Annotated in this window: 53 protein-coding genes (2 of these 53 cut by a window edge); 24 read left to right on the top strand and 29 right to left on the bottom strand. The window is 70.0% G+C overall.

Features of this window, described 5'->3' with window-relative positions; genetic code table 11:
- The 3 genes in view from ABN273_RS39965 to ABN273_RS39955 are tightly spaced (each overlapping or abutting the next) and all read right to left on the bottom strand, a layout consistent with a single transcriptional unit that may run on beyond the window.
- Window positions 1–600 carry the 5' portion of an NAD(P)/FAD-dependent oxidoreductase gene (locus ABN273_RS39965; RefSeq protein ID WP_349454506.1) on the bottom strand. Its footprint begins 555 nt before the window's first position, so 600 of the gene's 1,155 nt are visible here — the first part of the coding sequence; the start codon lies at window positions 598–600; its stop codon lies beyond the left edge, outside the window.
- Window positions 597–932 carry a non-heme iron oxygenase ferredoxin subunit gene (locus ABN273_RS39960; RefSeq protein WP_344995785.1) on the bottom strand — a complete coding sequence of 112 codons (336 nt, stop codon included), beginning with the start codon at window positions 930–932 and terminating at the stop codon, window positions 597–599. Before ABN273_RS39960 ends, ABN273_RS39965 begins: the two co-directional genes overlap by 4 nt.
- Window positions 929–2,254 carry an aromatic ring-hydroxylating dioxygenase subunit alpha gene (locus ABN273_RS39955; RefSeq protein ID WP_349454505.1) on the bottom strand — a complete coding sequence of 442 codons (1,326 nt, stop codon included), beginning with the start codon at window positions 2,252–2,254 and terminating at the stop codon, window positions 929–931. Before ABN273_RS39955 ends, ABN273_RS39960 begins: the two co-directional genes overlap by 4 nt.
- A gap of 101 nt (window positions 2,255–2,355) precedes the next feature.
- Here ABN273_RS39955 and ABN273_RS39950 point away from each other — a divergent pair, with 101 nt between their 5' ends.
- The 8 genes from ABN273_RS39950 (at window position 2,356) to ABN273_RS39915 (ending at window position 10,151) form a co-directional block, all read left to right on the top strand.
- Window positions 2,356–3,333, top strand: a complete 978-nt coding sequence (locus ABN273_RS39950; RefSeq protein ID WP_349454504.1) for a zinc-binding dehydrogenase — start codon at window positions 2,356–2,358, stop codon at window positions 3,331–3,333.
- Window positions 3,330–4,277, top strand: a complete 948-nt coding sequence (locus tag ABN273_RS39945; protein ID WP_349454503.1) for a 3-carboxyethylcatechol 2,3-dioxygenase — start codon at window positions 3,330–3,332, stop codon at window positions 4,275–4,277. Before ABN273_RS39950 ends, ABN273_RS39945 begins: the two co-directional genes overlap by 4 nt.
- Window positions 4,274–5,038 carry a 2-keto-4-pentenoate hydratase gene (locus ABN273_RS39940; protein ID WP_349454502.1) on the top strand — a complete coding sequence of 255 codons (765 nt, stop codon included), beginning with the start codon at window positions 4,274–4,276 and terminating at the stop codon, window positions 5,036–5,038. The genes ABN273_RS39945 and ABN273_RS39940 overlap by 4 nt, the downstream gene beginning before the upstream one ends.
- Complete coding sequence (locus tag ABN273_RS39935) at window positions 5,035–5,949, top strand: acetaldehyde dehydrogenase (acetylating) (protein WP_349454501.1); 915 nt, start codon at window positions 5,035–5,037, stop codon at window positions 5,947–5,949. The genes ABN273_RS39940 and ABN273_RS39935 overlap by 4 nt, the downstream gene beginning before the upstream one ends.
- Window positions 5,946–6,947, top strand: a complete 1,002-nt coding sequence (dmpG, locus tag ABN273_RS39930; protein ID WP_349454500.1) for a 4-hydroxy-2-oxovalerate aldolase — start codon at window positions 5,946–5,948, stop codon at window positions 6,945–6,947. Before ABN273_RS39935 ends, dmpG begins: the two co-directional genes overlap by 4 nt.
- A gap of 186 nt (window positions 6,948–7,133) precedes the next feature.
- A complete protein-coding gene (locus tag ABN273_RS39925) occupies window positions 7,134–8,525 on the top strand; it encodes a cytochrome b (protein ID WP_349454498.1) in 1,392 nt (463 codons plus the stop codon).
- Window positions 8,526–8,674: 149 nt separating this feature from the next.
- A complete protein-coding gene (locus ABN273_RS39920) occupies window positions 8,675–9,499 on the top strand; it encodes a phosphotransferase enzyme family protein (RefSeq protein WP_502911197.1) in 825 nt (274 codons plus the stop codon).
- A gap of 226 nt (window positions 9,500–9,725) precedes the next feature.
- On the top strand, window positions 9,726–10,151 hold the full coding sequence (locus ABN273_RS39915; RefSeq protein WP_349454530.1) for a VOC family protein: 426 nt from the start codon (window positions 9,726–9,728) through the stop codon (window positions 10,149–10,151).
- Between the two features lie 46 nt (window positions 10,152–10,197).
- On the opposite strand, the gene ABN273_RS39910 is transcribed toward ABN273_RS39915, so the two are convergent.
- The 3 genes from ABN273_RS39910 to ABN273_RS39900 all read right to left on the bottom strand — a co-directional run bounded on the left by ABN273_RS39910 (window position 10,198) and on the right by ABN273_RS39900 (window position 13,300).
- Window positions 10,198–10,818 carry a hypothetical protein gene (locus ABN273_RS39910; protein ID WP_349454495.1) on the bottom strand — a complete coding sequence of 207 codons (621 nt, stop codon included), beginning with the start codon at window positions 10,816–10,818 and terminating at the stop codon, window positions 10,198–10,200.
- Between the two features lie 232 nt (window positions 10,819–11,050).
- On the bottom strand, window positions 11,051–11,989 hold the full coding sequence (locus tag ABN273_RS39905; RefSeq protein WP_349454493.1) for a hypothetical protein: 939 nt from the start codon (window positions 11,987–11,989) through the stop codon (window positions 11,051–11,053).
- Window positions 11,990–12,061: 72 nt separating this feature from the next.
- A complete protein-coding gene (locus tag ABN273_RS39900) occupies window positions 12,062–13,300 on the bottom strand; it encodes an MFS transporter (protein ID WP_349454492.1) in 1,239 nt (412 codons plus the stop codon).
- A 50-nt stretch (window positions 13,301–13,350) separates the two neighbouring features.
- Between ABN273_RS39900 and ABN273_RS39895 the strand changes: the two genes are divergently transcribed.
- Window positions 13,351–14,226: a winged helix-turn-helix transcriptional regulator gene (locus ABN273_RS39895; RefSeq protein ID WP_349454490.1), complete on the top strand. Its 876-nt coding sequence runs from the start codon at window positions 13,351–13,353 to the stop codon at window positions 14,224–14,226.
- Between the two features lie 294 nt (window positions 14,227–14,520).
- On the opposite strand, the gene ABN273_RS39890 is transcribed toward ABN273_RS39895, so the two are convergent.
- Window positions 14,521–14,667: a hypothetical protein gene (locus tag ABN273_RS39890; RefSeq protein ID WP_349454489.1), complete on the bottom strand. Its 147-nt coding sequence runs from the start codon at window positions 14,665–14,667 to the stop codon at window positions 14,521–14,523.
- Between the two features lie 41 nt (window positions 14,668–14,708).
- The gene (locus ABN273_RS39885) at window positions 14,709–14,861 is read right to left on the bottom strand and encodes a hypothetical protein (RefSeq protein ID WP_349454487.1); all 153 of its coding nucleotides are present in this window, start codon (window positions 14,859–14,861) and stop codon (window positions 14,709–14,711) included.
- A 406-nt stretch (window positions 14,862–15,267) separates the two neighbouring features.
- Between ABN273_RS39885 and ABN273_RS39880 the strand changes: the two genes are divergently transcribed.
- Window positions 15,268–15,810, top strand: a complete 543-nt coding sequence (locus ABN273_RS39880; protein ID WP_349454486.1) for a hypothetical protein — start codon at window positions 15,268–15,270, stop codon at window positions 15,808–15,810.
- A 526-nt stretch (window positions 15,811–16,336) separates the two neighbouring features.
- On the opposite strand, the gene ABN273_RS39875 is transcribed toward ABN273_RS39880, so the two are convergent.
- Complete coding sequence (locus ABN273_RS39875; protein WP_349454484.1) at window positions 16,337–16,531, bottom strand: hypothetical protein; 195 nt, start codon at window positions 16,529–16,531, stop codon at window positions 16,337–16,339.
- Between the two features lie 133 nt (window positions 16,532–16,664).
- Here ABN273_RS39875 and ABN273_RS39870 point away from each other — a divergent pair, with 133 nt between their 5' ends.
- Window positions 16,665–17,531 (top strand): alpha/beta fold hydrolase, encoded by an 867-nt coding sequence (locus ABN273_RS39870; protein WP_349454483.1) that lies wholly within the window; start codon window positions 16,665–16,667, stop codon window positions 17,529–17,531.
- Between the two features lie 759 nt (window positions 17,532–18,290).
- Here ABN273_RS39870 and ABN273_RS39865 read toward each other — a convergent pair.
- Both ABN273_RS39865 and ABN273_RS39860 read right to left on the bottom strand, forming a co-directional pair.
- Entirely contained in the window at window positions 18,291–19,121 is an 831-nt protein-coding gene (locus ABN273_RS39865) for an alpha/beta hydrolase family protein (RefSeq protein WP_349454481.1), read from the bottom strand.
- A 339-nt stretch (window positions 19,122–19,460) separates the two neighbouring features.
- Entirely contained in the window at window positions 19,461–20,432 is a 972-nt protein-coding gene (locus ABN273_RS39860) for a DUF5937 family protein (RefSeq protein WP_349454480.1), read from the bottom strand.
- Between the two features lie 68 nt (window positions 20,433–20,500).
- On the opposite strand from ABN273_RS39860, the gene ABN273_RS39855 reads away from it, so the two are divergent.
- On the top strand, window positions 20,501–21,340 hold the full coding sequence (locus tag ABN273_RS39855) for an alpha/beta fold hydrolase (RefSeq protein ID WP_349454479.1): 840 nt from the start codon (window positions 20,501–20,503) through the stop codon (window positions 21,338–21,340).
- A 115-nt stretch (window positions 21,341–21,455) separates the two neighbouring features.
- On the opposite strand, the gene ABN273_RS39850 is transcribed toward ABN273_RS39855, so the two are convergent.
- Window positions 21,456–21,893 carry a DNA-binding protein gene (locus ABN273_RS39850; protein ID WP_349454478.1) on the bottom strand — a complete coding sequence of 146 codons (438 nt, stop codon included), beginning with the start codon at window positions 21,891–21,893 and terminating at the stop codon, window positions 21,456–21,458.
- 433 nt (window positions 21,894–22,326) lie between these two features.
- On the opposite strand from ABN273_RS39850, the gene ABN273_RS39845 reads away from it, so the two are divergent.
- Window positions 22,327–22,821 (top strand): ricin-type beta-trefoil lectin domain protein, encoded by a 495-nt coding sequence (locus tag ABN273_RS39845; protein WP_349454477.1) that lies wholly within the window; start codon window positions 22,327–22,329, stop codon window positions 22,819–22,821.
- Between the two features lie 201 nt (window positions 22,822–23,022).
- On the opposite strand, the gene ABN273_RS39840 is transcribed toward ABN273_RS39845, so the two are convergent.
- Complete coding sequence (locus tag ABN273_RS39840; protein WP_349454476.1) at window positions 23,023–24,555, bottom strand: carboxylesterase/lipase family protein; 1,533 nt, start codon at window positions 24,553–24,555, stop codon at window positions 23,023–23,025.
- Window positions 24,556–24,629: 74 nt separating this feature from the next.
- Here ABN273_RS39840 and ABN273_RS39835 point away from each other — a divergent pair, with 74 nt between their 5' ends.
- Genes ABN273_RS39835 through ABN273_RS39825 form a run of 3 tightly spaced genes read left to right on the top strand, consistent with a single transcriptional unit; the run spans window position 24,630 to window position 26,826 of the window.
- Window positions 24,630–25,208 (top strand): TetR/AcrR family transcriptional regulator, encoded by a 579-nt coding sequence (locus tag ABN273_RS39835; RefSeq protein ID WP_349454475.1) that lies wholly within the window; start codon window positions 24,630–24,632, stop codon window positions 25,206–25,208.
- A complete protein-coding gene (locus ABN273_RS39830) occupies window positions 25,205–25,402 on the top strand; it encodes a hypothetical protein (protein WP_349454474.1) in 198 nt (65 codons plus the stop codon). The genes ABN273_RS39835 and ABN273_RS39830 overlap by 4 nt, the downstream gene beginning before the upstream one ends.
- Window positions 25,330–26,826, top strand: a complete 1,497-nt coding sequence (locus ABN273_RS39825; RefSeq protein ID WP_349454529.1) for a CocE/NonD family hydrolase — start codon at window positions 25,330–25,332, stop codon at window positions 26,824–26,826. Before ABN273_RS39830 ends, ABN273_RS39825 begins: the two co-directional genes overlap by 73 nt.
- A 69-nt stretch (window positions 26,827–26,895) precedes the next feature.
- Here the strand turns inward: ABN273_RS39825 and ABN273_RS39820 are convergent, their stop codons facing one another.
- Both ABN273_RS39820 and ABN273_RS39815 read right to left on the bottom strand, forming a co-directional pair.
- Window positions 26,896–27,135: a hypothetical protein gene (locus ABN273_RS39820; protein WP_349454473.1), complete on the bottom strand. Its 240-nt coding sequence runs from the start codon at window positions 27,133–27,135 to the stop codon at window positions 26,896–26,898.
- An 8-nt stretch (window positions 27,136–27,143) separates the two neighbouring features.
- The gene (locus ABN273_RS39815) at window positions 27,144–27,701 is read right to left on the bottom strand and encodes an NAD(+)/NADH kinase (protein ID WP_349454472.1); all 558 of its coding nucleotides are present in this window, start codon (window positions 27,699–27,701) and stop codon (window positions 27,144–27,146) included.
- A gap of 442 nt (window positions 27,702–28,143) precedes the next feature.
- On the opposite strand from ABN273_RS39815, the gene ABN273_RS39810 reads away from it, so the two are divergent.
- Window positions 28,144–30,909, top strand: coding sequence for a helix-turn-helix transcriptional regulator (locus ABN273_RS39810; protein WP_349454471.1), 2,766 nt, complete (start codon window positions 28,144–28,146; stop codon window positions 30,907–30,909).
- 58 nt (window positions 30,910–30,967) lie between these two features.
- On the opposite strand, the gene ABN273_RS39805 is transcribed toward ABN273_RS39810, so the two are convergent.
- The 3 genes from ABN273_RS39805 to ABN273_RS39795 all read right to left on the bottom strand — a co-directional run bounded on the left by ABN273_RS39805 (window position 30,968) and on the right by ABN273_RS39795 (window position 34,149).
- Window positions 30,968–31,177, bottom strand: coding sequence for a serine hydrolase (locus ABN273_RS39805; RefSeq protein WP_349454528.1), 210 nt, complete (start codon window positions 31,175–31,177; stop codon window positions 30,968–30,970).
- A 277-nt stretch (window positions 31,178–31,454) separates the two neighbouring features.
- Window positions 31,455–32,438: a hypothetical protein gene (locus ABN273_RS39800; protein ID WP_349454469.1), complete on the bottom strand. Its 984-nt coding sequence runs from the start codon at window positions 32,436–32,438 to the stop codon at window positions 31,455–31,457.
- Window positions 32,439–32,910: 472 nt separating this feature from the next.
- Window positions 32,911–34,149, bottom strand: coding sequence for a DUF418 domain-containing protein (locus tag ABN273_RS39795; protein WP_349454467.1), 1,239 nt, complete (start codon window positions 34,147–34,149; stop codon window positions 32,911–32,913).
- Window positions 34,150–34,362: 213 nt separating this feature from the next.
- Between ABN273_RS39795 and ABN273_RS39790 the strand changes: the two genes are divergently transcribed.
- The 3 genes from ABN273_RS39790 to ABN273_RS39780 all read left to right on the top strand — a co-directional run bounded on the left by ABN273_RS39790 (window position 34,363) and on the right by ABN273_RS39780 (window position 37,074).
- Complete coding sequence (locus ABN273_RS39790; protein ID WP_349454465.1) at window positions 34,363–34,578, top strand: hypothetical protein; 216 nt, start codon at window positions 34,363–34,365, stop codon at window positions 34,576–34,578.
- A 79-nt stretch (window positions 34,579–34,657) separates the two neighbouring features.
- Window positions 34,658–36,442 (top strand): ABC transporter ATP-binding protein, encoded by a 1,785-nt coding sequence (locus ABN273_RS39785; RefSeq protein WP_349454463.1) that lies wholly within the window; start codon window positions 34,658–34,660, stop codon window positions 36,440–36,442.
- A gap of 104 nt (window positions 36,443–36,546) precedes the next feature.
- Entirely contained in the window at window positions 36,547–37,074 is a 528-nt protein-coding gene (locus ABN273_RS39780) for a hypothetical protein (RefSeq protein ID WP_349454462.1), read from the top strand.
- 384 nt (window positions 37,075–37,458) lie between these two features.
- On the opposite strand, the gene ABN273_RS39775 is transcribed toward ABN273_RS39780, so the two are convergent.
- Window positions 37,459–38,577: a sensor histidine kinase gene (locus ABN273_RS39775; protein ID WP_349454460.1), complete on the bottom strand. Its 1,119-nt coding sequence runs from the start codon at window positions 38,575–38,577 to the stop codon at window positions 37,459–37,461.
- Window positions 38,577–39,245, bottom strand: coding sequence for a response regulator (locus ABN273_RS39770; RefSeq protein WP_349454459.1), 669 nt, complete (start codon window positions 39,243–39,245; stop codon window positions 38,577–38,579). The genes ABN273_RS39775 and ABN273_RS39770 overlap by 1 nt, the downstream gene beginning before the upstream one ends.
- Before the next feature lie 763 nt (window positions 39,246–40,008).
- Here ABN273_RS39770 and ABN273_RS39765 point away from each other — a divergent pair.
- From ABN273_RS39765 to ABN273_RS39755, 3 genes are all read left to right on the top strand, one after another.
- A complete protein-coding gene (locus ABN273_RS39765) occupies window positions 40,009–40,776 on the top strand; it encodes an SDR family NAD(P)-dependent oxidoreductase (RefSeq protein WP_349454458.1) in 768 nt (255 codons plus the stop codon).
- Between the two features lie 140 nt (window positions 40,777–40,916).
- Window positions 40,917–42,146, top strand: coding sequence for a cytochrome P450 family protein (locus ABN273_RS39760; protein WP_349454457.1), 1,230 nt, complete (start codon window positions 40,917–40,919; stop codon window positions 42,144–42,146).
- 237 nt (window positions 42,147–42,383) lie between these two features.
- On the top strand, window positions 42,384–45,179 hold the full coding sequence (locus tag ABN273_RS39755) for an AAA family ATPase (protein ID WP_349454456.1): 2,796 nt from the start codon (window positions 42,384–42,386) through the stop codon (window positions 45,177–45,179).
- 161 nt (window positions 45,180–45,340) lie between these two features.
- Here the strand turns inward: ABN273_RS39755 and ABN273_RS39750 are convergent, their stop codons facing one another.
- The 5 genes from ABN273_RS39750 to ABN273_RS39730 form a co-directional block, all read right to left on the bottom strand.
- Complete coding sequence (locus ABN273_RS39750; RefSeq protein WP_349454455.1) at window positions 45,341–46,405, bottom strand: ferritin-like domain-containing protein; 1,065 nt, start codon at window positions 46,403–46,405, stop codon at window positions 45,341–45,343.
- Between the two features lie 232 nt (window positions 46,406–46,637).
- Window positions 46,638–47,372, bottom strand: a complete 735-nt coding sequence (locus tag ABN273_RS39745) for an alpha/beta fold hydrolase (RefSeq protein WP_349454454.1) — start codon at window positions 47,370–47,372, stop codon at window positions 46,638–46,640.
- A gap of 7 nt (window positions 47,373–47,379) precedes the next feature.
- Window positions 47,380–48,099, bottom strand: coding sequence for an alpha/beta fold hydrolase (locus tag ABN273_RS39740; protein ID WP_349454453.1), 720 nt, complete (start codon window positions 48,097–48,099; stop codon window positions 47,380–47,382).
- Window positions 48,096–49,058 carry an alpha/beta hydrolase gene (locus ABN273_RS39735; protein ID WP_349454452.1) on the bottom strand — a complete coding sequence of 321 codons (963 nt, stop codon included), beginning with the start codon at window positions 49,056–49,058 and terminating at the stop codon, window positions 48,096–48,098. Before ABN273_RS39735 ends, ABN273_RS39740 begins: the two co-directional genes overlap by 4 nt.
- A gap of 130 nt (window positions 49,059–49,188) precedes the next feature.
- Window positions 49,189–51,936, bottom strand: a complete 2,748-nt coding sequence (locus ABN273_RS39730) for an ATP-binding protein (RefSeq protein WP_349454450.1) — start codon at window positions 51,934–51,936, stop codon at window positions 49,189–49,191.
- 354 nt (window positions 51,937–52,290) lie between these two features.
- On the opposite strand from ABN273_RS39730, the gene ABN273_RS39725 reads away from it, so the two are divergent.
- The gene (locus tag ABN273_RS39725) at window positions 52,291–52,950 is read left to right on the top strand and encodes a sigma-70 family RNA polymerase sigma factor (RefSeq protein WP_349454527.1); all 660 of its coding nucleotides are present in this window, start codon (window positions 52,291–52,293) and stop codon (window positions 52,948–52,950) included.
- A gap of 80 nt (window positions 52,951–53,030) precedes the next feature.
- Here the strand turns inward: ABN273_RS39725 and ABN273_RS39720 are convergent, their stop codons facing one another.
- From ABN273_RS39720 to ABN273_RS39705, 4 genes are all read right to left on the bottom strand, one after another.
- Window positions 53,031–53,768, bottom strand: a complete 738-nt coding sequence (locus ABN273_RS39720) for an SDR family NAD(P)-dependent oxidoreductase (protein WP_349454449.1) — start codon at window positions 53,766–53,768, stop codon at window positions 53,031–53,033.
- 261 nt (window positions 53,769–54,029) lie between these two features.
- Window positions 54,030–54,785: an SDR family oxidoreductase gene (locus ABN273_RS39715; RefSeq protein ID WP_349454448.1), complete on the bottom strand. Its 756-nt coding sequence runs from the start codon at window positions 54,783–54,785 to the stop codon at window positions 54,030–54,032.
- 382 nt (window positions 54,786–55,167) lie between these two features.
- Window positions 55,168–55,476, bottom strand: a complete 309-nt coding sequence (locus ABN273_RS39710) for a hypothetical protein (RefSeq protein ID WP_349454447.1) — start codon at window positions 55,474–55,476, stop codon at window positions 55,168–55,170.
- Between the two features lie 393 nt (window positions 55,477–55,869).
- A protein-coding gene (locus ABN273_RS39705) for a putative periplasmic lipoprotein (protein WP_349454445.1) crosses the window boundary here: on the bottom strand, window positions 55,870–56,044 show its final stretch. The gene runs 302 nt beyond the window's last position; only the last 175 of its 477 coding nucleotides appear in the window; its start codon lies off the right edge, out of view; its stop codon occupies window positions 55,870–55,872.

Genomic DNA, 56,044 nt, shown 5'->3' with positions numbered 1-56,044 from the left:
TCCGGCCTGGACGGTGCTGATGCCGCGGGTCGTGTGCTGCTGGTGGAGCCAGGCGGCCAGCTCGGCGCCGACCGCAGCGGCCAGCGGCGTGGCCACCGGATCCGTGAGCACGACCTCGCAGCCGAGGTCGACGGCGTTCGACGCCACCTCTGCGCCGATCAGGCCCCCGCCGACCACCAGCACCCGGACGCCCGGTCGCAGAGCGGCGCGCAGCCGGTCGGCGTCCTCGGCCGTGCGGAGCACGTGCGCGCGCTCGCAGCCCGGGATGGGCGGGCGTGCCGCTCCCCCGCCGGTGGCCAGGACCACCCGGTCGGCGGGCAGCAGGGTGCCGTCCTGCAGTTCGACGTGCCCTGAGCGCAACGCGGTCACGCGTGCCCGGTTGAGCAGCCGGATCGACTGCTCGTCGTACCACTGCGGCGGTCGCAGGGCGATCTGCTCGAGGTCCTTGGCCCCGGTCAGGTAGTCCTTCGACAGCGGCGGCCGGTCGTAGGGGAACTCGCCCGCGTCGACCAGCGTGAGGTCGCCGTCGAAGCCGCCCGCGCGCAGGGCCGCGGCCGTGCTGACGCCGGCGACCCCGCCGCCGGCGATCACGACTCTCATGGCGCCTGGTTCGGGAAGAGGTAGACCTCGCCGTCGCGTACCTCGACCCGGTGCGGGCAGGTGTCGCGAGTGGCGGGCAGGCCCTGGACCTCGCCGTTCTTCAGGCAGAACCGGCTGGCGTGCAGCGGGCACTCGACGTAGCCGTCCTCCACCCAGCCGTCGGCCAGAGAGGCGTCCTCGTGGGTGCAGGTGTCGTCCAGTGCCCACACGCTGCCGTCGGTGTCGCGCAGCAGCGCCACGTTGTCGTCGGTGCCGGTGATCGCCTTGTCGATGGCGATGCCCTCGCCCTCCGGAATGTCGTCCAGCGCGGCGACGCGGATTCCCTCGCTCATTTGTCGTCCTCCTCGTGCCAGGCAGGGGTGGTCATGAGTTCGCGCCAGCGCGCGTAGAAGGCCCGGCCGGCGGCGTCGCTGTACAGCTCGCTCGTGGTGCCGGGGTGGCGGCCGTCGTCGCGTTCGGAGCCGAGGCCCATCTGGTAGTTGAGCGGCACGCTGTTGGTGACGAAACCGTGCGAGACGGCCTGCACCTCGCTCCAGTTCTCGCCGTCGTCCTGCTCGAAGATGCCGCTCGGGCCGAACGTGCGCAGGTTGTACAGCCGCTGGGCCTCGCGCACCTCGGGCGGCATGGACTTGTCGACGATCGTCCAGGCCCACACCTCCATCCGGTCCGGGCCCTTGGGGTGCCAGATCCGGATGGAGCCGTTGACCGGCAGGTAGGAGAAGTTCGGGAAGACGGTGGCGTGGCCGTTGGTGAGCGGGCCGTCGACGCGGGCGTCGCCGAGACGTTCGCGGAGCGCCGCGTAGTCCGTCCACTGGTGGACGGTTCTGGCGTCGAAACGGTTCTTGGGGTGCACGGGGAATCCGGCGCCGTGTCCGTTGGGGCCGGCGTACTGGCGGCCGGTGCGGTGCACGATCTCGTCCTTGGGGCCCTTGCCGGTGGGCGAGAGGACCATGAGCGCCGAGGCGTGGCTCATGTTGACGTGGTACCAGTCGGTGGCGAACTGCTCGGCGGCCAGCTTCCAGTTGCCCTCCAGCACCCACTTGTGCACGCCGCCCACCACGACCGTGCCCTGGTCGTCGTGATCGAGCATCGCGTCCATGTACCAGGCCATGTCGCCCAGCGACTCGCGCAGCGGCACGGGGTCCGGGTTCCAGGTGCCGAAGATCAGGCCGCGGTAGCTGTCGACGTAGGGCACCTCGACCAGGCCCCACTCCCCCGTGTCGAACGACTCCGGGTAGCCCGCCTTGTTCGGGACGCTGACGAGCTTGCCTTCCAGGTCGTAGGACCAGCCGTGGTAGGTGCAGGTGAAGTTGCGGGTGGCGCCGTAGTCGGCGCGGCAGACGCGGGCGCCGCGGTGCCGGCAGGAGTTCAGGTACGCGCGCACGCGGCGGTTGCGGTCCAGCGTGACGATGACCGGGTCCTCGCCCATGTACGTGGTGAAGAAGTCGCCGGGCTTGTGGAACTGGTCGGCGTGCGCCAGGAACAGCCAACTCGGCGCGAACACGCGGCGCAGTTCCTGCCGGTAGATCTGCTGGTCGGTGAAGATGGCGCGATCCACCAGCCCGCCCTCGCTGTCGACGAGGCCGGAGACGTCGATGGTCGGCGCCAGCTCGGCCGGGCGCCGCAAGGCCCCACGCGGGGGTTCGATGGTCATGTGCCCAGGTAACAGCCACGGACACACCGGCTTCCAACGGTCGTTCCGCACGACGGCACACGAGCTGTCGGAGATCAGCGTTCATCGGCCAGCGTTGGAGCATGCTTGCCGCCACCGCCGTCTCTCAGAGCGCGACCGATCCCCTGTCCGGTCTCGTCCTGGGCGACGTCCCCAAGCCCGAGCGCCGGCCCGGTTGGTCGACCGTCCGGGTCGTCTCGTCCTCCCTCAACATGCACGACCTGTGGACGCTGCGCGGCGTCGGCCACCCGCCCGAGCAGCTGCCGATCATCCTCGGCTGCGACGCCGCCGGCTACGACGAGGACGGCAACGAGGTCATCGTGCACCCCGTCATCGCCGACCCCGACGCCGGGCGGGGCGACGAGACCCTCGACCCGAACCGGGCCCTGCTGTCCGAGCAGCACGACGGCGCCTTCGCCGAGTACCTGACCGTCCCGGCCCGCAACCTGGTCCCCAAACCGTCGTGGTTGTCCTTCGACGAGGCCGCGTGCCTGCCGGTCGCCTGGACGACCGCGTACCGGATGTTGTTCACCCAGGCGCGGATCACGGCCGGGGACCGGGTGCTGGTGCAGGGCGCGGGCGGCGGCGTCGCCTCGGCCGCGATCAAGCTGGCGCTGGCCGCGGGCGCCGTGGTGTACGCCACCAGCCGCAGCGAGGACAAGCGTGCCCAGGCACTCTCCTGGGGCGCGCGGGCCGCCGTGGCGCCCGGCGAGCGGCTGCCCGAACGCGTGGACGTCGTCATCGAGACCGTCGGCGAGGCCACCTGGTCGCACTCCCTGAGGTCGCTGCGCCCCGGCGGCACCGTCGTCATCGCCGGCGCGACCAGCGGCGCCAACCCGCCCGCCGACCTCGGCCGGGTCTTCTACCTGCAACAGCGCATCCTCGGCTCCACCGGCTGCACCCGCAGCGAACTGGTGGCGCTGCTCAACATGATGGACGCCACGGGCCTGCGCCCGGTGATCGACCGCACGCTCCCGCTGGACGAGATCCACAAGGGCTTCCAGCTCATGATCGACGGGCGGCTCACCGGCAAGCTCGTCATTAAGGAGATCACCTCATGACCGCCGCCGCCGTCGGCCTGTCCCATTCCCCGCTCATCGGCAAGAACGACCCCGCGCCCGACGTCATTGCGGCCGTGGACGCCGCCGTGGACGAGGCCCGCGCGTTCGTCCGCGCCTTCGACCCCGACCTGGTCGTGCTGTATGCGCCCGACCACTACAACGGCTTCTTCTACAAGGAGATGCCGCCGTTCTGCCTCGCGACGGAGGCCGACGCGGTCGGCGATTTCGGCTCGGCCGCCGGGCCGCTGTCGGTGGACGCCGAGGCTGCCCGCGCCATCGCTCTCGGCGTTCTGGAACGTGGCGTCGATCTGACGGTCTCGGCGCGGATGACCGTGGACCACGGGTTCGTGCAGCCGCTGGAGGTGCTGTTCGGCGGCATCGACCGGGTTCCCGTGGTGCCGGTCTTCGTCAATGGGGTCGCCACGCCGCTGGGGCCGGTCAGCCGGATCCGCGCGCTCGGCACCGCGATCGGTGCGGCCGCCGCCGAACTGGACCGGCGGGTGCTGTACCTGGGCTCAGGCGGGCTCTCCCACGATCCGCCCGTACCGGTGCTGGACGGCGCCCCGCCCCGCGTGGCCAACGCCCTCATCGAGGGCCGCCCGCCCACGCCGGAGCAGCGGGCGCGGGGAGAGCAGCGGGTGGTCCAGGCCGGCCGCGACTACGCCGCCGGCTCGACCGCGATGATCCCCATCAACCCGACCTGGGACAACCTGGTCCTGGACACCCTCGCCGGCGGCCGACTGGCGGACGTGGACGCCTGGAGCGTGGCGTGGATGGGCGCCGAGGGCGGCGGCTCCGCACACGAGGTGCGTACCTGGATCGCCGCGTTCGCCTCGCTCGCCGCCACCGGCGAGTACCGGATGACCTCCCGCTTCTACCGGGCCATCCCCGAGTGGATCGCGGGCTTCGCGGTCGCCACCGCATTGCCGGAGGCCGCGCGATGACCGCCATCGACCAGGCCGTGGACCGGCTGGCGGACGCGGCTCTCACCGGCAGACCGTGCCGGCCGGTCCGCGATCTCATCACTGACGTCGCCGACGCCTACGAGGTGCAGCGCCGCCTCAACGCCCGCCGCACTGCCCCCGTGACGGGCCGGAAGATCGGCCTCACCTCCCCCGCCGTACAGCGACAGCTCGGCGTGGACCAGCCCGACTTCGGGGTGCTCTTCGCCGACATGGAGGTGACGGGCACCGCCCCCGTCGGGCAGCTCCTGCAGCCCAAGGTCGAGGCCGAGATCGCCTTCGTGCTCGCCGCCGACCTGGCCGGCGACCTCGATCCGGCCACGGTGCGGGCGGCGGTGCGGTACGCGGTGCCCGCCCTGGAGATCGTGGACAGCCGCATCGCCGACTGGGACATCACGATCACCGACACCGTCGCCGACAACGCCTCCAGCGGCCTGTACGTGCTCGGGTCGCAACGGCTGCCGCTGACCGCGTTCGAGCCGGTCGAAGCCACCATGCGGATGCACGCAGGCGACGCGCCCGTCTCCCAGGGCACCGGGGCCGCCTGCCTCGGCGACCCCCTCAACGCCCTGCTCTGGCTGGCCCGCACCGCCCGCGACTTCGGCGACCCACTGCGCGCGGGCCAGGTGATCCTGTCCGGCGCCCTGGGACCGATGGTCCCCGTCTCCCCCGGCGTCACCGTAAGGGCAGAAATCTCTGGACTCGGCACGGTGTCTGTGACCTTCGAGGACGATCCTTCATGAACAACACCAAAGTGGCTGTGATCGGCTCCGGCAACATCGGCACCGACCTGATGATCAAAGTGCTCCGGCACTCCGCCACCCTGGAGATGGGCGCCATGGTCGGCATCGACCCGTCCTCGGATGGCCTCGCCCGCGCCCGCCGTCTCAAGGTGCCCACCACCCACGAGGGCGTGGACGGCCTGATCGCCATGGACGGCTTCGCCGACATCGACATCGTCTTCGACGCCACCTCCGCCAAGGCCCACATCGCCAACGCCGCCAAACTGGAGCCGTACGGCAAGACCCTCATCGACCTCACCCCCGCCGCCATCGGCCCCTTCGTCGTCCCCCCGGTCAACCTCGAGGCCCACCTCGGCGCGAACAACCTCAACATGGTCACCTGCGGCGGCCAGGCCACCATCCCCATCGTGCACGCCGTCTCCCGCGTCACCCCTGTCGCGTACGCCGAGATCGTCGCCTCCATCGCCTCGAAGTCGGCCGGCCCCGGCACCCGCGCCAACATCGACGAGTTCACCGAGACCACCTCCGCCGCCATCGCGAGCGTCGGCGGCGCCGCCCGTGGCAAGGCGATCATCATCCTCAACCCCGCCGATCCGCCGCTCATCATGCGCGACACCGTCTTCTGCCTGACCGGCGACGCCGACCACGACGCCATCAGGACCTCTGTCCAGGAGATGGTCGCCGAGGTCGCCAAGTACGTCCCCGGCTACCGCCTCAAGCAGGACGTGCAGTTCACCCCGATCGACGAGCCGGTCACCACGCTCACCCCCGAGCCGGTCACCACCCGCGTGTCGGTGTTCCTGGAGGTGGAGGGCGCCGCCCACTACCTGCCCGCCTATGCCGGCAACCTCGACATCATGACCTCGGCCGCGCTCCGCGTCGCCGAGCGCATAGCAGGAGAGCACGCGTGAACCTCTACATCCAGGACGTCACCCTCCGGGACGGCATGCACGCCGTACGGCACCGCATCTCCCCCACCGACGTCGGCCGCATCGTCACCGCCCTCGACGCCGCCGGCGTGGGCGCCATCGAGGTCGCCCACGGCGACGGCCTGGCCGGCGCGTCGGTCAACTACGGCCCCGGCAGCCACACCGACTGGGAATGGATCGAGGCCGCCGCAGCCGCCATCAAGCAGGCCAAACTCACCACTCTCCTGCTGCCCGGCATCGGCACCATCGCCGAACTCAAGCACGCCTACTCCCTCGGCGTCCGCTCCATCCGCATCGCCACCCACTGCACCGAGGCCGACGTCGCCGCCCAGCACATCGCCACCGCCCGCGAGATCGGCATGGACGTGGCCGGCTTCCTCATGCTCAGCCACATGGCGCCCCCAGCCGAACTCGCGCGCCAGGCCAAACTCATGGAGTCCTACGGCGCCCACTGTGTCTACGTCACCGACTCCGGCGGCCGCCTCACCATGGACGGCGTGCGCGACCGCGTCCGCGCCTACCGCGACGTCCTCGACCCCGGCACCCAACTCGGCATCCACGCCCACCAGAACCTCTCCCTCGCCGTGGCCAACTCCGTCGTGGCCGTCGAAGAAGGCGTCACCCGCGTGGACGCCTCCCTGGCCGGGCACGGCGCAGGGGCGGGCAACTGCCCCATCGAGCCGTTCATCGCCGTGGCCAACCTCAACGGGTGGAAGCACGGCTGCGACCTGTTCGCCCTGCAGGACGCCGCCGACGACATCGTCCGCCCGCTCCAGGACCGCCCGGTCCAGGTCGACCGCGAAACCCTCACCCTCGGCTACGCCGGCGCCTACTCCAGCTTCCTGCGCCACGCCGAAGCGGCCTCCCGCCAGTACGGCATCGACGTACGCACCATCCTGCTGGAAGTGGGCAGACGCCGCCTTGTCGGCGGCCAGGAGGACATGATCGTCGACATCGCCCTCGACCTGCTCGGCAAGTGAGGGCGGCAACTGGCTCCCGGCACGAGCACCGACCACGTGGCCCCCCGCCCAGGGCGATGTTCCAGTTCACAGTCCCCGGCAAAGGACCCGACGGCAGTGACGTGAATCACCGTCCCCGACGCCTCAACGTTGTCACACGCGCCCGCCCGATTGCGTCTTGTGAGTAGGCAAGGTTAGGGGGCTCAAATGCGTTCGTTGTTGGCCAAGCGCCGCTCGTTTCAGTTCTCGCACTGGTCGTTCATGTTCGCGGAAATCGCCGTCTGGTCGTTCGCCGTTCTGGCGGTGACCGGCGCGGTGCTGATGGTGTTCTACGACCCCAGCATGTCCCAGGTGGCCTATGACGGCTCCTACGGCCCGCTGCGCGGACTCTTCGTCAGCAAGGCCTTCGACTCGACCATGCAGCTGAGCCTGGAGGTGCGCGGCGGCCTGCTCATCCGCCAGATCCACCACTGGGCGGCGCTCGTCTTCGTGGCCGCCGTCGTGCTGCAGTTGCTGCGCATGTTCCTCACCGGCGCATTCCGCCGCCCGCGCACCGGGCAGTGGCTGATCTGGGTGACGCTGCTGGCTCTGGGCATGGCCGCGGGCGAGACCGGCAACGCCCTGCCCGACGACATGCTGTCGGGAGGGAGCCTGTGGCTGATCATGTCGGTTGTGCAGTCCATCCCCGTGGTGGGAACCTGGGCGCTGTCGCTGCTGTTCGGCCCGGACTTTCCCGGTGACAGGGTCATTCCGGTCATGTACGGGGGGCACCTGTTGGTCGCGGTCGTCATGGCCGCGCTGCTGATCGCCCGTGAACTGCTGGTACGGCGGCATGGCCACTCCCGGTTCGTCGCCTCGGTGTCGGCGCGGCGGAGCGCACGCCCGATGATGGCGGTCGCGACGATCGGCATGCTGATCATTCTCGGGTTCGGGTTCCAGATTGCCCCGATCTGGCTGTACGGCCCTGCCATGCCGACGCAGATCTCGGCGGGCTCGGTTCCCGACTGGTACATGGGGTTCCTCGACGGCGCCCTCCGGATCATGCCGGGGTGGGAGCTCACCATCGGGGACTACACGCTCAGCCTCGCGGTCCTCGTCCCCACACTGGTGATACCCGGTGTCTTCTTCACCGCCCTGGCCGGCTATCCGATGGCCGAGCGCTTCCTCGCCTCGCGACGCAGCCGCCGCGACGCGCTGGGCCGGCCCAAGACCACGAGCCGCATGGCCCGCGAGACGCTCGCGCATGACCTGCTCGATCGGCCACGCGAGACGCCCGTGAAGACGGCCATCGCGGTCGCCGGCGTCACGTTCTACGGCCTGCTGTGGGCAGCCGCGGCCAACGACCAGATCGCCCACCAGTTCCAGCTCACCGTCGACGCTGTGACGATCTTCTTCAGGTTCGCCGTGGTCATCGGCCCCGTCATCGCCTTCATCGTCACCCGGTGGATCTGCCTGGCACTTCAGCAGACGGATCACCATGTGGCCGAGCACGGGGTGGAGACCGGGATCATCACGCGGTCCGCGGACGGCAGATTCCACGAACAGCTGGCACCGGCGCAGCAAGAGCGCCGGGAGCCGGCGATCACCTCAGGGCGATGAGAGCGACACCGGACTGGCCACAGGTTGTGATCGTCGCAGCGGGCGGCGGTCACCGACGCTCTGACGCCCCGTGTCATCGTTGGAGAGTATGGCAGCGCTCGAGGGAGAGGGGCCAGGCGACAATGCAGGCGTCAGAGGTCTCGCGTGCGGTGGCTGCGGCCATGTCGACCGCCTCATCACTTGGCCTGACAGTCGACGACGCGATCGTTCTTCATGACTCGAACAAGCTCACTCTGCGTCTGCTGCCCTGCGACGTCCTGGCCCGGGTGGCACCCGTAGCGGATCAGGTCGCGCGGTTCGAGGTCGAGCTTGCCCAGCGGCTCGCCGAATCCGGGTGCCCTGTGGCTGCTCTCGAGCCTCGAGTGGAGCCACGTGTCCATGAGCGTGATGGCTTCGTGGTCACGCTGTGGGCCTACTACGAACCCGTGACACCTCAAGAGATCCCGCCAGCCGACTACGCCGATGCCCTCGAGCGGCTGCATGCCGGCATGCGCAAGCTCGATGTCCCGACGCCGCACTTCACGGATCGAGTCGAGCAGGCTCAACAACTCCTGGCGAACCGCGACCGCACTCCGGAGCTCGCCGACGCGGACCGGGAGCTGCTCGGCGACACGTTACGAAGCCTGAGACGAGTGATCGGCGAGCGCGGCGGCGCCGAGCAGCTGCTGCACGGCGAGCCGCACCCGGGCAACGTGCTCACCACGAAGAACGGACTGCTGTTCATAGACCTCGAGACGTGCTGCCGTGGGCCTGTCGAATTCGACCTCGCCCATGCGCCCGAAGCAGTCAGCGAGCACTATCCGGGTGTCGATCAAGAGTTGCTGCGCGAGTGCCGGATCCTCGTGCTGGCGATGATCACAACGTGGCGCTGGGATCGAGGCGACCAACTCCCGAACGGGCGCCGGCTGGGCACGGAGTGGCTCAGCCAGATCCGAGCAGCGCTCGATCGCCGAGGGCTGGACACCCATGGCTGATCGCGGGCCTTCAAGGTCGTAGCCGGCCGAGTTCTTGGTGGTCGAGTTCCTCGTTCTTCTTCGCGATCGTCTTCTTCGGCTTGTCGATACTGGATGGCGAACGCGACGAGACCGTTCGGCCTGCGTGCGACGTGCCAGGCCAGCGATCTTCTGAACCGCTGGGTTCCGGCACACCGGACCGGCGGCCCGCCGCGCTTCTATGCTCGGAGACATGACCATTCAGCGGATGGACAACGTCGCCATCGTCGTCGACGACCTGGACGCGGCTGTCGCGTTCTTCACCGAGCTCGGCATGGAGCTGGAAGGCAAGGGGCAGATCGAAGGCCTTTGGGCGGACCGCGCCGTCGGGCTCGACGGCGTCCGGAGCGACATCGCGATGATGCGGACCCCGGACGGCCACAGCAAGCTCGAGCTGACGAAGTACCACACCCCCGCGGCGGTCGGCGCCGGGCCGGAGAACCCGCCGCCCAACACGCTGGGCCTGCATCGCGTCATGTTCGCCGTCGACGACATCGACGACACCGTCGCCCGCCTGCGCGCCCACGGCGCCGAACTCCTCGGCGAGGTGGCTCAGTACGAGAGCATCTTCCGGCTCTGCTACCTCCGCGGCCCCGCGGGCATCATCGTCGCCCTGGCCGAACAGATCGGCTGACGCGAGCCTGCCGCGGGACCGCGGCCGAACCCTGAGAGGTGGGCCGTCAACCTCGGCTGTCTGAGGCGAACGAGTCCAGTTCGTCTGCTCGGCGGAGGTCCTTGGGGCGGCCTATGGCGCGACGCATCCGGATCAGGTCTTTTCGGGAGACATAGTGAACCTCCAGGCCGCCCGGGTCGACTACGGTGATCGCGCGGTCGAGGAACTCTCGGACTCGAAGGCCGCCCCAGGGAAGCGCCGGGGTACAGCAGTCGCCGCCGGCTCCGGGTGAGGTGAACTGCACTTTGGGGCGGAGAAAGGATTCCGGTTGAGTTGCTACGGGGTCGCCCTTTTCATCAACAAGTTGGGCGTTGACGGAGGTGAAGGCGGCCGCCAGGGCTGGGGCGTGCGCCGGGACGCCATCCCAGAGCAGGTCCAGATCGCCGGTCAGTTCGGTGGATCCATGCATGATGCCGGCGACTTGCCCGATCACTACAACCCGGACGCCGTTGTGATGGAGGGCTTCGAGCAGAGGGAATGGGTCGAACCCGAGGGCACCGTCCGTGCCGATGGTGCCGACGTCGTCGTCGGCGTCCTGGTGGCCCAGGCCGGTGCCCGTCCGGTTGAGGGCCAGTTCACGGGTGCGTCGGGCGGCGGCGCGGAGTCGTTCCAGCGGTTCGTCGATCATCTGATTCATGCAACACCCGGCCGTACTCATGGCGCACTCGAATTTCTTAAGATCATCGAAGATGGCTTCTGAAGGCAGGTGCGGATGGCCGCCGCGTTCCTCGGCCTCGCGCCGGAAGGAGGGCGAGGCCGGGTGACGCTGCCCGTCTCCGGCTCGGCGGGCTCCGTATCGGAGTCCTGAATTGCCGCGACGCCAAGAGGTCGACGGGCTTACCAGCGTCCGCTCGGACGCCTCAACCGCGTAGCAGCTCCTCCCGCCTGGCCAGCAGTCGCGCTCGTTCTTCGGACAGTTCGGCGTCGCGGTGCCGCAGGTGCGTCCCCACGTCCTTGACCCATCGGGCCGTCCGCTCGACCTCGGCGCGGGTGTTCTCGATGCGCTGATGCTTCATCACATCGGTGATGATGTTGTCGAAGAACGTGTCGACGAACCACCGCGTGTCCACTTTGGGCAGGCGGGCACGCGCGGAGACGCCGACGTCGGCGAGTTCGCGAGAGAAGACGTCCAGGGCCCGCTGGGCGTGCCAGGTGGCCTCGTCGGCGGAGCGCAGCCGGTTGTGCTCGACCGCGTCGGCGATCAGGCCGCCGCCCAAGAGGTCCCAGGTGGAGGCGCCCTTGGCCGAGCCGAGGTAGCCGAGCACCTGGGCCAGCGCGTGAAGTGCGGCCTGCCCCGCCTGGTACGCCTCCGTGTGCTCGCGCAGTTCCGCCGAGACGCGGTCGAGGGCGGCGCCGAGGTCCGTCAGCTCACTGGCGCGGGCATCACCGCGGGCGAGGAGCTGCCGCTCCTTCTCGGCCAGCAGCTTCTCGTACTCCTCCGGGGCCGTCGCGAGCCCCGCCAGCTCGGACTCGATCGCCCGCGCGTCCGCCTCGATCTGGGCCAGCCGGGCCCGGTGGCCGTCGAGCCGCTGCCTGGCGGCGGCGGCCTCGGCACGCTCGCGGTCCAGCAGCTCCTCGCGCTGGCTCACCAGGCGGGCCAGGAAAGCGGTCAGCCCGCCTTCCAGGCGGGTGACGTCGGCCTCCTCCTTGGACAGCTCCTTCTCCAGGCCGGCCAGGGTGTGGTGGGCCTGCTGGATCTGCTCCGCGGTGGCCGCGTGCCGGCGCCGCAGGTTGTCGGCCCGGTGCGTTCGGGCGGCCGCCGCGCGCAGCCGCTCGTCGAGATCTGAAGAGCTCGTCACACTTCGGATGACGAACGAACAACCCCAGACGTTCCAGCCTTCTGCTTCGGCAAAACCCCAGAGAGCTACCCGTCAATCACCCTGGTGATAGTCGCTGAGATTGCGCAGGCGCCGGATCGGTGATGCCAGCAGGACCAACGGCATGCAGGCGGCCACGACGACGAAAGTCATCAGGGTGACTCGACTGCTGACGACCCCGGCGATCACTCCGGCGATCAAGCCGCCGATCGGGATCGCGCCCCAGGAGACGAAGCGGACCGTCGCCATCACCCGGGGCAGCAGTTCGGGCGGGCTGGCCGTCTGCCGGTAGGTTCGGGTCACCACGCTGATCACCACCACGCCGGCGGAGAAGACCACGTTGCCGGCGGCGAAGGCGACAAAGGCCTGCCAGCCGGTGCCGAGGGGAACGACAAGCGCCCCCGCGAGCGAGACGAATCCGGCGGCGATCAGGGCGCGGGCGGTTCCGAGCCTGGCCGTGATGTGGTTCGTCAAAGCTGCGCCGATCAGCGTGCCGACCCCGTCCGCCGCCAGCAGCAGGCCGACGAGGCCGGGCGCGGCGTGCAGCTCGCGTACGAGGTACAGCGCGTAGAGCGCGTGCTGTGCCCCACAGACCGTGTTCGCCGCGGTGGCGGCCCACATGCACGGGCCCATCACCGGGTGGTGCACGACGAAACGCCAGCCTTCGCGGATCATCGCGCGCACCGGTGGCCAGCGGTCGGGGGCCTCGGCGCGGCGTTCTGGCAGGGTCCGCAACAACAGAGCTGAGACAAGATAGCTGGCCGCGTCGACGAGGAGGGTGGGCACCGCCCCGAGCACCTGGACGATGAGACCGCCAACGGATGGTCCGCCGAGCTGAGTGGTGGCCTGGGTGCCGGAGGTCAGGCTGTTACGGGACTGCAACTGCTCCTTGCTCACGATCGACGGCAGGAAGGTCGAGTTGGCGACGTCGAAGATGACGTTCGCGAAGCTGATCACGAGGGCCACGATCACCAACTGGGTGACCGTCAGACAGTCCAGCCACCATGCCAGCGGGATCGAGATGACCGCTGCCGCGCGGGCCAGGTCAGCGCCGATCTGAACCCTTCGCATGGGTAGTCGCTGCACCAGCACCCCGGAGGGTAGGCCGATCACGATCCAGGCGACGTAACTGGCGGCGACGATCATGCCCATCTCGAACGCGGAGGCGTTGACCACCGTCAACGCCGTCAGCGGCAGCGCCACTGCGCTCACCGCTGAACCGACCGCACTGATGGTGCCGGCCGTCCACCATCGCCAGAAGACGCTCGTGCCACGCGCACTGTCGACTGCCATCCCAGCGCCCTCCGAGTGAGTTTCAGAATGGAACGCACTATAGTGGATATGTGAAGCGAGCCGATCTACCCGACGCCGACTGTGGAATCGCGCAAGCGCTTGGAGTGATCGGCGACTGGTGGACGTTCCTGGTGGTGCGGGACATCGCCGGCGGCACCACCCGCTTCGACGGCCTCCAGCGTGGGCTCGGCGTCAGCCGTCGCGCTCTGGCCGAGCGCCTGGCCGGGCTCGTCGCACACGGGGTACTGGAGAAGCGGCCCTATTCCGATCGCCCGCCGCGCCACGACTACCTGCTGACCGCGAAGGGCGAGGGCCTGCTGCCGGCGCTCATCGCGCTACAGGATTGGGGCACCAGACATGTGATGGGCGATGGCGCACTGACCGCCACCAGCGAGAACGGGTCCGCCGAGACCCGCCGGGTGCATGAGCTGGTCAATCGGAAGCTACCGGATGTCGTTCTGGAACGACACGACGGCGAGCCGGTCGCGCCCAACGCGCCGGGCGGCGTCTGGACCGTGCTCTACTTCTTCCCCGGCGCCTTCGCCCCCGGCACCCAGGACTACCCGCCCGGTTGGGCCGACATCCCGGGCGCCACGGGTTGCACACTGGAGTCCCTCACCTACGCGTCACGGCATGCCGACTTCGAGGCGTCCGGCGCCACGATCCGCGGCGTCAGCACCCAGCGGCCCGACCAGCTGGCCGCCTTCGTCGCGCACGCGAGGTTGCCCTACCCGCTTCTGTCCGACCAGGACAGCAAGCTCGCGGCCGGGCTGCTGCTGCCGACCTTCCGAGCGGCCGGCGTCGACCGCTTCAAGCGCCTCACCCTGCTGGCCGACCCCGACGGGATCATCCGGGCGGCGCAGTTTCCGATAAACGATCCGGCCGGCTCAGTGGAAGACATGCTCACCCTCGTCCGCGGTCAATAACGGCGATCCGCTGATGCCGCGAATCGTGCTCCTCCATCACGGCGTCCGCGCGACGTGACCGCCGACCGTCCGGCGGCACGGCCTTGACGTCCTTGGGTTCCAAACGATCTCCAGGATCGTTCAGATCCGTTCGCCGTGCGGGTCGGTGACGTTCCTGCTGTAGCCCGATGACGATCTCCGTGAGGGCATCTGGGAGAGTGCGTTCGAGCGTGGATGGGCTCTTGGCCGGTCGTCGGGGGGTGCGGCGCGGCCGGATGCTGTTCAACGCCGCCGCGGTGGGGAAGGCTGTCCTGGTCAGCCCGTCGCCGACTCGGCGAGCCGGGCCTCCAGATCGGCGATCATCTGTGTCAGCGGGCTGTTGTTCTCATGCCGGACCGCCTGCGGGCCGATCTTGTCGATGCCGGCGACCGTCGTGATGCACTCATCGGCGGCTCTGGCCATCGTTTCGAACTCCTTGCGCGCGATCGACCGGGGTTTCCGACCTAGGATGTGGTGGCGCGGTGCATGTCCGTCACCGACGTCATCGCGACTCGTGCAGCCGACTTCGCGTCGCGGGCGCTGAACTCACCACCGTGTCCGCGGCGCATGTAGCGGGTGACCCAGATCTTGCGCCGGGCAGGGCTGGTCGACGGCATGAACCGTCCAGCCGGCCGCTCCACCCGCCTGATCGACCCAGTCCGCACCAAGGTCGGCTCACCGGCCTGGGTGAGGCTTGTCCTTGCTGCGGCGAGCCCAGATGATCAAGATGTAATCTGCCCGGACGCGGTCCGGCACGCAGTGCGGGGCGTCCCGCGGGATGCCACCTCCTCCGAAAGGCGGTCATGCAGTCACCGACCTATCTGCACGCTCTGACGTCGTCGGCCAGCTGGTCGACGTGGCGGGCAACCAGGGCGGCGAGCTTCCCGGTGAGGCTCCGGTTGATGCGTGCGGCAACCATGGCCCGGCACGATAACGCGGGTGGTTGGTTCAGTCGTGCCGGGGGCATGTCGCGATCTGATCACGGAGTGTCTAGCGGGGCGGGCGCCGCGATGCAATAGGCGGATGAATCAACGGATCCGTGACTTCATCCGCGAGTTCAGCGACACCTCCATCTACAAGATCGCCGCATATGTCGGCGTCGCCATGGGCACCGCCGTCCTCGTCGCGCTGTTTTCCCGGTACTTCTCCGACGAAGGGTGGATCTGGGTAGGGATCATGGCCGTCGTCTTGCTCGTGACTCAGGCGCGCAGCACATGGATTCGCCAGAAGGCGAAAGAACAGTCCCTTGTTGATCCGCACGAGCGCCTCCGAACACGCATCGAGGCCGTCAACAAGGCGTTCACCGAAGCGGCCACCTTGATGGATGAGCTCCAGCGGGATCTCACCGCGCAGGAAGCCGCACGACGGCAGCTTGTCGCCGAAGCCGAACACCAGCAGCACCTCATCGGCATGAACCGGGAAGAAGCCGAAGCGGTCCGCCGGCTCATCCTCGGTGAGACCCGAGCCGATATCGCCCGGCAGCGCCGCGATCAGTGGGTGTTCTTCATGCTGGGCGCCGTTGTGTCGATCCCCATCGGTGTCGTTATCAACCTGCTCGTTCCTTAGGGGGCGCGAGCATGGCGGATTGCTTCCTGGGGGTGAGGTCAGCGCGCCGAGACGCCGGCGTAGGTGTCGTCCGGCGTGCCCGTGTCAGCACCGGGTCGAGCGCCGAGATCGACGCTGAAGTCATCGGAGCCAGCGCAGAGTCAGCGCCGGACCTCGACGCCCGCCTGGCCTACAAGCAGCGCAACCTGGTCGAACGCTGCATCGGCAAGGTCGTGGAGGGCAACGTGGCCCGCGCCCGCCGCACGCGCAACCCGGTGAACAGTCTGTCAGACGATGCGATGACCTCCAGCCGTGTGCCCGACCGGCGCACGGTGCCCGCCCTGTCCCGGCATGCCCGGGGCGGGCCATTAGCGTCCGGCGGGCCAAGCGCCCCAGGCGACGCGCCCACCGGCAGGCCGTACAGGGCTTGTACGCGATTCTCAACACAGGACCGGCTTCCACCGCGTCGCAGCCACCCCCGTACTTGCCCGCGGAGAGTACGGGGACGGCCCGCCACGGCCGCGCCCGCCTGATTTGCCGGAAATAATCACGTAAACACAGACAATCCAGACGCTCCTGCCCAGCCCTCCTCCCGGTGTTCTGCGCAGGCCAAGTGATCGAACAGGCGACGCAGAAACATCTCACCGCCGAACATGCCAGGCCGGTGAGGCGCCTCGTTGAGCCGGGCTTTGAGGTAGGAGCGGATCTCGACTGAAGAGCGCGGCTCGAGAGAGATCGTCATGACGCTCATTCTCACTTGCCCCGTTGAGGAGCATCGCGGTCGCGAACCATGGTCCCGCCGGCCGCAACCCGGTCCCGGCGAGTGTCCGTTGAGGGATCGTCTTATCGGACCCCGACCGCATTACACTCACGCCATGACCGCAACCATGATCGAGTTGGATGACGGCGCACAACTACGTACCTGGACCGCGGGCTCGGTGATGCCGCGGAGATTTCCCGTGGTCATGGTGCACGGCGGTCCAGGAGTCCCCGACTATCTCGCCCCGGTCGCCGACATCATTGACGACCTGTGCCTGATTCACCGCTATGACCAGCGCGGCACCGGCGGATCCCCTTGGGAGGGAGAGCACACGATAGCCCGCCACGTTCACGACTTGGCGTTGTTGCTCGATGCGTGGCGACACGACCAGGTTGTTCTGTTGGGGCATTCGTTCGGAACCAATATGGCCAGCTATTTCCTGCTGGCCCATCCCAAGCGCGTGGCCGGAATGATTCAGATCGCCGGGCCCTTCCTGGATCCATGGCGGGAAGCCGACCAAGCAGCACAGCGAGCACGACGTACTGACGAGCAGCAGGCGAGGCTCGATGAACTCGACGCGATCGAATCGCGCACAGACGCCGAGGAGATCGAGTACCTCACGCTGTCGTGGCTTACCGACCACGCCGACCGAGCTCGGGCATGGGATTGGGCGCTGGCAGCAGCCCGTACGCTGCGGCCCATCAACTACGTGATGAACAGCCAGATCAACGCGGCGAAGAAAGCGGACCCGCTCGAATCACACGTGGACGAACTTCGCGAGCACCTGCCGCCCGGCGCGGTGATCATCGGTGGGGGCGGCGATAGCCGCCCTGCTGATGCCCTGCGACGTCTCGGATCACGTCTCAACTGCGAGGCCATCATCATCCCGAACGCGGGACACCATCCATGGCTGGAAGCACCAGACGAGTTCGGTGCGGCGCTCCGCGCTGCAGTGGAGAGGCAGACCCAAAGGGCCGGCTGACGGGTCAACGATCCCGGGGGCGCTCGCCGCGGTGCAGGCGTCGGCCTTGACCTGTTGTGCCTGGCTCAGCTGCCGCTGCAGCTGAATGCTCGTCTCCTCGTGGCGCCGGCAGTCGGTGTCGTGTTCCGCGCGCAGCGCGTCGAGCTACTCGCGGGCGGTGCTCAGGGTCGTCCTGGTCTCGGCCGGCACCCGGTTGTCAGGCGCGGCCACGCCTCGGCCACAAGAGCACGGCGAAGTCAGCCACCGCCCGACCAGGTACGTCGCGAGCGCCCCGATGTCGTCGGGACCGCTCGTCAGCGGGTCCTTTGTCGTCCCGCCTCTCCATCACACCGGTAGGCCGGCACCTGGCCATGCCAAGTGCCGGTCTACCCCCAGCAAACGTCAGCACATGGCTAACCGGCACCGAACGCCGGAGGGACTGACGCATGATTCCTCGACCTACAGCGAGATCGCTACTTTGAGTAGTAGATCATATGCAGACAGTGCGGATCAGGAGGGTGCACGCGGAAGGAACGTGTCTCGGCATGCACGGCGGAGCGGCCGTCGTCCGGTGCGGGGCTGGGTGACGGGCGTCACCAGCGCGCCGAGGAAGTGGCCGAGCCGTTGGCGGCGCTCATCACTCCGGCTGCGGCCAGGCTCCAGCCCAGGTCGTCGTCGTCACATATGGCAGGGATGAGCAGCCCGTACGCAACCCGCGCGAGTCCCGGTGCCGAAGCGGTGCCCAACGCCGGCCGCAGCGCCTGCCACCGCGCGCCGCCCTCATACGTGCCGCGCGAGGAAGCCCAGGATCGTCCGTGCCAGTGCCACGCGGTGGTCCGACAGCGCATGGTCGGTGGGGAAGACGTGGTGCTCGAGGTGCTTGACGGGCTGCGCCTGGTACGCCGCGACGACCGGTTCGTGATGCAGGTCGTAGGGGGTGACGGGGTCGAGGCTGGTGCCGATGAGGAGCACCGGGCGGTGCGCCAGCAGCGGCGCGAGCCCGGCGAGCCGCCACGATTCACCGGCCGCCTCCATCTCGGCGACCAGCGCCTGCCCGCTGGTGCCTTGAAGGGGGCCCAGCTCACCGGCGAACGCCTCGGCGTAGGCTGCGCGGTGGCTCGGTTCGGCGCGGCAGAGCGCTGACACCGCACCGAAGTCGAACCCGGCCACCGAGGCGACCGCGGCGATGGACGGATCCGCAGCCGCGGTCATCAGCGCGGCGAAGCCGCCGAGGCTGTGGCCGATCAGCACGACCCGCCGCAGGTCGAGCCGGTGGGCGGCGGCGACATCCCGGTCGCGCAGCCCGGCCACGACCGCCGCCGCGTCCTCGAGCACGTGGCCCCATGACCACGAACCGCCGACCCCCCACGAGCCGCGATAGTGGAACACCAATGACGCGTAGCCCGCACGGCGCAGCACCTGCGCGAGATCAAAGTTGCGCTCGTTCCCCGGGAATCCGTGCAGGAGCACCACGACGGGGTGTGGCCCCCGGCCAACCGGCACGTGCAGCACTCCCAGCAGGCTCGCGCCTCCGCTGTCGAAGGTCAGCGCGGGCGTGGTGGCCGGGAAGTCAGGGTCGCGCGGCGGGTCGGCGACAAGCGGATCTGCCATCGAACGCTCCAAAAGTCGAACTGGTCGGTACGATCCACGACGTTAGCAGCCGATCGAACCGATCGGTACCATCTCTCTCATGCCCATTGCCAAAGGCTCGGCCCGCACCCGCGCCGCCATCGTCGAAGCGGCGATCCCGGTGCTGTACGGGCGCGGACCCCGTACGAGGCACGTCAGCTTGCACATGCTTACGGACCCAGTTGAGCCGCCGCCACTGCGCCGATGACAGGAGCTCGCCGCACAGGTGCTGTGAGTGGAACCCTTTCCCGGCCATCCGGGCACGTGCTGGGACCGGGCGTTAGGGGCGTCGTCCGGGTCCAGGAAGACCTGGCCGCTGTGTCACCGTTTCGGGGCTGCGGTGCCCAACAGGTGGGTTGCTCGTTCCGTGCGCAGGTGGAGTGCCGTGCGACCCTTGCGTTGCGTCGACACCAGACCCGCCCCGCGCAGCGCACCCAGGTGTTGCGAAATCGCGCTCGGGGTCATGCCCAGGCGGCTGGCCAGGGCCGTAGTCGTCAGAGGTTCGGCCAAGGCGGCGAGGAGCTGCGTCCTCGTGTGGCCCAGCACCGGGGCCAGGCCCGTCAGCGCCGGCGGGGGCGGCTCCCAGAGCAGGCCGACGCCCATTGCTGGATAGCGGATCGACGCGGCGGTGACCGGGGACTTGTCGACGCCCACGTTCGGCCAGTTGAAGACGCTGGGCAGCAGGACGAGGCCATGCCCGCCGGCGTCCACCGGGTAGACGGAGTGCGGGATGCGCCGGCCGTGCACCACCAGCTGGCCGCCGTCCCAGGCGATATCCCGGTGCAACTCGGCGAACAATGCCTGCGCCCCGCCGTCCACCAGAGTCAGCGCCCGTCGGCCGATGTCGGCCTCCAGCACCGCGCGCATCCGGCCCCAATGCGGAGCGATCAGCAGCTCGTGGCAGCGGCGCAGCGCCTCCGCAAGCCGTGGCAGTACCGTCGCCGGCTCGGGAACATCCTCGGCGGGCATGCCAAGGACCGCGCCGTACTCCTGCCGGAAGAAGTCCTCTTCCGTAGCCCGTAGCAGGTCCAGCTCCGCCGCCATCGAAGGCAGCCGCTGCCGTGGCACCGGAAACAGGAACGACGGCAGCCCTCCGGCGATCAGCGCTCGCAGCAGCGGCAGCTCACGTTCGCCCGCCAGCAGCGGGCGCGATCGGCGCACCCAGGGCCGGTGGACCGCATGCCCGCCCGCGCCCAGCAGGATCCGCAGCGCCAGCACCGTCTCGCCCAGCGGTGAGACAGCGAATCGCACCTTGGCAACCGAAGCCGCGGTGAGCCTGATTTCGACCGCCATCCGCCCTCATCATGTAGCTGTGGCTAAACGATAGCCGAGGTGCACCGCTGCCCCGCAGACTCCCGGGCATGGATTTCTTCACCTCGTACGACGGCACCAAGCTCACCTACCACGTATTCGGCGACGGCCACCCCGTGGTCTGCCTGCCCGGCGGGCCGATGCAGGCTTCCGCCTACCTCGGCGACCTCGGAGGCCTGTCCGCGCACCTGCAACTGATCATGCTGGACCTGCGGGGCACCGGCCAGTCCGCCGTGCCGAAGGATGCCGCCTCGTACCGCTGTGACCGGCTTGTCGCTGACATAGAAGCACTGCGCGAGCACCTTGGACTCGACCGGATGGACCTGCTCGCCCATTCGGGGGGTACGAATCTTGCCACGTTGTATGCGGCCCGCCATCCAGAACGCGTCAGCAAGCTCGCTCTGATCACCCCGAGCGTCATGGCCGTCGGCATCACGATCAGCGAAGACGTCCGGCGAGAGACCGCCCAGCTGCGCAAGAACGAGCCATGGTTCTCGGCAGCGTTCGCGGCCCTGGAGGCGATCATGGCCGGCCAGGCCGCCGATGACGCTTTCCAGGCCATTGCCCCGTTCTGGTACGGCCGCTGGGACGAGACGGCTCAGGCTCACAAGGCCGCCGAAGACGAGCAGAGGAACCGCGAGGCCGCGGCCGCCTTCGGCGCCGAAGGTGCTTTCGACCCGGACGCCACCCGCGCCGCGCTCACCCGCTTCACGTCGCCGGTGCTGCTGCTCGCCGGTGAGGTCGACCTGAACTCCCCTCCTGCCGCGGTGACCGAGCTCACCAGGCTGTTTCCCGACACCGAACTGGTCGTTCAGGCCCGAGCCGGACACTTTCCCTGGCTCGACGACGCCAGCCAGTTCGTGGCCACCACCGCGGCGTTCTTGCGATAGGCGCCATCCCCGCTCAGGTCTCGGGGCCGCTCGTACTCGGCCACCCGGCGGCGTGGGGCGGGGCGGCCCATGCCTCGGCCTCGGCGAGCACGGACGATGAGGCTGGAGGCCCGTGCTACTCCAGGCCTTCGGCGCGGTCGGCGAGGCGTTCGTGGCGTTGCCTGGCGGCCTGTGCGGTGCCGAGCCCGAGTCCGAACGCGATCTCCTGCCAGGTCATGCCGCGACCCCGCGCCATCTCCAGCAGGCCGACCTCCAGCGCGTCCAGCTCCCCGCGCACCAGCGGGAGCAGGCTCAACGCCGCGGTGATGTCCGCCTGATCGACCTCCGGCTCGCCGTCATCGAGCCGTGCGGCTCCGCTGAGCAGGAACGCCACGAGCCTGACGGCTTCGTGCGGGCCGACGGCCGACGCATGGGCCTGCCTGCGGCGCTGCTCGTCGGTGGCCGCGTGCCGCTCGGCGATCCGGAACAGGGACGCGTGCACGCGTTGCGCGCGCGCCTGCTCCGGATGCGGCGGAGTGAAGGGATCGGGGCGGTGATCGGCATTCGTGGGCATGGAGCTCACCATGGCGCAGCACACGTGTCGTTGTCAACTGCATGTTGTGAACATAATGTTTAAAGAGCTTTGACGGGGCCACCGTGATAAGCAGCAGGGCCAGATCCTTGAAGAGCGCCCGCATCCGTGCCAAATACTGATTGCCCCCGGGCGAGGGCCGTTTAGCGGCTTGGGCCGGTTTTGTCCGTGTGCGCGCCCGGATAGTGGGGTGCGGCCGGCGGGCGCGTCGACACCAGTCGAATGGCGGCCCCGACCGGAAGCCGAAGGTCGGTGGCGATCGCGACTGCCAGAAGGATAACGGCGATCGAGCCGTGACGGACCCCCCTAATAATCGGGATTGGTGGAGAGATTCGCTCGGACCACTATTTGGATTGCGTCATTCGACTTCCACCAGTCCGTCCAAAGGGGAAATGGCATGAAACAGGCGAATCGTGTGTCCAGTACAATGCTGGCGCTGCTCCTCACAACGCCGGCGCTGCTCCTTGCCGGTGCCGGTGCGGCGTCGGCACAGCCCGCGAAGACCGCTGCTGCCAAGGCGACGCTGGCCGTGCGGCACTTCCACAACGTGCGTTTCCAGCGGTGCCTGGACGCGGACACCAACACCGGCGGCAACGGCGGCAAGGTTCAGCTGTGGGACTGCGGCCCCTGGAACCAGCAGGACTGGGAGGTGCGGGCGGACGGCTCCATCTACAACATGCGCTTCCAGCGATGCCTGGACGCCGACACCAACACCGGCGGCAACGGCGGCAAGGTCCAGCTGTGGGACTGCGGCCCCTGGAACCAGCAGCAGTGGGTGCTCCGCGAGGATGGCTCCGTGTACAACGTGCGTTTCCAGCGGTGCCTGGACGCGGACACGAACACCGGCGGCAACGGCGGGATCGTTCAGCTGTGGGACTGCGGTCCCTGGAACCAGCAATGGTGGCGGTGATCAGGCGGGCACACCTCCAGATCGGGAATGCGATCGCCGCCCGATCCGGAACTGTCCAGTGCTCGTAGCCGCAGTTCAACGACAATCCCGTGCCCGTCTGTCAAGAGGCGGGCACGGGGTCAGAACTCTGTCGCGACGGCGCATCCGTCCCGCCGTTCCGGGATGAACCCGACGCCTACTGAGCGGCGTATCCGCGTCCACTCAGGCGTCCAGCAGGGGAAGCGCCTCGAAGACGTGGTCCTGCCACAGGCGGCGCGAGGTCCCCTCGGGATACGCCGTCACCGCAGGCGGCGTGTCGAAGATCCGGGTCATACGCTGCCGGGAGTCGTACGCGGGCCAGCCCGGGTCGCCCGAGGTCGCGAAGGACGTCCAGGCCGTGCGGATCTGGGACGTCAGGTCGCGGGCCTCGGCAGTAGGCTCGGGGCCGATGGTCGCCGGGCCGAGATGGGCGTCGTAGGTGCCGAACAGCAGCGGGCCGTCCAGGCCATGGCAGGCGCGCAGCACCCCGCCCATGCCCGGGGACTGCCAGGTCAGCTCGTACAGGTACGCCCGTCCGCCGCCGGCGGCCTGCGCCTCGGCCAGGTGCAGCGTCGGCATGCGGAACAGCCAGTCGCTCTGCACGCGTTCGCACAGCTCCTCGGCGGACGCGTCCGGGAACGCCGCGCGGTAGGCCCGCTCGCCATCGTCGCCGGGGCCGAAGAGGCGCAGCGCCTCCGCCGCCTGCTCCTCGGTGACCTTGCCGAGTTGTCCGGAGAAGAGGAGGAACGTGCGGTACTCGTCGCGGTTGTGGCCGATGATCAGCTCCACGTCCCGTCCCGCGCCGCTCGCCAGTGCCTGCCAGGGCGCGGCCGGCAGCACCTCGCCGTCGACGACAGGAGAGAAGGGAGTGAGCGTGTGCGCGAACGGGCCCCAGCGGTCCTCGTACTGCCGCATCTTCGACTCCAGGGCGTGCCCCACTTTGGGCAGTTGCCGCGGATCCACGCCGGACAGATCCCCGGCCGTCGGACGCAGGCCCGCCTCGGCCGCGATGGCCGTCGCGACGTCCCTGGCCAGGGCGTCGGAGAAGAACGTGCCCGGCAGGCTCTGCCCGACGGCCCGCCGGAACAGCCCCGCCGCGCTCGGCATGACCATCAGCGCGGCGACCGACCCCGCACCGGCCGAATCACCGAGGACGGTCACCTGGCCGGGGTCGCCACCGAATGCCGTGATGTTCTCCCGCACCCACTCCAGGGCGGCGACCTGGTCGAGCAGGCCCCGGTTGGCGGGCGCGCCGTCGATGCGGGCGAAGCCCTCGACGCCGAGGCGGTAGTTCAGCGACACGAACACCACGTCGCCGTCGCGGGCGATGTGCTGGGCGTCGTAGCCAGGACTCCCGGAGAAGCCGTGCTTGTAGGCGCCGCCGTGGATCCACACCAGCACCGGGCGGCGGGCGGCCGGGTCCGGCTCCGGGGTCCAGACGTTGACCGTCAGCCACTCGTCGCCCGTGCCCAGGAAAAGATCGCCGCCGCTGCGGCCGGCGATGCTCGCGTCCTGCGGCGTCGGTGGACCGAAGGCGTACGCCTCCCGTACGCCGTCCCAGCCGCGCACGCGCCGGGGCGCCTGGAAGCGGGCCGCACCGATCGGCGGTTCGGCGTACGGAATGCCACGGAAGACGGCCAGGCCGCCCTCCGTACGGCCGCGCACCACGCCGGCGGCGGTACGGACCTCGGGCTCGCGGGACTCGACTGCGGACATGGCGGCTCCTTGCAGCGCTAAATCGACTGATTTAACAGTTGTCTATTTTTTAACACATGTCTAGGGTTGAGAACATGCAGGATCGACAAGACCGCCGCGTGCAGCGTTCCCGCGCCGCGCTCATGGCCGCGGCCGTACGCCTGGTCTCCGAGCGCGGCACCACCGCCCTGCCCGTCGGCGACCTCGCCGACGCCGCGAACGTCAGCCGCCAGCTGGTGTACCTGCAGTTCGGGGACCGTGACGCGCTGCTCGTGGCGGCCGCGGCCGACCTGGTCGAACGGGAGCTCATGCCCGAGGTGGCCGACGGCGGCGCGCCACATCACGCGCGCGTGCTGGCGATGGCCCGGCACTTCGCCCGGCACCGGCCCTTCTACCGCGCGATGCTCACCGGATCCTGCGCCTTCCCCATGACCCGGGCCCTGAACAAGCTGTTCGGCTCGCTCGTCACCACGACAGGTCTGCGGGAGGTGTTCGGCGACCTCGGCGAGACCACGGCACGGGACCTGGCAGCTCTGATCACCGGCGGGACCGGCACGATCGTCAACGACTGGCTGATCGACGCCGACGACCCCCTCGATCCTGAGGAAGTGGCCGACCGCCTGCTGCGCCTCTCGTCAGCCCTCGCCCGCAGATCAGGAGACGGCCCCCGATGAACCTGAACAGCCACCTCGTCCAGCGCGTGCTGCGCCTGCCCCCGCCCCTCACCAGGGATCTGACCGTCGAACGCGACCTGCCCGTCCCGATGCGCGACGGGGCCGTGCTGCTGGCCGACCGCTGGTTCCCGAAGACAGGCGGCGCGGCCTGCCCACCGCGCTCATCCGCGCCCCGTACGGCAGGGCTGGCCTGACCGCGGACCCGATGGCCCGGCCGCTGGCCGAGCGCGGTTTCCAGGTGCTGATCCAGAGCACCCGCGGCACCTTCGGCTCCGACGGCCCCTTCGACCCGCTGCGCCGCGAGCGCGAGGACGGCCTCGACACCCTGGCCTGGGTGATCAAACAGCCCTGGTTCGGCGAGTCGCTGATCCTGTACGGCTCCAGCTATCTCGGCTTCGTCCAGTGGGCGGTCGCCGACGCCGTACCGCCCCAGGTCAAGGCCATGATCCCGGCAGTGTCCGAATCGGCGCTCACCCTGGACTTCCTCCGTGGAGACGGCTTCTCCCTGGAGACCCCGTTCGTCTGGGGCGTCCAGGTCGCGGGCCAGGAACGCCGGTTCGCGATGCCGCGCCAACTGCTGGGGGCGAAGAAGGTCCAGCGTGCCCTGCGCACGCTGCCGCTGAACCAGGCCGACACCGCCGCCGTGGGCCACCGCTCCGACTACATTCAGAACATCCTCGCCCACGACGCCGACAGCCCGTTCTGGCAGGACCTCGACCACCGCCACCGGGTCCCCGACATCCAGGTGCCGGTGAGCAGCGTCGGCGGCTGGTACGACATCTTCCTGCCCGGCCAGCTCCGTGACCACCGGTCCCTTCAGGACGCCGGCCGCTCTCTCGTCCGCCTCACCGTCGGCCCCTGGGCCCACATCTCCATGGGCGTCGGGCAGACGGCCGCCGCCGAGGCCCTCGGCTTCGGCCTGGCCCTGGCCCGGGGCGAGGAACCGGCCGAGCGCGCCCCGGTACGCCTGTTCGTCATGGGCGAGGAGAAGTGGCGCGACTTCCCGTCCTGGCCGCCGCCGGGATACGAGCCCCAGCGCCTCCACCTCCAGCCGGGCGGCGCCCTCTCCGCCGAAGCGCCCGCCGACTCGTCCCCGGACGGCTACCGCTACGACCCCGCCGACCCCACCCCCGCCCTCGGCGGCGTCCGCATGGCTTTCGGCGAGAAGGCCGGCCGCGTCGACAACGCCGCCCTTGAGGCCCGGCCCGACGTCCTCACCTACACGACGCCCGTATTGGAACAGGACGTCGAGGTCATCGGCGAGGTGAGCGCCGAGATCTTCTTCCGCTCCAGCCTGCCGTACGCCGACGTGTTCGTCCGGGTGTGCGACGTCGATACCGGCGGCCGCTCGTTCAACGTATGCGACGGCCTGATCAGCCTCACCCGCGCCGACGAGATCACCCCCGCCACGGTGACCCTGTGGCCGACCGCGTACCGGTTCAAGCGCGGCCACCGCATCCGCGTCCAGGTCTCCAGCGGCGCCTTCCCCCGCTACAACCGCAACCCCGGCACCGGCGAACCCCGGGCCACCGCTGCCACCCTTCGCACCGCCGACCAGCAGGTCTTCCATGACCCGCGGCACCCGTCCGCCGTGCTCCTCCCCATCCGCCGGAACTGACCCTGCGCATCACACGGCCGCCAGGTCGTGGACTCCCCCCGTCCCGGCTTGATGGACGGCCGCCGGCGTCTACCCGGTCCAGTCCGCCGGGCGAGACTGGCGGAGGCGCTCGGCCTGTTCGCGCAGCGGCTCGGGGATGAGCTCCACGAGCTGGTCCCGCCTGAGCGGCAGGTCCAGCAGGCTGAGCTTGACCCGGTTGCGCTGCAGGTGGGTGCCGACGTCGAACCGGACGACGTCCACGGCATCGGTGCGCAGCCGTACGGACAGGTCGGCCCCGGGTCGGAGCGGGTGGGCGGGCGTGCCGTCCACGGAGAAGATCAGCGGTTGTAGGCCGTCGAGCCCGTAGGCGTGCAGGCGATCACCGCGTCCCCCCGGTAGTAGCCGTGCCGCAGCCCGTTGACCTCGAGGTCGAGTGTCAGGCTCGACAGCGGCTCGGCGGAGGCGAGCACGATGTCGTTGAACGCGGTGAAGTCGCCCGCCTCCAGGCAGCTGTGCGGCTCGAGCGTGTAGCGTCCCTCGGCCAGGCGGTCGAGGGCCTGCTCCAGCTCCGACGGGCTGACCTCGATGAGGAAGCCCAGGTGGCCGTGGTTGACACCGAGCACCGGCGCGTCACGGCCGACGACCAGGCGCATCGCGCCCAGCATGGTGCCGTCCCCGCCGAGGCTGATCACGACGTCCACCCGGTCGGCGAACTCCTCGGGAGCGACGGTGACGACCTCCGGCCCCACCCGCTCGGCGTCGCCCCCGTGGGCGATGACGACGGCCCCGGCGCGCCGCGCGTACCGGGTGATCAGCCGTACGGAGTCCAGGACGGGCCGGTCCGGGTGCACCACCAGCCCCAGCGTGAGATGCGGCCGACCTGACGAGTTCTTCACGAAAGCCCCCTACCCGAATTTGCTGCCTGCTCAAGGCGCCAGTCGCCGAGCCGGTCCCGGCGGTGCGAAGGGCCGGCCAGACCGCAGCCGCGCCGGACGGTGAACCGCCGTTCACGACGCTTCCCTCACCGGGGGGAGCACGACGGGTTCGTCTACGGGGCCTACGACCTGCCCGGCACGTGGTGACGCCGAGGAGGACAGGCGGGCCTGCCGCGTCCTCCTGACGACCGGGTTCGCCGGGCTCGGCCTCATCGACCATGCGACCTCGCTCGCCTTCATAGGTGTGGCCAGCTCCACGGTCGCCCGCAGCCATCGCCACCGAAGCGGCGGGCGGAACGCCCAGCCTCGATCAAACTGCCGTCGCCCCGAGCCCGAAGACTTGGCTCGGCCTGCATCTTCGGTGTATTCAGAGTGGTGCAATTGGGACAAAAGTCGGAGGACCGTGGACCAACGTAAGCGGGGCGCCGGGCACGGTGTGAGCGTCGGGCTGCTCGGGCGGCAGTCGGAGTGTGCTCTTCTCGATCAGATGATCGCGGCCGTCCGCATGGGAGAGAGTCGCGTGCTCGTGGTGCACGGCGCGCCGGGGGTCGGAAAGTCCGCACTGCTGGAGTACGCGGAGAACTCGGCGACCGGCATGCGGGTGCTGCGTGCGGTCGGTGTCGAGTCCGAGATGGAATTGGCTTTCGCCACATTGCATCAGTTATGTGCGCCGCTGCTGGATCGACTGGAGAGCCTTCCCGCGCCGCAGCGCGATGCGCTCGAGACGGTGTTCGGGATGCGAGGGGGAACCCCGCCCGAACGCTTCCTGGTGGGCCTGGCGGTGCTGAGTCTGCTGTCGGACGCCTCGGAGGCGGGTCCCCTGCTCTGTGTGGTCGACGACGCGCAGTGGATGGACCGGTCCTCGGCGCAGGTCCTCGGCTTCGTCGCCCGGCGGCTGCTGGCGGAGTCGGTCGCCCTCGTCTTCGGCTCTCGCCGGCGGGATCAGGACCTGCTCGGACTACCGGAGCTGGAGGTCACCGGGCTGAAGGCCGCAGACGCACACGCCCTGCTGAGCTCGGCGACGAACGTCCGGATCGATCAGGACATCCGCGATCGGTTCGTGGCCGAGACCAGGGGCAACCCGCTTGCCTTGCTGGAGCTGCCGCGCGAGCTGGCCGTGACCCGGGTGGCGGGCGGATCCGGCCTCCTGGACGCCGGCAAGCTGCCGAGCCGGATCGAGCAGAGCTTCCTGGCCCGGATCGAAGGCCTGCCCGAGCAGACCCGGCTACTCCTGCTGGCCGCCGCCGCCGAGCCGGTCGGCGACCCTTCGTTGGTGTGGCGTGCCGCCGAACGGCTCGGCGTCACGCCGGCGACGGTCCTGGCGAGCGGGACGGACGGGCTGCTGGAGTTCGACGTACGGGTGATCTTCCGTCACCCGCTCGTGCGGTCGGCCGTGTACCGGTCGGCGAAGGAGAGGGACCGCCGGGCAGTCCATCTTGCGTTGGCGGAGGTCACCGACGCGCAGGTGGACCCGGACCGCCGTGCCTGGCACCTCGCGTCCGCGACGGCCGCGCCCGATGAGACCGTCGCCGCCGAACTGGAACGGTCTGCCGGCCGGGCGCAGGCACGCGGCGGGCTGGCCGCCGCAGCGGCGTTCCTGCAGCGATCCGTGGCACTGACCATCGACACCTCGCGGCGCGCCGAACGTGCCTTGACGGCTGCGGGCACCAGCCTTCGGGCGGGCGACATCGAAGCCGCGCGCCAATTCGCCGACATCGCCGACCGGGATGCCCAGAGCGAGTTCCAACGCGTGCGAGCCCTCCTGGTACGCGGTCACATCACGTTCGCGGCCGGCTTCAACAACGAGGCGCCGCTGATGTTGCTGACGGCCGCGCAGCGGCTGGAGCCCTTCGACTTGGATCTGGCGCGGGAGACCTATCTCATCGCCTGGGCCAGCGCATCCTATGGGGCCGCGAACCGGGACAGCCTCCTGGCGATCTCGCGGGCGATAAGGAAACTCCCCTCTCCCGAAGGGAATCCGCGCCCCCTCGATCTCGTGCTCGAGGGCAACGCGCTGCTCATCACCGACGGCCGCAGTGCCGCGCTACCCACGTTGCGAAGGGCGGTGGCCGCGCTCACCAACGCTCCCCTGCAGGACGTCCTGAAATGGAGCTGGGCGGGCGGTGGCTTGACCGCGCTCATCTGGGAGGACCGGATCATGGCCGAGTGGCCGGTCAGGGTGATCGAGGAGTTGCGCACGACCGGCGCCCTGTCCGAGCTCCCCATCTACCTCCATGGCTTGGGGATACCGAAGGTGTTGAGCGGCGATTTCGCCGCGGGCGCCGCGGTCGTCGCCCAAGCCGAAGCCGTCGCCGATGCGACCGGCGTGCCCATGACGCAGCACACCCAGCTCCTGCTGACGGCGATGCAGGGTAAAGAGACCGAGGCCTCGGCGGTGATCGCCGCCACGGTCGAGGAGGCCGGCGCCAGTGGTCAGCTGAATGGCGTCGCGTCCGCCCACTGGGCGGCCGCGGTCCTGTACAACGGTCTCGCCCGCCATGGGCTCGCGCTGCCGGCGGCCCAGGCCACCACCCGGAGCGCCAACGCGCTGGTCTCCCAATGGGCGCTGCCCGAGCTCGTCGAGGCGGCGGCACGCGTCGGAGACGCAACGGCCGCCCGCGGGGCGCTCGAAGGTCTGGCGGATGCGGCAGAACCGTGCGACACGGACTGGGCACAGGGAATCCTGGCTCGCTGCCGCGCGCTGCTGAGCGACGACGCCACCGCGGACGACCTCTACCGCGAGGCGATCGAGCGGTTGGGCCGGACGATCCTGCGCCCCGAACTGGCGCGCGCTCACCTGCTGTACGGCGAGTGGTTGCGCCGGGACCGTCAGCGGGCCGAGGCGCGGGCTCACCTGCGTACCGCGTACGAGATGTTCCTGTCGATCGGGATGGAGGCCTTCGCCGAGCGTGCCCGCCGCGAGCTGCTCGCCACGGGCGAGACCGTCCGCAAGCGCAAGAACGGGGCCTCGACGAGTGACGAGTTGACGGCGCAGGAGGAGCAGATCGCCCTGCTCGTACGGGACGGCCTCTCCAACCCGGAGATCGGGGCTCGTCTCTTCCTGAGCCCGCGCACGGTCGAATGGCACCTCCGCAAGATCTTCGACAAGCTGGGGATCAGCTCCCGGAAGCAGCTCGGCGACGCCCTGTCCCGCGGCGAGTATCAATGACGCAGTGAAGTTGCGATGGAGGGCAGCGGATCAGCTATCAGCTTCGCCTCAGCCGAGCCTAAGCAGCAAAGCACGTTCGTGACATGCCGAGCGGCCGCCAGGTTCTGTTCTGGGCGAGTTGGTCCAGGGGCGTGGCGGTGAGATATTCGGCCAGCCAGCCGAGGATGATCGCGGAGCGGTCGGTGTATTCCACCGCCTGATCCGGTTGGCGCTGCAACGCCCGTGCAGGACACCGTCGCGGATGGCTCGCGGGTCGGCGCCGTACGATGGCCTGAGGTTGGCGCGGAGCGGCAGCTCCGCGGTGTGGGCGAGCAGATGCAGGGGGTGACGTGGCCGAGAGGGTGGCCGACGACCTCGGGCCAGAAGGTGGCCAGCGGATCGTCCAGCGGCAGCGCCTGCTCCTGCCACAGGGTGCCGATGAGCGCCCACAACTCGGCGTCGCTCATGGCCTCGAACCGGGTCAGGCTGCACGACGCTCCGGGCGCCCGCAATGCCGCGGCAAGGCTACCGTCGCAGGAGGACAGCAGAATGACCCGACCGGATGATCAGGCGGTGCTCGGGCGGCCTACGGCGGCCGTGAGCTCGCGTACCCCCGGCACGCGCGGATAGTGAGCGGCGAGGTCGTCAGCGATCCTCCGGATCGACGGCCGATCGCGGACCTCGCCGGGCGCCTGCTCGTGTGCGGCCAGCAGCGCAGCGGCGGTCTCCTCTGGCTGGCGCGCCTGCCACCAGACCCGCGCCATGTCCGTATGCAGCCGTCCACGCCGCTCCGGCGTGGGGAACATGCCCGGGTGCAGGCCACTGGCCACGCGCAGCGCCGCGCCCGAATCCCCCAAGGCGTAATGGATGTCGACCTCGTACAGGCGGACGAACGCACGCGCGCCAGCGCCTGGCTGGCCCGCGACCCGTGCAAGCCGGTCGGCCGCCCGGTGCGCGTCGCCTACCTGCTCCAACGCGCCCGCCCTGTCACCTGCCCAGCTAGCCGCGTACGCGTTGGCGCACATCAACCGCATGTAGGTGTTGGCCTGCGCCGGGGTGCGCAACCCCGTAGCCGCCAGCCGGTCTATCGCCCGCTGGAAGACGGTGGTGGCGGCCTGGTGGCGTCCCTCCGTGCGCAACACCATGCCGAGCGCCCGCGCGCTGGCGCCCATCGCTACCGGATCCTCGGAGCGGTCCGCGTACAGAACGGCCCGGTCCGCGGTGATCCTGGCCGTCGGCTTGTGGCCGACCTTGTTTATGGTGTCCGTCGCCAGGTCGTAGCAGCCCGATAGCAGCGCCCATGCGTCCGGCGTCTTGGAACGTTCGGCCATGTCGCGTGCCGACGTGAGCAGGCCGGGCAGTTGCGACACCAGCACGGTCAGCGCGCTGGTGTCGTACTGTTGCCGCGCCAGCTGGAGCCGACGCCTGAGCTCCTCCGGTCCGGCAGGAGTTCCCGGCTCCGGCGTCACGGCGAGCATGTCGTCGAACCGCTGGAGTACGTGGACGGGGATGCTCAGCCCTACCGCGGCCAGCAGTGCGCGTCGCCGCATAGGATCTCCCTCTGAATCGGATCTTTCACTCACTGTAACCATCGCTCGTCGGCAGACACGGCCGCCACACACCGATGTGGCGTCGGAGTCAGGTAGCCCCAGCTGCCCGGGAGGCACCTGATAGAGCCGGCAGAAGGTTCCGTGGCTTGGACAGTGAGAAATGGGACCGATTGTCAGTCAGTCCTGGGACCATTTAGCGATCACTCGGCCATGATCTGAAGGCGAGCTGTGGTACCACTCCGAGCGATCGCCTGGCGGAGCGCAGTCAACATACACAGCGCAACAGGAGTGGTGCTATCGCTGGTTCGGGTGGTGGGCGGAGCCAGGCTGCACACGAACTGGCGGCCCTCGGTGCACCTTTCGGCGACGAGCCAGGCTTACGGGTGGAAGCCTGCAAGGATTATGCGTTTGCTGGATCCTTGAGCGGTCCAGGCCGGGGTGGGACGTGGAGGCGTCCCACCCCGGCCTGGTCTCATCGGATGTACTTCGCCGGCTTGGTGGCGGCGTTGAGCAGGTACTCCAGGGGTCCACGCCGGAAGAAGCGGGGCCAGATCGCGGCGAACACGATCGCCCCGAGGACGTACATGAGCAGCGGCACCCATGACTGGGTGCCGGACTCTCCGGGCAGCACGGACTGTGCGATGAAGTGGCCGACGTAGGCGGTCAGGGACATGGTGCCCACAGCGATGACCGGTTTCGCCAGGCGGCGCAGTCGCGGCAGGCGGTCCATCGCCACCGTTGCGCCCACGATCACGAGGATCGCGACGCCGACGCTGCCGATGATGTCGAACGTGGTGCCGCTGTGCGGCCCGGCCGTCAGGAGCATCGACGCCGGCATATCGGGGAACGACCCGCTGTCGAGGGGCATTGACCCGGAGCCGCTGGACGACGGCCCGTCTTCCGAGAGGCTCCGCAACGCGTCCTTGCCGGCCAGTAGCAAGGACATGCCATACGCGGTCGCGGTGAGGGCGGCGCCGAGCGCGGCCAGGCGCCGCTGGACAGTGCCGGAGGACAGGTCGAGGCGGCCCAGCGCCATGCCCGCGATCACGAACGACATCCACGTGAGCGCCGGGTAGAAGCCGGTGAGCAGCAGATCGAGCACTCCCACGTCGCTGAGGCGGTGGAGCGGGTCGTAGGCGTTGATGCTCTGCTGGACCGATTCGGTCAGCAGCGAGTTGAGGGCGAAGGCCAGCTGCGGTGTGACGAGGGCGAGGACGGACGCGGTGATCGCGAGTGTCCTGGCGCGCAGTCGCACCAGGGGCAGGGCGAGGAGGAAGAAGACGCCGTAGAAGTTGAGGATGATCACTCCCCCGTAAACCATTGCCATCGCGGTGCCCAGCGCCAGCAGGATCACGGCGCGGATCGCGATGCGGGCTTTCGCCTGCCGGCCGGCCAGGCCGGTCTTCGGCTCTCTGCGGCCGGCGATCAGCATCAGGGAGAACCCGGCGAGAGTGGCGAACAGGACCGATGAGTGACCGTCCGACAGGTACCGGATCCAGCTGGCGACGCCGTCCGTGGCCGACAGCGGGGGGCCGATGTGCACGACGTACATGCCGAACACCGCCAGTGCGCGGGCCAGATCCACCCCGACGAGGCGTCCCATCGAGGGACGGGGCGAGGCCGGCACGGCGGACTCGGGCGGGGTTCGGGGCTGCGGAGGCGACTTCTCCTGCAGAGCCGGTGTCTCCTGCGGCGGCTGCGTCTGTGTCATACGGAGAATCTCGTGTGGACGTCAGGGGGTGGACCATCCGGCAGTCTTCGGTACCGCCCCCGCCGATCGGCGGGTACCGCCCTGCCGACCGGCGGAGTCTCGTCCCCGGCCGGTCCGGTGCGACCGGACGGCGGTCTTCTTCAGCCACTCGGCGGGGGTGGACCCGACAGTTGCCGGGTGGGCGTGGGGCGGACGGGCTTCCAGGCTGGAGGCATGACACACCGTGCGCGACACAACGAGCGCGAGGGCTTCCTCGGATCATCGGCCGACGTACCGGGCCGTGACGCCGTCCCCGGCAGCGGCGAGTTTCTGGAATTCCTCGGTCTGACGCTGGCGGCGGGCGCCTTCGTCCTGTTCGTCGTCCGTCCTGAGGTAACCGAAGCGTTGGTGCACACCCTCGCCACGAGTACAGCCGGACTCGGCCACTGACCCGACACCTGATCATGTACGCACTGGTGCGCCGGACCGCTGATGCGGTGCCTGGCAGACTGCAGAAGAAAGGAACTTCGTGAACACCGCATCCGCCCCGACGACGGATGAAACTTCCCTGTCCGACCGAGAGACGGTCAAGGCACTGTGCGCCTATGTCCGGCCGCACCGGTGGGCCGTCGCCCTCGGCCTGCTGTGCGCCCTGGTCGGGGCCGCGGGGGGACTGCTGCAGCCGCTGGCCACCAAGGCACTCGTGGATCGGCTCGCGACAGGTGAGACAATTGCCGGGATCCTGATCGTGCTCACCGCGCTGGTGCTGCTGGGCACGGCGGTCGAGGCGTTCGGCGCGTATGTGCTGGAGCGGACGGCGGAGTCGGTGGTGCTGGCCGCGCGGCGCACCCTGGTGGGGCGGTTGCTGCGGCTGCGGATCGCGGAGTGGGAGCGGATCCCGCCGGGTGATCTGATGTCCCGGGTCACCTCGGACACGACGCTGTTGCGGGCGGTCAGTACGCAGGCGGTCGTGTCCGCGGCCACGGGTGTGGTGGCCTTCGTGGCGGCGATCGTGATGATGGCGTTCCTGGATGTCGTACTGCTGGGCGTGACGCTCGGTGTGGTCGTGCTGGTCGGCGGGGCCGTCGCCCTGGTGATGCCGAGGATCGCCCGCGCCACCGAGCGGTCCCAGCAGGCGGTCGGGGAGATCTCCGTCGCGCTGGAGCGGGCTCTCGGGGCGCTTCGCACCGTGAAGGCGTCCGGTGCCGAGGAGCGGGAGACGGCCCGGGTGGAGGCGGCGGCGCGGCGGGCGTGGCGGCACGGCGTGAAGAGCGCGAAGTGGGAGTCCGTGGCGGGCTCGGCCGACGAACTCGCCGTACAGCTGGCCTTCCTCGCCGTGCTCGCGGTCGGCGGGGCGCGGGTGGCGTCCGGGGAGATCCCCGTGTCCACCCTCATCGCCTTCCTGCTGTACCTCTTCTATCTGATCGAGCCAGTGTCCAAGCTGGTTGACGCCGTGTCCTCCTATCAGGAGGGGGCGGCCGCGATCTCCCGGATCGCGCAGGTGGAACGCCTGTCGACGGAGCCGACCGCCCGGCAGGAGGGCGCCCTGCCCAGGCAGGGGACAGCGGTGTCGGGTCCGGCGTCGGTCCGCTTCGAGGATGTGTCCTTCCGCTACCGTCCGGGCCTGCCGTACACCCACCAGCAGGTGAGCTTCGAGGTACCACGCACCGGGATGACCGCCTTCGTGGGCCCCTCGGGCGCGGGCAAGTCGACGGTGTTCGCGCTCATCGAGCGGTTCTACGAGGCCATCGGCGGCCGAGTTCTGGTCGACGGCAAGGACGTACGGGACTGGTCACTGCCTCAACTGCGCTCCGCCATCGGCTATGTCGAGCAGGACGCTCCGGTGCTGGCCGGCACGCTGAGGGAGAACCTGGTCTTCGCCGCGCCCAATGCGACGGACGACGACATCCGCGACGTCCTGGCTCGGACGAAGCTCGACACCCTCGTCGAGCGCCTGCCCCACGGCCTGGACACCCCGGTCGGATACCGCGGTTCGAAGCTGTCGGGCGGCGAACGGCAGCGCATCGCCATCGCCCGCGCCCTGCTCCGCAAGCCCCGGCTGCTGCTCCTGGACGAGGCGACCTCGCAGCTCGACGCGGTCAACGAGCTGGCGTTGCGGGACGTCATCACGGAGGTGGCCCGCGAGACCACCGTGCTGGTGGTGGCCCACCGCCTGTCGACGGTGACAGGTGCCGACCGGATCGTCGTCATGGACGCCGGCCGGGTCCGTTCGGTGGGCACCCATGAGGAACTGGTGGCCCAGGACTGGCTGTACGCGCAGCTGGCGGCCACCCAGCTCCTGGCCCCCGCGTGATGACCCATCACACGCAGGGTTGTCCGATCGTCCACTGCCCCACTCCCGACCGGACAACCCCACGCACCGACACTCACGGAAACCAAGACCGCGAAAGGCCCCTTATGCGCACCGAGTCCGCCATCCGTTGCAGACGTGTGGTGTGGGACTGGCTGGCCCAGCCGACTGCGCTGTTCGGCGGCGTGTACGGGCTCCTGGTGTCGAGTTCGGCCGTTGCCGCGCTGACGCAGTTCGGCGAGGCGACTCGGGCGGCGCGCATGGATGACGCTCAGTGGGTCCTGTTCACCGCCCTCGCCTCGGCCCTGGCTCATGGTTATGCCCACCAGATCGCACACCGCGACGCGCAGGGCCATCCCGGCGTACGGGGTGTGATGCGTGCCGTGCTCGCCGAATGGCCGCTGGTAGTGGCGGCGTTGCCCACCACACTGCTGCTGTGTGGGTCGGGCCTTGGCTGGTGGCGTTCCCAGGGCATCGAGTACGTCGCCTTCGGAATCAACACCGTCCTGCTGCTGTGCTGGGGCCTGCTCGCCTCCCGGGCCGCGGGCCGCACGTGGGGACAAGCCGTCAGGATCGGCTGTACCGACGCGCTCCTAGGGGTGGCCGTCGCCTTGGTCAGCACCCTGCTGAAGTGACGCGGCGACTTGTCACAGCTGCCGGTGAGGAGGGCGTGGCCGATGTCGCTGAGTCGCATATCGGCCCTGTTCGGTCTCCGTCAGGCCGCTGACGGAGGCCACAGGCGTCGGTGAGCCCGCGGGCGAGATCCACACTGGTACGGCCGCCTGGGACGCCTCGTCAAGCTCCCGTCGTCCGCCCGTGGGCGAGGCGGGAAACCAGGGCCGTCAGCCTGGTGTCGGGATCTTCGCTGTCCTGACGCGGCACCGGACACGGTCAGGACGGGGAGCTGGACGAGCGTGCAGGCCGGGCGGAGCACGGGCGCCAGCCCCCTCTCCTTGCCGGACGCGGACCACGAGTGGGTCTCGTGAGCCGCAAGCCGACGGAACAGCATGAGGGGTCGGTCAGTCCGCGCTGAGGGGAATCCGCAGCCGCACCCGGTAGCTGCCCTCCGTGGTCGGGCCCGCATCCAGGGTGCCGTGCAGGATCTCGGCCCGTTCCCGCAGACCGACCAAGCCCTGCTGCGAACCGGGGAGGGAGAGGGAGGGACGCGTGGGCGGGGTGTTGGTGACGGTCACTCCCACGTCGTCGCCTTCCTGCCACAGCTCGACGCAAGCGGTGGCGCCGGGGGCGTGCTTGCGGACGTTGGTCAGCGCCTCCTGGACCGTGCGGTAGATGGCCCGTTGCGCGGGTGTGCCCACGGTGGGCGACAGCTCACCCGTCAGCTCCGCGTGAGTGCCGCTTGATTCCACCAGTTTGCGCAGGTCGGCCAGGGTGGGCTGAGGAGTCAGCTCGGTGGTGTGGCCGCCGGAGGCGCGCAGCAACGTGACCATGGTGCGCAGTTCGTTGAGCGTGGCAACGCTCAACGAGCGGATGGTACGGGCAGCCTGCCGGGCCTCCGGGTCCTTGGTAGCGACCTGCAGGGCTCCGGCCTGCACCGCGATCAGGCTCACCTGGTGGGAAACCACGTCGTGCATCTCCCGAGACAGTTGGGCACGTTCCCTGGCGACCGCGGCCTGAGCGTGCAGGACACGTTCGTGTTCCCTTGCCTCCTCGATCTCCTCCAGGCGCCGGGCCAGGTCCCGTCGCGCCTGGACGAGCTGACCGAACAGGACCGGGGCGACGGCGATCGCCAGGTTGTAGACGAAGAAGAGCAGCGTAAAGGTCTGGCCGACTTCGGAGAGGTCGGAGGGAGGCCACGGAATGCTGCCCGCGATGGCGGTCAAGGCGACGCATACCGCGAGAAAGCGGCGGTTGCGGGAGCGTTCGGCCACGGTGAACAGCGCCACGAGCGGAGCGACGGCCACCTCGGTCGTGACCATGATCGGCAGGGTGAGCAGGAAGACGGCGAACGGGAATCTGCGCCGGAAGACCAGCGCGCCGCAGCCGAGCACGGCGAACGCGACGCCGAGGCGGGTTTCCTCCCAGGTGTTCACCCACACGTCCAGGGCCGCCACCGCCACCAGGGCGAGGTCGACGACCGGCGCGGGCACGCGCCCCCACAGGGCGCCTGCGCGGCTCATCAGCCGGCCTGTGACTGCTTGCGTTCGTCGAGCAGCCCGGCCCGCTGTGCCAGCAGTGCGGCCTGTACCCGGCTCGTCACCCGCAGTTTCGTGAGGATCGCGCTGACATGGTCTTTGACCGTGCCGGCGCCCAGGTGGATACGCGCCCCGATGTCGGCGTTCGATAACCCCTCCGACACCAGGACCAGGACGTCACGCTCGCGGGGGGTGAGCAGCCGGACGCGAGCCGCCTCCTCGTCGACAGCCGCCTCGGTGCCGGGGTGACTGTGCAGCAGTGTCCGCGACGCCTTGGGGGAGAGCACCACACCGCCCGCGGCCAGGGTGCGCACCAGGTGGGCAAGCTGCTCCGGCTCGGTGTCCTTGAGCAGGAAACCGGCCGCACCGCAGTGCAACGCGGTCAGGATGTACTCGTCGGCGTCGAACGTCGTCAGCATCGCCACCCACGGCGGATCCGGCATCATCCGCAGCTCGCGCAGGATGGTGAGCCCGTCGACGTCCGGCATCCGGATGTCCAGCAGGACCACGTCGGGCCGCTCCCGGCGGACGGTCTCCACGGCCTCGCCGCCGCTCGCGGTCGCGACAACTTCAATGTCCTCCGACGCGCCCAGAATGAGTTCGAAGCCCGACCGGACCAGTGCCTCGTCGTCCACCACCACTACCCGTATCACGCGCGCTCCGCCTCACCTTCGTTCATGCCGCCCGGCTCATACCGTCTCGACCCTAAAGCCCCCAAGAGCCCCGGCGGGCCGGCGAGGCGCTGGAAGCCCCACGGCAGGTCCCATCTGGGCCTCCCTCTGAGGCGGTGACGAGCAGGACCTCGCCCACGGCGATGACGACGACGTCGACGAGCTCGACCTTGCTCCGCCGGTCACCCGGCCCTCTCCCGGCAGCGGGGAGGCTCAGGGCGACCGCATCGAGGACCCCGGCTTCGGCGATTTCTACGCCGATGCGCAAGAGCTACGCGCGGAGGTGGATGCGCGGGATCACACCGACCGTGCCGCCGATCGTGAACGTCGCCGGCGGGGGTGGCCACGGGCGGCCGCTCGTACCCATGTCCTTCCCTGGCCCCGGTTGACCAGTGAGACTCCCTGGTGCGATCCGGAGGGCAACCACGCGATTCTCGTCGTGCCCGCATTTCGTCCGAGCACAGGAGAAGCGGTCATGGACATGAAGCCGATGACCCCGCCCGGCTCGCCCGGCGTCGGTCATCGTCGGCACGTCGGTCACGTCTCAGACGCCGGGCAGGGCTCAGGGCCTGCACCTGGTCGTCAACGAGCTCCACGCCGCGTACGACGAGCTCAAGCGGCTCGGCGCCGACCCGGGCGAGGTGTTCCACGACGCCGCCGCCGTCACCGTCACCGGCCGGCGTGGCACCCAAGGCCCATCAGCAAATGATCCGCGTCGCCATCGACCCGAGGAGATGAGGCAGTCATGTACGAACGGCCGTTAGACGGAGCCGTCGCGCTCGTCACCGGCGCCAGCAGCGGAATCGGCGCCGCGACCGCGCGCCGCCTCGCTCGCGAGGGCGCGGCGGTGGCCCTGGTCGCGCGTCGCCGCAACCGCCTGGACCAGGTCGCGCGCGACATCGCGAAGCTCGGCGGAGAGGCGGTCGCGTTCGAGGCCGACATCACCGAGCCCGAACGCGCCGACGACGTGGTGCAGGACACGCTGGATCGGTTCGGGCGCCTGGACATCCTGGTCAACAACGCCGGGATCATGCTGCTCAACTCGGCGCTGCACACCACCATCGAGGAGTGGGATCGGATGATCTCGCTCAACGTGGCGGCGCTGCTGCATGTCACGCACGCCGCCATCCCGCACCTGATCTACGCGGCGTCGACATCCCCGCGGCAGGTGGCGGATCTGGTGAACGTCAGCTCGACGGCCGGGCGAGTCGCCCGCCCGGGGAGCAGCGTCTACGGCCTGACCAAGTCCGGGCTGAACGCGTTCGCCGAATCGCTTCGCCAGGAACTGGTCAGCGAACGCGTCCGGGTCAGCGTGGTGGAGCCCGGCACCGTGGACACCGAACTGGTGAACCACCTCAGCGACACCACCCGGGACACGGCCCGCCGGCAGATCGACGGAATCGAGGCGCTGCGGCCGGAGGACATCGCGGACGCAATCAGCTACGTCGTCACGCGAGAGCGGCGGGTCGCCGTCAACGAGATGCTGGTTCGTGCCGGCGACCAAACATGGTAGCCGCGCCTGCTCGAGCGCGAGGCTACGAAGACCAGTGCCGGCGACGTCCATCGTCGCATCGCCGGCACCGCTGAGGACCGACCGGAGTACGCGGCTCAGCCGCGACCGTGAACGCTGCTGCGACCGTAAGGAGAAGACACATGTCCCAGCCTTCCCCGTTCGTCATCGACCCCACCGGTGCCGACCGGCATGCTGAATACCAGGCCCTGCGGGCTCGTGGCCCGGCCACCCCCGTGGACATCCTCGGCCTGCGCGCCTGGGCAGTCACCGACCCCGCCCTGCTCAAGACTCTGCTCACCAGCCCCGATGTCTCCAAGAACGGCCGCGCCCACTACCCGGCCTTTCAGCAGACGATCAGCACGTGGCCGCTCGCCCTGTGGATCGAGGTGCAGAGCATGCTCACTGCGTACGGCAACGACCACCGCAGGTTACGGCGGATGGTCGCGCCCGCCTTCAGCGCACGCCGCATCGCCGAGCTGAAGCCGACCATCCGATCCCTGGTCACCGAGTTGATCGACGACCTCGCCGCGGCACCCCCCGGCCAGGTCGTGAACCTGCGCGAGCGACTGGCCTACCCGCTGCCCATCGCCGTGATCGGCCACCTGATGGGCGTACCGGAAGACCAGCGGGACGATTTCCGGCAGCTCGTCGACAACGTCTTCGACAGCACGCTCACCCCTGAGCAGGCCCAGGCCAACACCGCACGCCTTTTTGAGACCATTGACCAGTTGATCGCCATCAAGCGCGGCAACCCCGGCGACGACATGACCTCCCTCCTCATCGCGGCACGCGACGAGGAGTCGGACGGCACCGGCTTCACCGATGTCGAACTGCGCGACACGATGATTCTGATGATCAGCGCCGGGTACGAGACGACCGTCAACGTCATCGACCAGGCCATCTTTGCGATGCTGACGTCCCCCGACCAGCTCCACCTCATCCGCACCGGCCGGGCTACCTGGGAGGACGTGGTGGAGGAAACCCTTCGCGCCGAGCCCGCCATCAAGTACTTGCCGCTGCGCTTCGCCGTGACCGACATCAAGCTGCCCGACGGACAGGTCATCGCCGCGGGAGACCCCATCCTCGCCGCGTATGGGGCCGCCAACCGTCACCCGGACTGGCACGGGCCGGACGCCGACACCTTCGACGTCACCCGCAAGGTGAAGGACCATCTGGCGTTCGGCCACGGCGTGCACTTCTGCCTCGGCGCTCCCCTGGCCCGGCTCGAAGTCGCAGAAGCCCTCCGCCAGCTCTTCGAGCGTTTCCCCGCCATGTCACTCGCGGCACCGGCCGACGCGTTGCGGCCGGTACCCACTCTCATCAGCAACGGTCACCAGGAACTCCCCGTGTACCTGCGCGCCGTCGAGTAGCACCGCCGGCCGCCGGCGTCCGGCGCGCCGAGCGGGACAGCGCGTTCCTCTTCGCCACCGCACGCTGAAAATCAAGCAGGCGGGAACCGGATCCGGTTCCCGCCTTCAGCGTTGTCGGCATCCGGCGTCTGAAACTCCGCCGCCGAAGACCCGCGGCCCGTGTCGCCGCTATGTCTCAGATAGGATCTTGCGCGCCAAAGGCACCATGCATCGGTAAACCCCAGCGAAGGTGACACCGTGACAGAGACCGCGCCGCTGCGGGGACGGCATCGCGAGTTGGCGGAGCTGGACGCGCTGGTGGACCGTGCCCGCGCCGGTCACAGCGGCGCGCTGGTCGTCTCCGGCGAGGCCGGCGTCGGCAAGACCGCGCTCGTGGACCGCGTGGCGGCGCGCGCCGCGACCGACGTCCGGGTCGAGCGCATCGTCGCGTCGGAGTCCGAGATGGAGCTGGCCTACGCCGGCCTGCAGCAGTTGTGCGGGCACATGATGAGCTCGGCCGGGCGCCTGCCCACCCCGCAGCGCGAGGCGATCGAGGCGGCGTTCGGCCTGCGCCAGGCCTCCGCGCCCAGCCCGTTCCTCGTCGGGCTCGCACTGCTCGGGCTGCTCACCGAGGCGGCGGGCGACCGGGCGCTGCTCTGCATCGTCGACGACGCGCAGTGGCTCGACGAGGCATCGGCGCGCGCTGTCGCGTTCGCCGCCCGGCGTCTCGACGCCGAGGGGATCGCCATCGTGCTCGCCATGCGCACGGTCGGCGAGGTGTTCGCCGGGCTTCGGCAGATGGTCGTCGAGGGGGTGGGTCACGACGACGCGCGCGAGCTCCTGCGCCTCGCGGCCCCCGGCGGCCTCGACCGGCGGGTGCGCGACCAGCTGATCGCGGAGGCGCGCGGCAACCCGCTCGCGCTGCGGGAGCTGCCCCGGGCGCTGAGCCCGGCCGAGATCGCCGGCGGGTTCGCTCTCACCGGCGCGATGCCGCTGGAGAGCCGCATCGAGCAGAGCCTGGTCGCGCAGCTCGAGCCGCTGCCCGAGCCGGCGCGCCTGCTGTTGCTGCTGGCGGCTGCCGACCCGACCGGAGATCCCGAGCTGCTGTGGCGTGCGAGCGCGGCGCTGGGACTGGGCACGGAGGACTTCGACGCCGCCAGGGACGCCGACGCGCTCGTCGTCGGCACGCGCGTCGGCTTCCGCCATCCGCTCGTGCGATCGGCGATCTACCGGGCGGCGTCGCCGGAGGACCGGCGGCGCGTCCACGCCGCACTGGCCGACGTCACCAACGTCGACCAGGACCCGGATCGCCGGGCATGGCATCGCGCCAGCGCGACGCTGCGCCCGGACGAGGAGGTCGCCGCCGACCTTGAGCGGTCCGCGGTGCGTGCGCGGACCCGCGGCGGCGCGGCCGCCGCGGGCGCGTTCCTGGAGCGGGCGGCGGAGCTGACCCCCGAGCCGGTCCGCCGCGGGCAGCGGCTGATCGCGGCCGCCGAGGCCAAGCACGAGGCGGGCGCGCCCGCAGCGGCCCTGCGCCTGCTCGACACCGCCCGCGACCATCCACTCACCGCGTTGCAGGAGGCGCTCGTCGCCCGGCTGCGCGCCCGTGCCGGATACGCGCTGCGGCGCGACAGCAGCGGGCCGCAGCTCCTCCTCGCCGCGGCGCAGGGTCTCGAAGGGCTCGACCCGGTGCTCGCCCGAGACACCTACATCGAGGCGCTGTCGGCCGCGATCTACGGGGGTCGGCTCGGTGACGCCGAGCAGGTGGCCGCGGTCTCGAACGCGATCCTGGAGGCGACCTCCGGTGAGGACTCCGACCGTGCGCGGGACCTGATCCTGCGCGGCCAGGCGCTGCTCGCCGCCAAAGGGCAGGAGGCCGCGCTCGAGACCCTGCGCCGGGCGCAGCGCGCCTTCCTCGAGCAGGCCCCCGACTCGCTCGAGCTGCACTGGATGTGGTTCGCCTCCCGCGCCGCGCAGGACCTCTGGGACGCCCGCGCGCTCCGCGCGCTCGCCGATCGGCAGGTCGAGCTCGCCCGCGCCGAAGGCGTCGTGACGGTGCTGCCGATCGCCCTGAGCCTGCTGATGGTGGCGCAGACGGTCGATGGCGAGCTGGACGCGGCCGAGGCCTCCTGTGACGAGATCGACGCCATCAAGGACGTCACCGGCCACCCGCTGCCGCAGTACGGGCGGCTCTTCCTGGCGGCGTACCGGGGACAGGCCGGCGAGGCGGAACGCCTGGCGGCGCAGATCCGACCCGACGCGCAAGCGCGTGGCGAGGGCTACGGTCTGAGTGCGGTCAACTTCGCGGAGGCCATCCTCTACAACGGCCTGGGACGCTTCGCCGAGGCGGTGGCCGGCGGTCGCCGTGAGCTGCCGTACACGCACGAGCTGAGTCATGCGATGCGCACGCTGCTCGAGCTCGTCGAGGCGGCCACGCACACCGGTGAGCGCGAGCTGGCCGAGCAGGCGTTCGAGCAACTGGCGAACGTCACGCGGCCGGTGGGGACCAACTGGGCGTCGGCCGTGCTGGTGATGGCAGAGGCGCAGCTGCACGAAGGCGACGAGGCCGAGGCCCGGTACCGGGATGCGATCGAGCGCTTCGAGCGCGAGCGGATCCCGATCATGGTGGGGCGCTGCCGCTTGTTGTACGGGGAGGAGCTGAGCCGCCAGGGCCGGCACGACGATGCGCGCCGCGAGCTCCGGGCCGCGTACGAGTTGTTGTCGGGCATCGGTTTGAACGGCTTCGCCGAGCGGGCCGCACGCGCGCTGAGCGCGAGCGGCGAGACCTTGCGCGTGCGCGCGCACGGGTCCGCGGCGCAACTCACCGACCAGGAGCTCAACGTGGCGCGCCTCGCGCGCGAAGGACTCACGAACCGGGACATCGGCGCGCGGCTGTTCATCAGCGCGCGCACCGCCGAGTACCACCTGCGCAAGGTCTTCATGAAGCTCGGCATCAGGGGGCGCGCCGAGCTGAAGACCGCGCTCGCCGAGCTCGACCAGGCTGCGCCGGGCACCGGAAAGCCCATGGGCGCGGAACCGATGCCCGGGCCCTGACCGCCCTCCCTTGCCGCCGTCGGTGCCGGGTTCGCCGAGGCAGCCCAGGCCATCGCCACAGCCGGTGTGGCAGGCGGTGCGGTTCGGTCAGCTGCGGGGGCTGGCGGCAACGGCGTTCTCCATGGGTTGTGCGGGGGTCGATACGGTGCCGTAGAACCCGATCAGTCCGGCGATGACGCCGGCACGTACTCGAAGGTAGGGCCGGCCGTGGTGCCGTCCGCGTCGGGCATCAGCATCAGGGCGCCGGCCTGGGCCTTGAGCGCGTACATGGTGCCGACGGCGGCCCCGAGCAGTTTCGGGTCGCCGTCGAAGGCCTGCTCCAGCTGGTTCAGCAAAGTGCAGTAGGCGCGGTTGAACTCTTCCTGCGCGGTACGGATGTCGCTGCCCGGGGCGTGATCGAACAGCCGCGGGTTGGGCCGCATCGGGCGCACGCTGGCCAGGTTCATCGAGATCGGCTCGCCGGTCGGCCCGGACTGCGGGGTGTCGCCGCGCCGGTAGCGCCGGCCGAGTTTGAGCTCCTGGAAACGGTAGTAGTGGGCGACCTCGTCCCGCTCGGGGTGGAAGATGTCCTGGTCCCCGTCCCAGACCTCGCCCCGGGCCGTGCCCTCACCCTGTTCGACGATCTCCTCCAGCGCCCCCAGCGCCGACTCCAGATCCTCCACCGCGAACAGCGAACCCGCGGTGTGCCGGAAATGGCTGCCGCGCACCTGGCGGGCGGGGTCGCCGCAGAAGACCTCTCGCTCGCCGAGCTGCTCGCACAGGCGGCGCAGTCCTTGTTCGACAGCGTCGTAGAACTGCCCGATCGTCTCGTAGCCGTCGCCTTGCGCCGGGGCGCCGGGCGGCGCCGGCCGCTCCAGGCGCAGGAACATCTCCAGGGCCTCCGGGCCGAACGGGAGCAGCGACAGTTCCAGGTCGCTGTGGGGCAGCCGCCGGGGATGCGGCGGCAACATCTCCGGCATGTCGAGGCGCGGCCGGCCGCCGACGGCGTTGAGCAGGTTCGCGGCCAGCGCCAGGTGCAACATCTCCTCGGCGAAGACGCTGCCCACCACCTCCATTGCCTCCGGGTTGCGCTCCGGGTCCAGGGAGTACAGCGCGCACAGGTACGGCGGCAACGTCGCGTGTTCCAGCTCGACCGCCCACTGCAGGTGCTCACGCAGGCTGTCGAGGGTGTCGATCCGTGCCGGCCCGGGAACAGCGACAGTCCCCTGCGGTTCCAGATTCTTCATCAGATTCCTACTCCATTCGGTGCCAACCGGTCGCCAGCTAAGACCGGACAGCTCCCCGCACTCGTGACAGCTGCCGGGAATTTCGTCAGTTCTGCATCGGACACCATCAGGCCGTGGCCAGCCGTTGGCGGGCGCGCAGGCGGCGGCGCTCTTCCGGAGTGGTGCTCTGGGCCGGGGCCGGCAGGCGGATGGGGCTCATCGGCGCGGCTGCCGGCCCCTTGGGGCCGCCGGGTCAGGCGGCTTGGTGGCGCTGCCAGTGCTCCTCGAGGGCGGCGGCGACCTGCGCCGGCCGCTGCAGCAGCGGCCAGTGGTTGCAGTCGAGCTTGATCACTCGTTCCGCCCGGATGGCCCGGCCCAGTTCGCCGGCGAACTCGATCTGACAGGCCGGGTCGCGTGCGCCCCAGAACACGAGGCCGGGCGCGGTCAGCTTCACCAGGTCGGGCTCCCACTCGCTGCCCATCCGCGCCGCGGAGCGGTAGAGCTGGAGAATGCTGTCCTTCATCGGCGCGTCGACGTACCGCACCATCTCCTCGGCCAGGTCGGCGGGCACCTCGAAGCCGGTGATCAGGTCGTCGGCGAAGCCCTGCGGCGTCAGCTCGGCCATGAAGCGGTCCCCCTCGACCGGGTCCTGCCAGATCCTGGCCAGCGGATGCCAGACGTACCGAGCACTGATGGGACCGTTGCCGCCGGCCCAGGTGCGTACCAGGTCCGGGCGCAGGGACGCGACCCGGGCGGTGAGGATGCAGCCCCAGTCGTGGCCGACCAGGTCGACCGGCTCGCCGACCGCCTCCAGACGGCCGATCAGCCAGTCGGCGTACTCCTCCTTGGTGCTGCCGAAGCCGTCCGGGCGTGGCGCGCCGAAGCCCGGCAGGTCCCAGGCTTCCACGTCCGTGCGCATCAGGTGCCGGCGGACGCCTGCCCAGACGCGGTGGGTGTCGGGGACTCCGTGAATGAGGATCGCGGGCATGGGAGCGTCACTCCTGCGTGTGGTGGGCGGCGTCGAGGATGGCGGCGGTCACGGCGTCGGGCTGCGAGGCGGCGATCGCGTGTGAGGCGCCGGCGACCTCGCGGGTTCCGCGGGAGCCGGCACGTTCTGCCATGAAGCGCAGCGCCGCGGCCGGGATGTTGAGGTCGCGCTCGCCGTGGACGAACCAGGACGGGGTGGTGCGCCAGGCGGGCCCGTCCGCCGTCAGGGCGTCGGTCAGCGCCCGCTCGGTCACCGGCCGCTGGGTCGCCGCCATCAGGGCGGCCTCGTCGGCGTCCAGGTCGGCGCAGAACTGGTGGTGGAACTTGTCCGCGGCGATGCGGAACTCGTTGCCGCCGGAGGCGACCGGGTAGGCCTCCAGCGCGCCGGCCAGGGTGCTGCCCTCGAACTTGCCGGACAGCAGGAACGCGTTCTCGCCGGGCTCTGGGGCGAAGGCGGCGACGTAGACCAGGGCGCGGACGGCCGGGTTGCCGGCCGCGGCCTGGGTGATCACCATGCCGCCGTAGGAGTGGCCGACCAGGACGACCGGGCGGCCGATGCCGGCGATCACGTCGCGCACGTACGCGGCGTCGCCCTCCACGCTGCGCAGCGGGTTGGCCGCGGCGACGGCGGTGAGCCGGTTGCTGTGCAGGCGCTGGATGACGCGGTTCCAGCCGGCCGACTCGGCGAAGGCGCCGTGGACCAGGACGATGACGGGCTGCTCGCTCATGAGCCGGCCTTTCCGGTGGTCAGGGCGGTCTTGAGGACCTCGATGGCCTGGGCGATGGCGGCGCCGGTCGCCGAGGTGGAGCGGACGGGGTTGAGCATCATGAAGTCGTGCAGCGTGCCGTTGTAGCGGACGCTGGCGGTCGGCACGCCGGCTGCGGTCAGCTTGCGGGCATAAGCCTCGCCCTCGTCGCGCAGCACGTCGTTCTCGTCGACGACGACGAACGCGGGCGGCAGGCCGGCCAGGTCGTCGAGGGTGGCGCGCAGCGGTGAGGCGGTGATCTCGGCGCGCTGGGCGGGGTCGGTGGTGTAGGCGTCCCAGAACCAGGCCATCGCCTTGGCGGTCAGGTACGGGCCGTCGGCGAACTCGCGGTAGCTCTCGGTGTCCTGGGCGGCGTCGGTGACCGGGTAGTACAGCGACTGGTGCACGAAGGTCACGTCGCCGCGCCGCTTGGCCAGGATGGTCAGCGCGGCGGTCATGTTGCCGCCGACCGAGTCGCCGGCCACCGCTAGCCGGGACGCGTCCAGCCCCTCTGCCACGCCGTGACGGGTGATCCACTGGGCGGTGGCGTACGCCTGCTCGATCGCGACCGGGTAGCGGGCCTCGGGCGAGCGGTCGTACTCGACGAAGACCAGCGCTGCGCCCGCTCCGACGGCCAGCTCGCGTACCAGCCGGTCGTGGGTGCCCGCGTTGCCCAGCACCCAGCCGCCGCCATGGACGTACAGGACGGCCGGGAGCGGGCCGGACGACGCGGCGGGCTTGACGATCCGCACCCGCACGTCGCCGACCTCGGCCGGCACCGTGATCCACTTCTCATCGACGTCGGGCTTGTCGATCGGGGCGGACTGGAGGTCGTCCAGCACCTTGCGCGCGCCCTCGGTGCCCAGCTCGTACAGGAACGGGGGCTTGGAGGTCGCCTCGGCGAGCTCCTGCGCCGCCGGCTCCAGGATGTTGTCGTTCATGCGGATTCCATCTCTCTCACCACGGTTCGAAGTGACTCGCCCACTTAGACCGGGCGGCGCCTGAATCCGTGACACCGGGGATCGAGAGGAATACCGACCAGTGGACATCGGCACCCGACACGGTCGCGGGTCAGGCCGTGGTCGCCGTGCCTTCGAGCAGCGTGGTGCTGATCTGTTTGCGGGACACAATGCCGAGCTTCGCGAAGACCTTGCGCAAGTGCCATTCGACGGTGTGCGGGCTGATGAAGAGCTGAGCACCGATCTCGGGGTTCGTCAGCCCGTCACCGGCCAGGCGCGCTACCTGCGCTTCCTGAGGGGTGAGCGTGGCGCGCGCCTCGACGGTGCGCTTGCGTACCGTCTCGCCGGTGGCCTGCAGCTCGCGCCGGGCGCGTTCCGCGAACGCCTCGGCCCCCATCTGGCTGAGCATCTCGTAGGCGATGCCCAGTTGCTCGCGTGCGTCGGCGCGGCGGTTCTCCCGCCGCAGCCACTCACCGTAGAGCAGCCGGGTGCGGGCGAGTGCCGTCCGGACCTCGGTGCGGCCGAGCCGGTCGATCGCCTCACGGTACAGAGTCTCGGCGGCCGGGCCGTCGCTCACCTGGGCACGCGCGCCCGCCGAGGTGCCGAGGGCCCAGTCGGTGCCACTGGCCTGTGCCATCTCGTCGAGCCGCTGGGCGGCTTCGGCGGCGCGGGCCGGCCTTCCGGTCCGGACTGCGGCCTCGACGAGTTCGATCAAGGACCTGTTGTACGGGCCGCCGAGCTCCTGTGGATGCCCGGAGCCTCGCTCGGCGGCGGCGTACGCCTCCTCGTAGCGACCGAGGCCGTTGCAGAGCACCGCGCTCGCCCATTGGGGGGCGGTCGCCAGCTTGCCTTCGCCTTGAAGGGCCGGTTCTCGCGTGACCGCTTCGATCACCCGGCGTGTCGTGGCTTCCCGGCCCCTCCAGGGCTCGAGCACCAGGGCCGCCCACAGGGCGAAGAAGCGGCTGCCCGTCACCTCACCGACCGTCACCGCCTCGGCGAGCAGCGCATCGCCGACGGCGAGCTCGCCGGCGAGTGCCCGATTCGACACGCGCATATGGAGAGCGAACGGCAGCACCGACAGTGCCCCCGTTCCGCGTGCCAGGTCGACCAGCCTCGCCGAGAGCTGCGACCAGCTGTCGAAGTCCCAGACGTTATGGCCCATGCGGCACGCGAACGAGAGCCAGCCAAGGCCCTCTTCCCTGGAGACCCCTTGGGTGCGGAAGGCGTCCAGGGCCTGCAGCACCATCGGCACGCCCGCCGGGTAACCCTCAGTGGCCAGTGTGGCCACGCCGTTGAGGAACAGATCGTTGCGCTCCGGTGGCGGCCCCGGCGGTGCGGCGAGCGTCGCCTTGGCGACGTCCACCAATTGAGCGCCGCTCGGCAGGCGGCCGGCCGTCATGGCCGCGTTCAGCGCGTCACGGTAGGTCTCGCGGGCCAGTCCGGGGTCCAGCGGCTCGAGTTGCCTGGCGGCCCTGAGCAGCAGCGGCAAGGCGGCGCCGCCACTTGTGGAGGCGAACATGATCTGACCGCGCAGCAGCTTGGCATGGGCGAGTCCGCGTTCGTCCGGGAGGCTGAGTTCCGCAGCGTTCAGCAGCTCGAGCGCGGCGTCGAAACCGCCGGCCTGATACTTGGCCCGTGCCGCCGCCAACGCTCTGGCTCCGCGGCGTGCGGGATCGGGGGTCAGCTCGGCCGCCCGCTCGAGGAACGCGGCCGCCGCCGCGACTCCGCCGCGCGCCTGCGCCCGATCGGCGGAACGCTCCAGCTCGGCGGCCACCGTCTCGTCCGGGCTGGCCGTGGCGTTGGCGAGATGCCATGCCCGGCGGTCGGGATCGGCTTGCTGATCGGTCGCGTCGGCCAACGCGCGGTGTACGTTCTGCCGGTTCTGCGGGACCGCCACGCGGTAGGCCGCTGAGCGCACGAGGGGATGACGAAAACGCACCCGGGTCCCGATGGTGATCAGCCCCGCCGCTTCAGCCGGCGCTGCCGCCGCCGCTTCGACTCCCAGCAGCTCTGCCGCTCGTGTCAACAAGGTCACATCGCCCACCGGCTCGGCCGCGGCGATGAGCAGCAGCTGCTGCGTCTCGGCCGGCAGCGACTGGACCCGCCGCAGGAAGCTCTCCTCGATCTGGCCGGCCAGCTGCCGCGCGTCAGGCCGCCCGAACCCACCTGCCAGCTCCGCAGGCGTCAATCCCCGTGGCAGCTCGAGCAGGGCCAGCGGGTTTCCCTGCGTCTCTGCGACGATCCGGTCCCGGACCCGCTCGTCGAGTCGTCCAGGAGTCACGGAGTCCAGCAGGGCGCGGGCGTCGCTGTCGCTCAACCGTCCCACCTCGAGCTGCGGCAGCCCCGACAACTCTTCGAGACCGGGCTCGCGCACCGCGAGCACCAGCCCGACCGGCTCCACGAGCAGGCGCCGCGCGACGAAGGCGAGAATCTGCGCCGAGACCCGGTCCAGCCACTGGGCGTCATCGATCAGGCAGACCAGCGGCTCCTTCTCCGACACCTCGGCGAGCAGGCTGAGCACCGCCAGCCCGATCAGGAAGCGGTCCGGTGGCGTTCCCGCGCTCAGGCCGAACGCCGTCCTGAGCGCGTCACGCTGCGGCTCCGGCAGGCGACCGAGACGATCCAGAAACGGGGCGCACAGCTGATGCAGCCCGCCGAAGGCCAGCTCCATCTCGGACTCGACGCCCACCACTCTGGCTGTCCGGCAGCCGGACGCGCTGCTGCGCGCGTAGTCCAGCAGCGCCGTCTTGCCGATGCCGGCCTCGCCGCGCAGGACCAGGACCGAGCTGTGGCCGGCCTGCACCGTCGCCACGAGCTGATCCAGCGTCTCGCACTCGGTCTGCCGCCCACGAAGCTGCACCCCGGGACTTCTGCTTGCCATGGCCCCCCGCCGACCGTTTGCCCGTTGACCGATGACTGCCGAACGTAGGAGGCTACGGCGCTACGTCTCAGATCGACGGGCAGCCTACCGTGTCGACCGGCTCGGCGGACAACGTGATCACGGAGACGATGACCGTCAGCCCCTATCGGCCGAGGTCCGCGGTGGCGTCGGCAGCTCGTCACCGCCCCCGGGGGGCCTACCACGGGGCCCAGTGGTCCGGGCCAGGGTACCGACCAGGCTCTCCCCAGGGCGCGATGGAGGGGCCTGAGGAACGACCGTGATCGCAGTGGCATCGCCGGATGCTGGGGTGCGAACGGAGCCTGGATCGTGACCATGAACCTGTTGGAGTCGCGCAGCGACCACGCGGAGCAGACCGATGACCGGTCGATCAGCAGAGGGGACGCAGCCGCTTCGGCGTTCGTCAGCGCCGCGCCCCGGCTCTTCACGATCGGCCTGCGCATCCTGCAAGACGTGGGCGAGGCCGAGGACGTGGTGCAGGAGACGTGGCTGCGATGGGCCCGCGCCGACCGCTCGATCGTCAACAACCCGTCCGCGTTCCTCGCGCTGACCACCACCAGGCTCGCCATCAACGTCGCCCAATCCGCCCGCAGGCGCCACGAGACCTCCGCCGGCCCCTGGCTTCCCGAGACGTCGGACCGCTCTGTCAGCCCCGAGACGGCAGCCGAACGACGCGAGGCGGTCAACACCGCGCTCTGGTTGCTGCTGGAGAGACTGTCCCCCGCCGAACGCGCGGCCTATCTCCTGCGCATAGCCTTCGACTACCCCTACCGCCGGATCTCCGAGATCCTCCACCTGGGCGAGGACCACGCGCGACAACTCGTGCGACGCGCCCGCGACCACCTCGCCACCGAGCGACGCCACCCGATCAGCACCACCGCGCACCGGCGCCTCGTACGGACGTTCCTCGCCGCGGCGGAGACCGGCGACCTCGCCGAACTGGAAGAACTGCTGGCCGCCGACCTCGCCCGCTAGGACGTCCAGCCGTCAGCGCCGGGCCGTGGCGCGTCCCGGCGTGGCGAAGGTCGCCCTTGCCCAGGGCCGGTGTCACTCCCCTACCGGGTCTGGTCGGTCGGGCGGATGAGGATCTCGTTGACCGCGACGTGCTCCGGCTGGGTGACCGCGTACACGACAGCATTGGCGATGTCATCGGGCTGCAGGGTCCGCATGGAGGCGGCCATGTTCTGGGCGGCGGCCTGCATCGTGGGGTCCGTGATGTGGTCGGCCAGTTCGGTGGCGACGAAGCCGGGCTCGACGACCACGACACGCACGCCCTGGGTGGTGACCTCCTGCCGCAACGCCTCGGAGAAGGCGGTGATGCCGAACTTGGTCGCGGCGTAGGCTCCGTTGCCGGCTGACGCGACCCGGCCCGAGGTCGAGGAGACCTGTACGACGGCGCCCTTGCGCTCCAGCAGGTGCGGCAACGCCGCGTGGACCGTGTACATCGACCCGAGCAGGTTGGTGTCGATCATGCGCGTCCATTCCGTGGTGTCCGCACCCGCGATGGGACCGGCGAGCATCACCCCGGCGTTGTTCACCAGGATGTCCAGGGCGCCGAAGTGCTCAACGGTCTTGGCGACCGCGGCCCGTACCGACTCTTGGTCGGTCACGTCCAGTTCGAGGGCCAGCATCTCACCGGGCGCCTTGTGCACCAGAGCCTCCAGCCGGTCGGCGCGCCGCGCCCCGACCGCGACACGGGCCCCCTCCGCTGAGAAGGCCAGCGCAGTGGCCTCGCCGATGCCCGACGACGCTCCAGTGACGAGGACGACCTTTCCATTCAACGTGTTGCTCATGTGCTTCCTTTCCGCAGGAGTTCACAGGTTTCGTCATGCCGCAACAGCTCGGCCGCGCTCAGGACGGGCGAGGAGCGCGGCGGTCTTTGCACTGGACGGTTGGCCGTCCTGCGGGTACTCGATGACCACGATCATCGCGTGCGCGCCCCCCGGGGTGGACCTCGTTCGGGTCCCCTACACCATGGTCAGCGCCGTCCGCCGCGCGGTCGAGCTCGGCCTGCAAGCGATGCCAGCAGGGAGGTGAGCTGTGAGCGCCCGTGGCTACTTTCCGGTCGCGTTCCGGCCGGGCCAGTCGCGGTAGCGGATCGTGCCGAGGGCGGCGCCGTCACCCGGAACCAGCGAGCGCTCGCTCAACTCGCTGCCGAAGTAGCGCGCGTGCGGGTCGGTGACCACCTCGCGCGGGTCATCCCAGGCGGCCAGCGCCTGGCGGAAGAACTCATCCATCCGGAACTGCTCCGGCCCGGCGATCTCGACCCTGCCGTTCAACGGCGCCCCCACCGCGGTCCGGCCAATCGCCTGGGCCACATCGTCACCCGCGATCGGCTGGAACAGCACGGGCGCCATGTGCACCTTGCCATCCACTGTGGCCTCGTCGGCGATGCTGCGGGCGAACTCGAAGAACTGCGTCGAGTGCACGAGCGAGAACGGGATCCCTGACTTCTCGATCAGCTGCTCCTGAGCGATCTTCGCGGCGAAGTAGCCGTTGTCCGGCATCCGCTCCGTGCCCACGATCGACACCGCGACGTGGTGCCCCACGCCCGCCGCCGCCTCCGCCGCGAGCAGGTTGCCCGTGGAGGTCTCGAAGAACTTCAGCACCGCCGCCCTCTCGAACGACGGCGAGTTCGACACGTCGATGACCACCTGCGCACCCGCCAGCGCCTCGGCCAGCCCTTCGCCGGTCAGCGTGTTGACGCCGGTGTTCGGCGCCGCCGCCACCGCCTCGTGACCATGCTCGCCCAGCTTCGTCACCAGCTTCGACCCGATCAGGCCCGTCCCGCCGACTACCACGATCTTCATCACGATCCCTTTCGCCCGCCGGGCCACCTCGTCGCCACCCGGTCACCAGCTAAGACCGGACAGCCTCGAGGCTTGTGACGGCTGCCGCGAAATCCCTTGGGACGAGGCGTCCGGGTGGAACCGCCGGTCGGAGCCCTCGCTCGGTTTGTCACTCACCAGCGCCTTTACATTGTAGATTCATACTGAGAAAGTCGGGCAGGCCGCCGCTGACGTTTCTCAATCATGCAAACCAGCCCATGTCAGTGATGTAGCGTCCGGCGTTCCTTGCTTGTGGCTCTTCCGAGCAGACCCGCTACTCCCTCTGCGGTACGCCCGGACGCCCGGGCTGGAGCGGCGCTCGCGGCGATGTGCCGGCAGTCACGTGGCCTCTGGATTTCGCCCTTCAACGCTTCGCCGAAATGCGGGCGCTCAGCAACTCGACGATCCACGAGGAGCGCAGCCGGCGCACCGACAGCGCGGGCAGGCCACCGGTCGGCCGGTGGCGGGCTGCCCAGGAGCTGAACAGGTTCTTGGCGTGCCGGGCGGCGCGCCTGGGCCGGAAGACGAAGGCGTCGCCAGGCTGGTCGGCGGCGTGAACCAGGACGTCCTCCCAGGCGGCGCGGCAGACGATCAACCGCTCTATGCCGGGGACGGTGACCACGATCGCGCCGGAGTCCAGGCGACGCAGATGCCCGGTTTGAACGGCGGCCACCTCCCCATACCACTGGGAAGTGTTCTTATTCGAAGGGCGCGGTATTCGGGGCGGATCAGGTCTGTTGGTTGCAGCTGAGCTGTCGGTGTTCGCGCGTTGTTGTCGATGCTCGTGTCGGTGTTCAGGGTGAGTTGTCGGATTCCCCCTTCGATTCCGATCTTGGTAGTGGAGAATATTCGATCATGACGGCTTTGCGCGCGTTGGCTGGTGGGATGGATGCGCCTCCTCAGGACGGGGAGTTCGTGGTCCGATACGTCGCTGAAGGCAGCAGGCTGTGCCGCAGCTCGTTGGAAGAGGCGAGTGCGGTGCGGTTCAAGGCGGGCGTCACGAGCGCGCAGGTTTATCGCCTCCCGCGCCTCAGGTAAGCGTTGATGCAGACCCGCTGCCACGCGGTCATCCCCCGTCGCTGACCACGCCCGAGCCCGAAACGGCGATCGCGGCCTGCGGCCCGCCCTCGCCGCAGCTCGGGCCGTTGGCGAAGCTGCTCTCGGGCGTGACGGTCAGCTCCCGCTCCACGACGACCTCGCCTCCCTGCCCCTTCAGCCGCAGTTCCACCCGCACCGGCGCC

Source organism: Nonomuraea sp. B19D2 (genome assembly GCF_040137845.1).
Taxonomy (GTDB): domain Bacteria; phylum Actinomycetota; class Actinomycetes; order Streptosporangiales; family Streptosporangiaceae; genus Nonomuraea.
Note: the sequence above shows the minus strand (reverse complement) of the source record. Positions and strands in the feature narration are given on the sequence as shown.

Bases quoted from the DNA above. Each gene is read 5' to 3' on its own strand.
- ABN273_RS39940 (WP_349454502.1), top strand. From the start codon at position 4,274: ATGACCGCCATCGACCAGGCCGTGGACCGGCTGGCGGACGCGGCTCTC.
- ABN273_RS39840 (WP_349454476.1), bottom strand. From the start codon at position 24,555: ATGTCCGCAGTCGAGTCCCGCGAGCCCGAGGTCCGTACCGCCGCCGGC.
- ABN273_RS39915 (WP_349454530.1), top strand. From the start codon at position 9,726: ATGGACAACGTCGCCATCGTCGTCGACGACCTGGACGCGGCTGTCGCG.
- ABN273_RS39875 (WP_349454484.1), bottom strand. From the start codon at position 16,531: ATGACGATCTCTCTCGAGCCGCGCTCTTCAGTCGAGATCCGCTCCTAC.
- ABN273_RS39910 (WP_349454495.1), bottom strand. From the start codon at position 10,818: ATGATCGACGAACCGCTGGAACGACTCCGCGCCGCCGCCCGACGCACC.
- ABN273_RS39960 (WP_344995785.1), bottom strand. From the start codon at position 932: ATGAGCGAGGGAATCCGCGTCGCCGCGCTGGACGACATTCCGGAGGGC.
- ABN273_RS39935 (WP_349454501.1), top strand. From the start codon at position 5,035: ATGAACAACACCAAAGTGGCTGTGATCGGCTCCGGCAACATCGGCACC.
- ABN273_RS39715 (WP_349454448.1), bottom strand. From the start codon at position 54,785: ATGAAGATCGTGGTAGTCGGCGGGACGGGCCTGATCGGGTCGAAGCTG.
- ABN273_RS39800 (WP_349454469.1), bottom strand. From the start codon at position 32,438: ATGCGGCGACGCGCACTGCTGGCCGCGGTAGGGCTGAGCATCCCCGTC.
- ABN273_RS39855 (WP_349454479.1), top strand. From the start codon at position 20,501: ATGGATTTCTTCACCTCGTACGACGGCACCAAGCTCACCTACCACGTA.
- ABN273_RS39870 (WP_349454483.1), top strand. From the start codon at position 16,665: ATGACCGCAACCATGATCGAGTTGGATGACGGCGCACAACTACGTACC.
- ABN273_RS39760 (WP_349454457.1), top strand. From the start codon at position 40,917: ATGTCCCAGCCTTCCCCGTTCGTCATCGACCCCACCGGTGCCGACCGG.
- ABN273_RS39880 (WP_349454486.1), top strand. From the start codon at position 15,268: ATGAATCAACGGATCCGTGACTTCATCCGCGAGTTCAGCGACACCTCC.
- ABN273_RS39850 (WP_349454478.1), bottom strand. From the start codon at position 21,893: ATGCCCACGAATGCCGATCACCGCCCCGATCCCTTCACTCCGCCGCAT.
- ABN273_RS39725 (WP_349454527.1), top strand. From the start codon at position 52,291: ATGAACCTGTTGGAGTCGCGCAGCGACCACGCGGAGCAGACCGATGAC.
- ABN273_RS39945 (WP_349454503.1), top strand. From the start codon at position 3,330: ATGACCGCCGCCGCCGTCGGCCTGTCCCATTCCCCGCTCATCGGCAAG.
- ABN273_RS39795 (WP_349454467.1), bottom strand. From the start codon at position 34,149: ATGACACAGACGCAGCCGCCGCAGGAGACACCGGCTCTGCAGGAGAAG.
- ABN273_RS39955 (WP_349454505.1), bottom strand. From the start codon at position 2,254: ATGACCATCGAACCCCCGCGTGGGGCCTTGCGGCGCCCGGCCGAGCTG.
- ABN273_RS39775 (WP_349454460.1), bottom strand. From the start codon at position 38,577: ATGAGCCGCGCAGGCGCCCTGTGGGGGCGCGTGCCCGCGCCGGTCGTC.
- ABN273_RS39745 (WP_349454454.1), bottom strand. From the start codon at position 47,372: ATGCCCGCGATCCTCATTCACGGAGTCCCCGACACCCACCGCGTCTGG.
- ABN273_RS39860 (WP_349454480.1), bottom strand. From the start codon at position 20,432: ATGGCGGTCGAAATCAGGCTCACCGCGGCTTCGGTTGCCAAGGTGCGA.
- ABN273_RS39780 (WP_349454462.1), top strand. From the start codon at position 36,547: ATGCGCACCGAGTCCGCCATCCGTTGCAGACGTGTGGTGTGGGACTGG.
- ABN273_RS39925 (WP_349454498.1), top strand. From the start codon at position 7,134: ATGCGTTCGTTGTTGGCCAAGCGCCGCTCGTTTCAGTTCTCGCACTGG.
- ABN273_RS39720 (WP_349454449.1), bottom strand. From the start codon at position 53,768: ATGAGCAACACGTTGAATGGAAAGGTCGTCCTCGTCACTGGAGCGTCG.
- ABN273_RS39750 (WP_349454455.1), bottom strand. From the start codon at position 46,405: ATGAAGAATCTGGAACCGCAGGGGACTGTCGCTGTTCCCGGGCCGGCA.
- ABN273_RS39950 (WP_349454504.1), top strand. From the start codon at position 2,356: ATGCTTGCCGCCACCGCCGTCTCTCAGAGCGCGACCGATCCCCTGTCC.
- ABN273_RS39885 (WP_349454487.1), bottom strand. From the start codon at position 14,861: ATGCCGTCGACCAGCCCTGCCCGGCGCAAGATCTGGGTCACCCGCTAC.
- ABN273_RS39830 (WP_349454474.1), top strand. From the start codon at position 25,205: ATGAACCTGAACAGCCACCTCGTCCAGCGCGTGCTGCGCCTGCCCCCG.
- ABN273_RS39890 (WP_349454489.1), bottom strand. From the start codon at position 14,667: ATGGCCAGAGCCGCCGATGAGTGCATCACGACGGTCGCCGGCATCGAC.
- ABN273_RS39900 (WP_349454492.1), bottom strand. From the start codon at position 13,300: ATGGCAGTCGACAGTGCGCGTGGCACGAGCGTCTTCTGGCGATGGTGG.
- ABN273_RS39740 (WP_349454453.1), bottom strand. From the start codon at position 48,099: ATGAGCGAGCAGCCCGTCATCGTCCTGGTCCACGGCGCCTTCGCCGAG.
- ABN273_RS39865 (WP_349454481.1), bottom strand. From the start codon at position 19,121: ATGGCAGATCCGCTTGTCGCCGACCCGCCGCGCGACCCTGACTTCCCG.
- ABN273_RS39765 (WP_349454458.1), top strand. From the start codon at position 40,009: ATGTACGAACGGCCGTTAGACGGAGCCGTCGCGCTCGTCACCGGCGCC.
- ABN273_RS39790 (WP_349454465.1), top strand. From the start codon at position 34,363: ATGACACACCGTGCGCGACACAACGAGCGCGAGGGCTTCCTCGGATCA.
- ABN273_RS39835 (WP_349454475.1), top strand. From the start codon at position 24,630: ATGCAGGATCGACAAGACCGCCGCGTGCAGCGTTCCCGCGCCGCGCTC.
- ABN273_RS39735 (WP_349454452.1), bottom strand. From the start codon at position 49,058: ATGAACGACAACATCCTGGAGCCGGCGGCGCAGGAGCTCGCCGAGGCG.